Origin of the sequence: Enterobacter cloacae complex sp. 6730903 (assembly GCF_048283985.1) — a bacterium.
Taxonomy (GTDB): Bacteria; Pseudomonadota; Gammaproteobacteria; order Enterobacterales; family Enterobacteriaceae; genus Enterobacter; species Enterobacter hormaechei_C.
Genome location: NZ_JBLVXX010000021.1, coordinates 1 through 54,508, shown reverse-complemented (window position 1 = coordinate 54,508; position 54,508 = coordinate 1). Strand labels below are relative to the sequence as shown.

The following is a 54,508-nucleotide window of genomic DNA, read 5'->3' as shown; positions in this document are numbered from 1 at the left end:
CCAGTTCTTACGACCAGACTCCACGTTTTCGATTAGGATGCCTTTGGGCCCTTCTAACGAGGCCACCTCAACAACTCGCACTTTCCGGATCAGTCTTGGATCCACTTCTTCCCAGATCTGGCCAACTGTAATATCTTTTTGGGTTTGCATTTAATCTCTCGCTGTCATTTAGTGAACAAGACTAATCCTCGCCGTGGTTCAGCTTATGGCTTTATTTACGCTGACGATCCTTAGCCTTAAATTTTTGCCATCGTATCCGAAGGTTTTCGATGTTAACCGGAACCTGCATGCGTGTCGTCTCTATCTCATTCCCATGCCATTTCAGGAGATCATCATCCAACTCCCGGGCCTCCCGGCTGAAGTAAATTTTCATAGTGTCAGGGTTTATGGCGCAATGGTCATTGTCGAACAGTGTATGGATATCACGGCGAAGTAAAATTCCGTTCGTTACGTCGGGAATGCCTTCTTCATGACGTGGCGTTAAGTGCGCGGCCTCAGTACGCCAGGGGGACCTTACGCCGGTGACAACACATCGCCCGTAGCAATTCAACCTAACATCCCGGGCGAAAGGACCTTGGTCAGGACTGGTGACAGAAGTACATTCCTGGCCCTCTTTGTAGATACGCTTCGGGAAGTCGATAGTGGTTTGAGCTGTTTGGGAAAGTGACACATACGTAACCCCTTTGTATCTCTTTATCCCACCATTAAAAGTGGTAGGAATCGAGCTGGTTATGGCCACCAGTTTCACATCGCCCATTTCGACGATCTTAAGGCTCTTATTAGCGGCTACATGTAACTGGATGAATTTACCTACGTACACATCATGGTTCTCATCTTGTCTTTCAACACACAGAACGACATGGTCGAAGGTTCTCTTGTCAGAGATTACCCAGTTGCCGGTTTTCACACGGCCTGCTTCACTCACCCCTGCGGTAAGATCGGGTATGAGCGTCCCCTGCATGCCGTCAGTTCGAATTGAAAGAATTTCACCCGATAAACCCAGCTCTGCAAGCTCACTAATAAACGGTCTTTTCATCCGGCTTACCGGTTTTGGCTTCGTCATTTTCATCTTTGCTGTAACACCTCAGTACCCCATTGCTCGTTCCTGGCGGGACAGCCGTTCATCAGCAGCCTGAAGACGCTCATCACGCCGCCGTGCTGCCAGAACCCGTCGTTCTGAAAAAGACATAGCCGCTACGTTTGGTACGCTGAGCTTACCGTCACCGGCACAAACGTCACAGCGAACATCAAATGCTCCGGCAAAATACTTTTCACGCATTTCTGGCTCCCACTCAGCCATTTCTGATTGGGTGAATCCATTTTCAAAGGCCGGGTTTTCCATGGTCCCGTGGCCTTCGCACTGGTGACAGATTATGTACTTAAATTTGCGCATGTAACGCTCCTGTATATGATGGATGAACCACTCTCGTTCAGGGTTATGGCGAAATGTTTATCGCCGCAGCGAGAGATTCAGTCTTGCTATCAATATTCCTGAAGGTTGTCCGCCTGATTTCAGGGAAAGCATTCATTCACTGGCCGGTTCTACCTTATTATTCATACAGATTAAAGTAGTTGTGCCTACTACTGCGGTCACCTTCCTTGACAAAGTAAGCAAAGTTTGAAAAATTTAACACCGACGAAAGGCCATACCTTCGTTAGTGTGCGAAAGCCGCTTGCGAGCGACGGAATAGGTGAAAGCTTTAGTCAGGGTTAATTACCCTGTCTGCGGTGATGGGATGGCTCAGGCGTATATCATCACTCCTTCCAAAGTCCGTACACACTCTTTCAGCCTTTGCAGAAATGCAGGGGCTGTTTCATATCAGACAAGCGCAATGAAATTTTCAAATGCTTTCCAGAAATTCAAAGGCCTTAAGCTTTATCTGTATCTTACGGTCCCCGCACGGAAAGTAACTTTCCTGAACAGGAACCGCCTTGCCAGCCTTAACTTTCTAAACGGTTAAAGTTACACCAGGCTGTAAATGGTGAAACAGTTTTTGAAGCCCATGAAACACCGCTGTCGGAAAGATAACTAGCCCCAAGACGTCTAACTTCTTTTTGATGTAGAGCTAATTCTTTCGGATCGGCAATATCTTCCACCACGCTCATCATGGCAATCTGAACTCCGGGAGATGCCATTTTATAAGCTGTCGAGCTTGCAACTGAATTTTTCAGGATTGCCAATCTTTCTTTTTCTGGTCGCCCGTTGTCAGACGTATTCGCGTACGTTGTACCCGCAACTAACAATGGAAGACTGGCGTTGGCACAGAACTGCATAACGCGTTTTTGCTGGAGCTGTAATTCAGTGGCTGCAAATGCTTTACTGCATCCGAGGATCCCGATAATCATCACTAATGCTGTTTTATACATAAAATTGAAACCGTCCTTATTGAACTTTAAATGTTGCGGTTAACACTGTGTGGAGATGTATGGACTGGATAATACCCACATGCCTGCGCCTGCCAGTATACCGGCTCAGGTATTAAACCTAAGAGATCTGGTGCACCGGATTTTACCTTTTCATTTCGGTTTTATCTTGAGCCTGGCTCTTGAGTTTAAATTTAAAGGTATGGCGCATGCAGGTTTCACTGACGGGTTTTCACACATCCCGGCTGTAACCCATCATTGTTCATGAGCCAGGCCCTGGTATCCTGCCCAGCGTACGGCCAGCCGCTCTAAGTCCAGATCGTACACCAGCGGTGTGATTTTACGGCCTTCAAACAGCTCGCCCAGCTCAATGCCTGGCTTAAAATGAACGGTCAGGGTGGCCGGATCTATGCCCATAAGATCGGCATCAAACAGAGCATGCATTGTTGGAGTCATCAGGATGCCATTAGACGGATTGTACCGGGTTCCATGTTCAATGTGTGCCGCATCCAGGACACCGCCATTAACCCAACCGGTTACCGCACAACGGCCCGCGAAATTCTCGATGAGCAGAGCTTTAAATTTACCCTGTGCCACGCCACTACGTTGCGTCACTACGCGCTCGCAGTGCTCACCCTGGATATCTAGGGGTCGTCTCAGAATTCGGAAAATAAAGCACGCTAAGGCGTAGTCACCCCGTGACTCCCCCGCGCCGATGCAGCGAGCTTCGTTCCGTCTTGCAGTGACGCAATCAGCGGGCAGGAAACGTTCCCTTTCCGCGCATGGCAGGCGCACACCAGTTCAGACAGCACGGCCTCCATGCGTGCCAAGTCGGCCATCTTCTCGCGCACATCCTTGAGCTTGTGCTCGGCCAGGCCGCTGGCTTCCTCGCAATGGGTGCCATCCTCCAGCCGCAGTAGCTCGGCGATTTCGTCCAGGCTAAAGCCCAGCCGCTGGGCCGATTTCACGAACCGCACTCGTGTTACATCCGCCTCGCCATAGCGGCGAATGCTGCCATAGGGCTTGTCTGGCTCCGGCAGCAGGCCCTTGCGCTGGTAGAACCGGATGGTCTCCACATTGACCCCGGCCGCCTTGGCAAAAACGCCAATGGTCAGATTCTCAAAATTAATTTGCATATCGCTTGACTCCGTACATAACTACGGAAGTAAGCTTAAGCTATCCAAACCAAATTTGAAAGGACAAGCGTATGTCTGAACCACAAAAGTCTGAACCACAAAACGGGCGCGGCGCGCTCTTCGCCGGTGGGCTGGCCGCCATTCTTGCGTCGGCCTGCTGCCTGGGGCCGCTGGTTTTGATCGCCTTGGGGTTCAGCGGGGCATGGATCGGCAACCTGACGGTGCTGGAACCCTATCGCCCGATCTTCATCGGCGCAGCGCTGGTCGCGCTGTTTTTCGCCTGGCGGCGCATCTACCGCCCGGCGCAAGCCTGCAAACCGGGTGAGGTCTGCGCGATTCCCCAAGTGCGAGCTACTTACAAGCTCATTTTCTGGATCGTGGCCGCGCTGGTCCTGGTCTCGCTCGGATTTCCCTACGTCATGCCATTTTTCTATTAATCACAGGAGTTCATCATGAAAAAACTGTTTGCCGCCCTCGCCCTCGCTGCCGTTGTTGCCCCCGTGTGGGCCGCCACCCAGACCGTCACGCTGTCCGTGCCTGGCATGACCTGCGCCTCTTGCCCGATCACTGTCAAGCACGCGCTTTCCAAGGTTGAGGGCGTGAGCAAGACCGACGTAAGTTTCGACAAGCGCCAGGCCGTCGTCACCTTCGACGATGCCAAGACCAACGTCCAGAAGTTGACCAAGGCGACCGAGGACGCGGGCTATCCGTCCAGCCTCAAACGCTGATCCGTTAACCGAACTCGGGAGCGACACATGGGACTCATCACGCGCATCGCTGGCAAAACCGGCGCGCTCGGCAGCGTCGTTTCCGCGATGGGCTGCGCCGCCTGTTTTCCTGCCATCGCCAGCTTTGGCGCGGCCATCGGACTGGGCTTCTTGAGCCAGTACGAGGGGCGATTCATTGGCATCCTGCTGCCGATGTTCGCCGGCATCGCGTTACTCGCCAATGCTATCGCTTGGCTCAATCATCGACAGTGGCGACGCACGGCGCTCGGCACGATAGGCCCGATCTTGGTGCTGGCAGCGGTGTTTTTAATGCGGGCTTACGGCTGGCAGAGCGGTGGACTGCTCTATGTCGGCCTGGCCTTGATGGTTGGGGTGTCGGTCTGGGATTTCATCTCGCCAGCACATCGCCGCTGCGGGCCGGACAGCTGTGAATTGCCAGAACAACGTGGCTGACGGCAACAGCCGTAGCCACCACAGAAAAGGAAAAATACATGACCACCCTGAAAATCACCGGGATGACCTGCGACTCGTGCGCGGCTCACGTCAAGGAAGCCTTGGAGAAAGTGCCCGGCGTGCAATCGGCGCTGGTGTCCTATCCGAAGGGCACAGCGCAACTCGCCATTGAGGCGGGCACGTCATCGGATGCGCTGACTACCGCCGTGGCCGGACTGGGCTACGAGGCAACGCTTGCCGATGCGCCACCGACGGACAACCGCGCCGGCCTGCTCGACAAGATGCGCGGCTGGATAGGGGCCGCTGATAAGCCCAGTGGCAACGAACGCCCGTTGCAGGTCGTCGTCATTGGTAGCGGTGGAGCCGCGATGGCGGCAGCACTGAAGGCCGTCGAGCAAGGCGCGCAGGTCACGCTGATTGAGCGCGGCACCATCGGCGGCACCTGCGTCAACGTCGGTTGTGTGCCGTCCAAGATCATGATCCGCGCCGCCCACATCGCCCATCTGCGCCGGGAAAGCCCATTCGACGGCGGCATGCCACCCACACCGCCGACGATCTTGCGCGAGCGGCTGCTGGCCCAGCAGCAGGCCCGTGTCGAAGAACTCCGTCATGCCAAGTACGAAGGCATCCTGGACGGCAATTCAGCCATCACCGTTCTGCACGGTGAAGCGCGTTTCAAGGACGACCAGAGCCTTATCGTTAGTTTGAACGAGGGTGGCGAGCGCGTCGTGATGTTCGACCGCTGCCTGGTCGCCACGGGTGCCAGCCCGGCGGTCCCGCCGATTCCGGGCTTGAAAGAGTCACCCTACTGGACTTCCACCGAGGCCCTGGCGAGCGACACCATTCCCGAACGCCTTGCCGTAATCGGCTCGTCGGTGGTGGCGCTGGAGCTGGCGCAAGCCTTTGCCCGGCTGGGCAGCAAGGTCACGGCCCTGGCGCGCAATACCTTGTTCTTCCGTGAAGACCCGGCCATCGGCGAGGCGGTGACAGCCGCTTTCCGTGCCGAGGGCATCGAGGTGCTGGAGCACACGCAAGCCAGCCAGGTCGCCCATATGGACGGTGAATTCGTGCTGACCACCACGCACGGTGAATTGCGCGCCGACAAGCTGCTGGTCGCCACCGGCCGGACACCGAACACGCGCAGCCTGGCATTGGAAGCGGCGGGGGTAGCCGTCAATGCGCAGGGGGCCATCGTCATCGACAAGGGCATGCGCACCAGTAGCCCGAACATCTACGCGGCCGGCGACTGCACCGACCAGCCGCAGTTCGTCTATGTGGCGGCAGCGGCCGGCACTCGTGCGGCGATCAACATGACTGGCGGCGATGCGGCCCTGGACCTGACCGCAATGCCGGCCGTGGTGTTCACCGACCCGCAGGTCGCCACCGTGGGCTACAGCGAGGCGGAAGCACATCACGACGGGATCGAGACCGACAGTCGCCTGCTAACACTGGATAACGTGCCGCGTGCGCTTGCCAACTTCGACACACGCGGCTTCATCAAGCTGGTCATCGAGGAAGGTAGCGGACGGCTCATCGGCGTGCAAGCGGTGGCCCCGGAAGCGGGTGAACTGATCCAGACGGCGGTGCTCGCCATTCGCAACCGTATGACCGTGCAGGAACTGGCCGACCAATTGTTCCCCTACCTGACCATGGTCGAAGGGCTGAAGCTCGCGGCGCAGACCTTCAGCAAGGACGTGAAGCAGCTTTCGTGCTGCGCCGGATGAGGAAAAGGAGGTGTTCAATGAGCGCCTACACAGTGTCCCGGCTGGCCCTTGATGCCGGGGTGAGCGTGCATATCGTGCGCGACTACCTGCTGCGCGGATTGCTACGGCCGGTCGCGTACACCACGGGCGGCTACGGCTTGTTCGATGACACCGCGTTGCAACGGCTGCGCTTTGTACGGGCTGCCTTCGAAGCGGGTATCGGCCTGGACGCACTGGCGCGGCTGTGCCGGGCGCTGGATGCTGCGGACGGTGACGGTGCGTCTGCGCAGCTTGCCGTGTTGCGGCAACTCGTCGAGCGTCGGCGCGAGGCCCTGGCCAGCCTCGAAATGCAACTGGCCGCCATGCCAACCGAACCGGCACAGCACGCGGAGAGTCTGCCATGAACAGCCCAGAGCACTTGCCGTCTGAGACGCACAAACCGATCACCGGCTACTTGTGGGGCGCGCTGGCCGTGCTCACCTGTCCCTGCCATTTGCCGATTCTCGCCATTGTGCTAGCCGGCACGACGGCCGGCGCGTTCATCGGGGAGCACTGGGGTATTGCAGCCCTCACGCTGACCGGCTTGTTTGTCCTGTCTGTGACGCGGCTGCTGCGGGCCTTCAAGGGAAGATCATGACCGCTTCCCAGCCAGCCGAGAGTGGGCAGCTTTGAGCTTCGCTACCAATCTGGAGGAGTACCACCATGAACGCAAACGCCCCGAACACTGCCAGTTGCACCACCTGCTGCGTATGCTGCAAAGAAATTCCGCTCGATGCCGCCTTCACCCCGGAAGGCGCGGAATACGTCGAACATTTCTGCGGGCTGGATTGCTATGAACGCTTCCAGGCACGCGCCAAGGCCGCGACAGAATCTGACATTGCGCCTGTCCCTGGCGGTTCGCAGCCGTCAGATTGAGGCATAGCTTAACCGGACACCTCGGCCTCTGTGCCTTTACTGCTTTTCGGTACAACCGTCAAGAACAGGCAGAGCGCTCCGATAGTTATCGCCACATCAGCGAGGTTGAAGGCGGGCCAGTGCGCAAGTCGCCAATGGAAGTCAAGGAAATCAACAACCTGTCCACGCAGCACACGATCCGCGACATTGCCCAGCGCACCGCCGAGGATCAGGCTGTAGCCCATCGCTTCGAGACGTGGCCGTTGCTGGCACAGCATGCGCCCCAGCCAAGCAGAAACAGCCAGACCCAGCGTGATGAAAAAGTAACGTTGCCAGCCACCAGCGTTCGCCAAAAAGCTGAATGCCGCACCCGGATTCAGGACATGAACGAGGTTGAAAAACGGGGTGATTTCGACTTGCTCACCGTAGGCAAACGTGCGGATGATGGCGAACTTCGTGAGCTGATCGGTCATGACAGCACTGGCGGCCACGGTGAACCAGACCCAAGCCGATGTGCGGCGGGCCGATTGCCACACAGGGGCGGCCAACGGCAGCAACCACCCGGCGAGTGCCGTGCAGCTCCATCCCAGCGTCCACCCCGCCAACACATCGGCCGGAAAGTGCATTCCGGCCGCGATGCGCGACCAGCCGACCAATGTGGCGTACAGCATTAAACTGAGACGACCACGGCGGCCCATCAAAGGCCAGAGCGCACCGACCACCATCGCGGCATAGGTGGCATGCCCGCTGGGCAGGCTGTAGTGAAGCTCTTTGTCCCCGATGACGCGCGCCAGGTCGCCAAGGACGGCAGGCGGGCGTGGAAAGTCGAACCATAGCTTCAAGGCGGTGGCGACCAATAACGCCAGCAAGAAGGCCGCGCTAAAACCAATAAGGCGATGCCGAACGGCCGTACCACGCGCCGGGTTTGTAGCCGATTTCGACCACCACCACAGACCCAACAGCATCAGCGGCGCTGTCCAGTAACTTCCCACGAGGCCAAAGAACCATGCCAGTGGTTTCAGCGTGGCGGGCGTGCCTGTGTTGATGGCTTGAAACAACGCGATGTTCAGGCCACCCCAGTCATAGAGAAAGAGTTTCCAGCTCATCGGCGCAACAACCTCAAGCCGTTGCCGACAACAAGCAAGCTGGCACCCATATCGGCGAACACAGCCATCCACATGGTCGCGTGACCCGTGAAGGTGAGCACCAAAAATACCGCCTTGATGCCAAGGGCCAGCACAATGTTTTGCATCAGCACCTGTGCTGTCGCACGCGACAGGCGCACGAAGGTCGGAATCTTGCGCAGGTCATCGTCCATCAGGGCCACGTCGGCGGTTTCAATAGCGGTATCTGTGCCCGCCGCTCCCATTGCAAAGCCAATGTCCGCACGCGCCAAGGCCGGTGCGTCGTTGATGCCATCACCGACCATGCCAACCTTGCCGTTTCTGGACAATTGCTCCACTTCGCGCAGTTTGTCGTCGGGCAGTTGGTTGCCTTGCGCGCGGTCAATGCCGGCTTGTGCGGCGATGGCCTGTGCCGTGTGGGGGTTATCGCCGGTCAACATCACGGTGTTGATGCCCAGAGCATGCAGCTCGGCGATGGCTCTCTTGCTGCTGTCCTTGATGGTGTCCGCAACGGCGAATAAGCCATGTACCCCTTTTGCGCCCACCAGCATCACGACGGTCTTGCCAGCGGTTTCCAGCGCAGCGATGCGCTGCTCCAGCTCTGGTGTGCACTGCCCCAGCTCTTCGAGCATCCGGTGGTTGCCCAGATGGTAGGTCGCACCGTTGATTTGGCCTTGCACACCCCGACCGGGCAGCGCGTTGAATTCGGCCACGTCGAGCAAGGCAACCCCGTCCGTCTGCGCGGCCTGTGCCACCGCCTTGGATACAGGATGGTCCGAGCGGGCCGCCAGACTGGCAGCGATGCTGCGGCTGTCCGAGGCGAGTGCATTGCCCCATGTGACAAAGTCGGTCTGTGCGGGCTTGCCGTGCGTGATCGTGCCGGTCTTGTCCAGAGCCAGCCAGCGCAGCTTGCGGCCTTCTTCCAGATAGACGCCACCTTTGATGAGAATGCCGTGGCGGGCGGCGGCGGCCAGGCCGCTGACGATGCTGACCGGTGTAGAGATCACCAGTGCGCACGGGCAGGCGACCACCAGCAGAACCAATGCACGGTAGATCCAGTCGAGCCATGCCGCACCCATGAACAGCGGCGGCAACAACGCGACGGCGATGGCAACGCCGAATACAACGGGGGTGTACCAGCGGGCGAACTGATCGACAAAACGCTGAGTCGGCGCACGACTACCTTGCGCAGCCTCTACCGCGTGAATGATCCGGGCCAAAGTGGAGTTGTTGGCCAAGGCGGTGACGCGGTACTCGAACGAGCCGGATTCGTTGATCGTGCCAGCGAACACCGAATCACCGGGGGATTTTTCGACCGGGAGGCTTTCACCCGTGATCGGGGCTTGGTTGACGGCAGAGCGGCCTTCCAGCACCTCACCATCAAGGGCGATGCGCTCACCTGGTTTGACCCGGACGCGGGCGCCGATGGTGATTTGCTTGGCGCCCACCTCGCGCCATGTGCCGTCAGCCTGCTGTACCGTGGCCTGTTCCGGGGTCAGGTCGAGCAGGCCACGGATAGCGTTACGAGCGCGATCCAGCGATTTGGCTTCGATTACCTCGGCCAGCGCGAACAGTACCATCACCATTGCCGCTTCGGGCCAGTGGCCGATCAACATGGCACCCGTGACCGCAATCGACATGAGGGCGTTCATGTTGAGATTACGGTTCTTGAGCGCGATCCACCCCTTCTTGTAGGTGGAGAGGCCACCCGTGAAGACCGCGACAAGCGCCAGAACGACAACCGACCAGTGATTGCCGTTGTGGAGCCAGTAGACCGCCTCGGCCGCCGATGCAGTGACCAAGGAGATGCCCAGCGGCCACCAGTTGGTCGGCGTGGTCACAGGGGCGGCGGATGGAGATGCGACCTCTGCCGTGTCCACGACCTGCGCCTCGAATCCAAGCGCTTGCAGTGCCACGAGCACGTCTGGCAGAACCTGGTTCGCATGGCGTACCGACAGCGTGCGCTGCATCAGGTTGAAATCGAGATCAGCAACACCGGCCACGGTGCCGAGCTTGTTGCGGATCAACGTCTCTTCGGTCGGGCAATCCATCTTGGCAATGGACAGCTTGGTCGTCTGCTCGGCCGACGCCTGATCCATGCGCACAGCTTGCATGCCGATGGCCTTCAGCGCCTGCTCGACGGGAGACAACGAAGGCAATTCGTGTCGCACGGTCAAGGTACGTTGCATCAGGTTGAATTCAAGACCCGCCACCCCCGCCAGACCGGCCAGTTTGCTTCGGATCAGCGCCTCTTCGGTCGGGCAATCCATGTTCTCGATGCGGTACACCGCTTGAGCCGATCCGGTTGCCAGCGGGGCCGGTGCCGTGGGTTGGATGATCGGCTCAGTCGTGCAGCCACACCCCTTTGAAGCGCATTCGCTCATGAGTAACTCCTGAAAATCTTCTATTCAGCCTCCATTAAAATCTCTATAGTCACTATAGAGTCAAGTGATAATTGGAGATTGATGCATGGAAATCAGAATTGGCGACCTCGCCAAGCGCTCTGGGTGCGAGGTCGTGACCATCCGCTACTACGAGAAGGAAGGGCTACTGCCAAAGCCAGCGCGAAGCGGTGGCAACTTTCGGTTGTACGGTGAGGCGCACATTGAGCGCTTGCAATTCATCCGTCATTGCCGTTCGCTCGACATGACGTTGAGCGAGATTCGCGCATTGCTGGGTCTGCGAGACAACCCGATGCAGGACTGTGGGGAGGTCATCACGCTGCTGGAGGCCCATATTCAACAGGTGGAAATGCGTGTGTCCGCGCTGTTGCAGTTAAAACGGCACTTGGTTGATTTGCGCGAGAAGTGTTCTGGCTCTCGATCTGTAGAGGCGTGCGGCATTTTGCAAGGGTTGGGCAATTGCCATGGTGAAAGTGCCACGAACAGTCAAACATCTGGGTAAGTAAGGGCTTAGCGTGCTTTATTTAATGAGATGGTCACTCCCTCCTTCCCGGTACTATGCTGAGGACAGGCTTTCATTCGGAGAACTATCATGGAAAACATTGCGCTCATTGGTATCGATCTGGGTAAAAACTCTTTCCATATTCATTGCCAGGATCGTCGCGGGAAGGCTGTTTACCGTAAAAAATTTACCCGGCCAAAGTTGATCGAATTTTTGGCGACATGCCCCGCTACAACCATCGCAATGGAAGCCTGTGGCGGTTCTCACTTTATGGCACGCAAGTTGGAAGAGTTGGGGCATTCCCCAAAGCTGATATCACCACAATTTGTCCGCCCGTTCGTTAAAAGCAATAAAAACGACTTTGTCGACGCCGAAGCTATTTGTGAAGCTGCATCGCGTCCGTCTATGCGTTTTGTGCAGCCCAGAACGGAATCTCAGCAGGCAATGCGGGCTCTGCATCGTGTCCGTGAATCCCTGGTTCAGGATAAGGTAAAAACAACCAATCAAATGCATGCTTTTCTGCTGGAATTTGGCATTAGCGTTCCCCGAGGAGCTGCCGTTATTAGCCGACTGAGTACCATTCTTGAGGATAATAGTTTGCCTCTTTACCTCAGCCAGTTATTGCTGAAATTACAACAGCATTATCACTATCTTGTTGAGCAGATTAAAGATTTGGAATCCCAGTTGAAACGAAAGTTGGACGAAGATGAGGTTGGACAGCGCTTGCTGAGCATTCCCTGCGTCGGAACACTGACAGCGAGTACTATTTCAACTGAGATTGGCGACGGGAAGCAGTACGCCAGCAGCCGTGACTTTGCGGCGGCAACAGGGCTGGTACCCCGACAGTACAGCACGGGAGGTCGGACGACATTGTTAGGGATTAGCAAGCGGGGCAACAAAAAGATCCGAACTTTGTTGGTTCAGTGTGCCAGGGTATTCATACAAAAACTGGAACACCAGTCTGGCAAGTTGGCCGACTGGGTCAGGGAGTTGTTGTGTCGGAAAAGCAACTTTGTCGTCACTTGTGCTCTGGCAAACAAGCTGGCCAGAATAGCCTGGGCCCTAACGGCACGACAGCAAACTTATGTAGCATAACGGCAGAAATACACCGGTTTAAAGAATCACTGATCTGGTTTTGCGAATACTGATATTGATGATACTAACGGCCCACCGGCCTGTTGAGGAACCTGTAAAACGGAAAGGCTCATTGAAGCCGTATATTTTCTGGAGGTTCATCAGGCGCGGAACTCATCGAGGCGCGGGAATAAAATCCCATTCAGACGCCGGATAGATTCAAGCAAGCCAACTTGTCGTCAAAATCGGTGTTGCAAAAACGGGAGTGACCATAGATTCCGTTTTCTGAGACGACCCCATCTACGTCAGGTTTCCGCTTTGGTTCGCTGGTGGCCGTCTCAGCTTGTTTTAGGGTGGAACGTGGATAGGCCAGGTTATATGCTGCGCCTGTGGTCATTTGCTCGATGACCGCAGGTGCATAACCTTCTGCTTCCAGCTTACGATATGCAGCCCGGTAGTCTCTTTGGGTTTTCAGCGGGTATATCTTTCCGCCTTTACCATCGAAAGCGATAAACCAGAAATCGTCCGTGCCAGTTTCCAGATTTCTGCAACGTTTCAGATGCCATCCGCCTTCTCTCGCCCAGATGGTACGGTTATTTCTGGCATTCGTTTTGTCATAACCGTTCTCGTCAAGCCAGCTATCAAAGCTGGTCAGCCCCAGATCCTGAACCTCCAGAGAAGGCACTCGAATGACCTGCAAGGTATGGCGGGGTCTTGGCTCTCTCATCTTGATCTCTTCCTAGCGCTGGTCTGGGAAATACGGATATTGCGGGCCATATTCATAGTCATGCGGGCCTGGCTCAACTTCCCAGAATGGACGGCCGCTAATTGTCTTTGGACCGCGCTCGTTTACGATGTCTTCTACATCCTGAATATTAAATGGCATCGTTGCCAGTAACAGCTGATCTTCGGGTGTCAGCGTCACAGTTGCACCGTCGATACGGCTGTAAAGGTCGGCAAACTGTTTACCTGCACCGTGCAACCGGTGCTCCGCTACACTTCTGATTGCGTGTAAGTCCAGCTCCGCCGCTTCCATGCGATCCACGTATAGTTTCATTTCTTTACGCAAAGCGCTCAGCTCACGGGCTTTAATAAACCCGCAGGCGTACCCACCCAGGGCGATAACTGCAATGATTGCTAAAATTGCCATTTTTTTCTCTCACGTGATTGCGGCCGTTACTCTAGTCTTAATGTGAAGTCTGGGAATTCGCTGGATGTTAAGTACGTTTTCATCCCCAGACTGACAGATGCTAAGGCGCGATCCCAACACTCCATTTGTAAGTATCAGGCCCATCTTCTCCGCTGGTGGCATCTGCTACAATCTGTGCATAACGTTCTCCAGCAAGTTCTCTTACCATCTGATCCACGACCCATTGCAGATGATGCATTTCATCGGTTCCGCCGTAACGACAAGCCAACTCAATAGCCCGCTCTATTCTTTTTTGTTCTTCAGTCATACTGAATCCTCACGCTTACATCAGCTATTCTGAAAACATGCACACTATAAATTGCGGCTGTCATTTCTCAGCCAGGCGCCTGCATTGCTGCCTCATTCCATCAAAAATACTTTCCGCAAGCTGCTGGGGGAACTGGTCCGGAAGAAGCCCGCTAACACGTTCAATGACACCCGGGGTTCTGGCGATGATTTCCTCTATCATCGCCTCTGTCTGCTGTTTACTCAGGCCGGTTATCTCACCATGCCTGATCCAGTGGCGTCGTTGTATTCGATATATCTGGTAATAGTTGCTACTGCCACGTACGGCCATCGCCAGTTTGCACTTCTGCCAGGATATCTGATTGTTCCCATGACCGATCACCGGCCATGCCGACAACACATCATAGAGTGGTGTAAGGTGATAACGTCCCTGTGGCCCAATAGAAATACTGAAATTTTTAGCGTGGCCATCTGTTGCGGCCATCATCCAGAAAACTATCTGCGTCATAAAAAACTGCGCTTTGTCACGCTCAGCACGGTCTGAATTACTCAGAACTTCCATAATTTCCGATATACCTGGCCCGCCGTCCGCCTGATATTTTCGTAATGGCGAAATGCCCAGGGCCTGACACATATCCTCCTGGGGTAAACGAATGATCCATTGTCCGTTTCCTGACCATTTTCGGTCAAAACGTTCTACCACCAGCGCTTTCTGATCTTCAAAGTGAGCAATCTGCGTTCTTGCCACGGGGAGCCCGTACTGTTCGAGAAGTACCGAGCAGAGCCATTCATTTTCAACCGACGAGCGCATGTCGGCTTTCATGTTCCCCACAAGTCCGAGCGGTAGCTTGAATATATGCGTCGTTGGTGTATTACCCTCCGGCATACACCACCGATCTTCATGCCACAGTAGGGCTGTTTTCTCCTGAGCACCGGCAATAGATAAACGTAAGTCGTCGTTATCTTCTGGCCTGCCCGGTAGCAATGTCTCCGTGGTATTACGCAAAGTTGCCGCAATTTCTGATTCAGTAAGCGGGTGATACTTCACGGAATATAAATCTGTGGGTTCATCTCCGTCATGAAGCAGCTGTATCGCGCCCACGCAGTCTTTTCCCAGCTCCGTCAGAAGATCAAAAGGCTCCAGGCTATCGGCCTTGTAACGCATTGCCAGACGTCTGCGTATGCCTTCGCTGTCCGGGAGTAAATTATCAAAATAGTCACGTACCACATTTCCACGCCAGACCTGGTTCCCGGGAGTAAAAGGAAGGGACAATGACAGCGGCCTTCCCTGTTCGTCTGCACTCCAGTCAGGAAGGTATTGTAAGCTGTCTACCCCTTTACTTTTTTCCCAGTATCCGACTTTGATTCCGTTCATCCAGATTGCCAGACGCTGCTGTTTCCGGCTCATATCGTTACCATTTCTCCTGTCGTGCAGGTGAGTTTGATTTAAGCATTTCTTCCGTCTGCTTCCCCTCTGAAGAGGCGGTTGTCGAGGAGAAGCTGATTTTTACGCCCAGGATAGAAAACACCTTGAATAGCCGTTCAATGCTCGCACTGGCAGGGTTGGCTTCCAGACGTGAGTATGTCTGTTGAGTGACCCCTAACCTTTCGGACAGGTCTTTTTGCGTCAGGCCATTCGCCTTGCGAAAACCAATGAGCAAGGGACGCAACTGGTTGAGCGTGTTTAACGGGTAATCATTATTGATCATAAGCTGGCCTCAGTAGTTCCTCTGATACACCTTGTACGCTGTTTTCTAAACATACACCCTAAAAGCTGTAATATCAAATTAACAGCCTAAAAGCTGTTAAATAGAGAGTACAACCTTTAGGCTGTTACTAAGTGGCAGCATAAATCTTTATGAGGTTTGATATGAGAGAACTATCAATAATAAGCCGTTACGCTCGTACAGCATCCGGTAAGAGAGCTGACAGATCAGGATCATCGGTAAACGAGAAGCGGAGTATCTTATGGCCCTGTTGTGAGCTGTATAAATAACTACGAGCTACTCTCTGCCTCGGGGAGGAGGCAGAGAGAGTATTAAAAGCAAAGGCAGACATTTTTAGCAGCTGGTGGGCTATGGGGTTCCGGAGGTGCTCCGGTGAATGTTACTTGACTGGCAAGTTTCCTGCTATGATGGTCAATGCCTCGATGCTGTCTATATTGTTCTGAAGCCGTTCCAGTTCTGCCTTTTCAATACCGGCCCAAAGCTTTAAGTGTCGCTGATAAAGGGACCACTTGAGTGAGTGAAAACCATTCCAGGCCAACCCCATCCAGGAGGCGTAATTCGCATTGAGAATATTGCCGGTGATATACATTTTACCTGCGTTAACAGCACTGGAAGTTCCATAACCCAGGGCAAGCATCATCCGGAAGCGTGGATTTAGCCGCAACGGCATGGTATCCAGTAAGGTCTCCCCAAAAGCTCCTTTTCCCAGCGATACCTGTTTCGCCACATAGAAAACCCGCATCAAAACTTCCATTATGCTCATCGGAATACTTGTCACGATAAACTGACGAAAGTCATACCCGTTGACATACATGTACTCTATTTGTTTGCCGAAGTTAGAACTCCCCACAGGGATCCCCTCAAGCATACGAAGTAGCCCCATAAAAGGAGCCGGTAACCCCATGCCACGGTTTCCTTTTGCTGAGGGGGCATTAACATCCGATGCCAGGTGTCCAAACATTCTGGCGATGAGCCTGAAAATATTGGTTTCGTCTGTAACGCCTTTACTGGAAGGATAAACCACGATCTGTCCATTCTGAACCACCGTACAGGTCCCGTTCAGCATATCCTTTATACCGAAAATAATGCCCAGTACGGGATCGTGTGACAAAGCTCTTAAGCGGTGATTTGTGGGAGACAAAACGCCACCGGCCGCACCCACTAAATCGCTGCTGATCGAACTGTCTGGTGCCCCTATAGGGAACAAATCTGAGAGTTTTGTACTCAGGTCCTCCGGCAAAATGGCATTGAAGGCTTTCTGCACCTGTTTATTGAAAATACCATCCACTTCTGCCGTAAAGCTCACCGTAGGTTTTGGCGGGGCTCTGACGCAAAGTAAATCCAGCATGGATGCTATGAGCCCGCATCCGCAGGCAATAGCATAATCCCAGGCGTCGAGTGCGTAGCGATCATTAAATTCTTTAATATGATTCTGGATCCGGGCATCTACAACAGCCAAGTCATCCGTGGAGAGTATTGTGGCCAGTCCAATATCACCGCATACACGCTGGTTAGCCTCGCTATATATAGTCTTGAGACCAGTAGAATGCATGGCAGTATCTGAAGGGGTCATTTCTCGCAGATGATGTTCTTTAAGCGCCAGATGCTCCGCTTCATCAAGTTCAGTGCCGCTGATTAGCCCGGTCAACTGTGCCTTAAGGCTCTCTATATCACTGTTAATTGTCTCGTGAGCGTTCGCGATATCCTGACCACGGAGCTGAATATAACGGATGGCCCTGAACTCATCATCATAAGGAGACTGACTCATGTGTTTACCTCACCGCGACCAGGCTACCTTTTGGAGCTTTCTTAGTAAGCATGTCGATTGTTGCCTTGATGCCAGCAATTTCTGCCTTAAAATATTCCGCATTCGACATCAACCTTTCCTGAACTTCGTAGAGCTTTTGGATGGCCTGACTAAGGGCGGCTGTCAGTTTCGCATTTTTTTTGTGTTTCACTATCGCGTACCCGCCAATCCCTAACACAGCTACAGGTGCGGCCAATACCGCAATGCCTGCAACCATACCGCCACCGACGATAGACCCTGCTGTAGCGAGCCCGGAGGTTATGCCTGCTGCTGACACTCCCGTTGTACCAAGCGTATAGAGAGCACCGAAGGAAGCCGCTGCGCCTACGCCTGACCCCGCCAAAGCTGCTGCGCCCTCAGTAATACCCGGGAACTTATTTTCAAGCGCCTGAAGAGCACTTGTAACTTCATCCATTGCCTTCTTGCGAATTTTTTCGAGCTCTTCAGTTTCGGTAGCGTCCATTACAGGCCTCGTATTCATAACTTGCTGTGTGATAGGTGAAAAAGAGCACCATAAAAGTGATGAAGAAATCATGACTTACTATTGTGGCACTTTCGAGTTCATGTTTGTCAGTTTCAATGCTGTTGCTGTTAGTAAGGGCAGACGCCATATCGGGCAGACCCAAAATAACTATCGTGCCAGCGTCATTTTGGAACTGACTTTGCTAAAAATCAGTAGCGGACTGAACAGACATGTGTGGATTTGAATCTGGGCAGGTTCCAGACATTATTCCAACCAGACTTCCAATGACAAAATGCTCGTCATTCTCGGAGACGACATAGGGTCCACCAGAGCAACCATCGGTGTTGAAATGTGCTATTACAAAGCGAGTTGTGAGATGTTGGGGAGAATGATTTGAGCAATTTAAAGGCCAAATGCCTGAAACTTCACCAGGGAATGTCGAAATTGTTGTCTCATTCATTGGATATCCGACACCCAATGTACCCATGCCAGCTGCGGGAGCCAGGACCTTAAAGTAACTACTTACAGGCTGTTGTATTCCAGCTGGTAATACGATTTCTGCACTGTCAACAAACGGAATGCCGTCTTTAAAGTCTGCCCTGTCATTAGCCTCATTGAGAATGAAATCGACTAGAACAGGCTCTTCGTTCACCAGTCCTTGATGGTTAAGAAATTTGACGTAAAGTTTAAGTGTATTGCTGACGGGATAAATTTTTCCAAGAGCATTGGTAACAACATGGGCTGCGGTGAGAATCTTTTGCTGCTGACCATTATCGAAACCAAACGCAGTTGCTTCGAGATGGCTACTAAAATGAGGATCATTGCTTACATAGATTTTACAAACGTAGTTTTCAAACATTATTTCCTCCTTTTGCCGGTACCTAATCAGTTACACGGCTGCATGTTATAAACAACTAAACTCGCTTCCTGATATTTGAGTTTGTATGTTTTGCCAGGCACCAGCTCACCTCTGAAACACGGTTAGTCTCCTCCATGACATGGTTATGGCGATGGTCAGAAACTGTTATCGACGAAAGGCTGGAATTCCTTTAATGGCATTATCCATTTCAAGTCGTATGTCCTGAACGGGAGCGTATATTTTTATGATTCCAGATCTTAACCCTGAAACATTCCCCGTATCAAAACTGACCCGTTACAGATAAGTCACCACCGGTGCTGTCGATTAATTTAGTGAATTGCATGTCCTCATCCCATAAAGGGTAGGGCCTACCCCCGGCATCGAGCAAACCTGACCACCCTGCCCTTATTAAGACCCCACATGCGGCAATGGTGCCCTGTCCACGCCGCCCGCGAACTTTGAGGAAATGGGGAGAAAATAAAAAGAAAACAAAAAGTTATCGGCTGAAGTACCGGCGCAGATCGGGAATCAGGCGAAGCCTGACAGCACGTTAGGGCCTGGCAGGGGGCTTGAGGGATGAGGACATGCAATTGTGATAACCTTCCCGCCACGGGGTCGGTTAAATTCGTATCCTGCCGGTGCAATTCCAACGGCCGCGTTACCAGTTCGCCGGGTAGCATGGCCAGCAAAGCCAGGCATCGAGCACCCGGGTTTCACTGACGGCCGCTGCATAGACGCCGGTATCCGGGAAGAAATAAACCGGGGTGGCGTTGTTCAGCTGGTCGCCTTCATCGGCCAGAGCGCCGATCACCTCATGAGGCTTAAGCAGCATATCCGTTAAATATTCATCCGGGTGGATGGCATTCAGCGATATGGCCATCTCCAGAAATTCATCCAGGGTATGGCGGGTACGATACCCCCGGAAAACCTCGTATGAAGGCGTGACGCATTCACCATCCAGGGAACAGGCATCGTAACCGGCCAGCTGCTCTTCGGTGAGTCCGGAGGCATGCTTTGCCACAAGATTCGTAAATTGCTCTTTATCGTCCATCACAATCCTTACGCTGTAGGGGCCTGTTTGTGTTATCACTGCTTCCGGTTTTTACTTCGCACAACCCGGCAGGTATCCGGTCGCCCGGGCGTCCTTTGCGGTCTTGTTCGCCCTTCGCCTGAATTACGTCAAATCCCTTTCACTACCCGGCCGCAGGGTGACACCTCCCCTTTTCTCCGGAAGCGAAAGAGGAAGAACAGTTTAACAGCCCGGATCCTCAATAATTTTCGCGTAACGGACTAAATAACCGGTTTATGCAGCTTCTGATAACCACAGACCGCGATAGAATAAAACGTCTGGTGAGGAACCGGAGTGTTATGTAAGCGGGGGGTTTAACTGGGTATCTGTGTAGTCCTATTTAGCCAGATATCCCGAATAAAAACCTCAACGATTAGGTAAACGAAATGGATGGATTCTGGTCGATGTTCTGTTTGTTTGTCGTGGTAGTTTCACTGCATAAAGCCCTTTCTGTAGCAGCAGCACGAGCAGACGCAGCAAAATTAAATATGCTTCTCAGAATGAGAAAGTTTAAAAAGTAGCTTTCAAGACATCTGAGAATTCTTTTAAATCCTCAGAGGAAGTTATATGTTTAGGCTATTTGCAAACTAAGGTTGGAATTCCATCATTCTAGCCTTAGATCTTTGATCAAGTGAAGTTGCTCACTTGGTTGGATTTTACCGTTTCCTGACGGCTTTTCAGAAGCGAGGGCTGGTTGGAATGCCTTCCAGCTAGAAGTCTTGCAGATGCTCTCCGGGCATTAACTCATTGTCGAATCTGCACCAGTATCACTAGGTTGTTGAGCGGGCGATTAGCTTTTTCACTGAGCCGCTGTACACTCGACTGCTTCAAGAAGCACTACTTACCATTTGCCTGCCGTAAGGTCTGTTCTTAGCTGGATTTTTTTGGGAGGATACGCAGTCATGACAACTCAATCCAGCTCAATACAATACGCTTACGCGCTAGACGGCGAGGGCACCCTCACGCACATTGGCGCTGCCCTGCGCTCACATACTTACACCTGCCCAGGTTGTAAGAGCCCCCTGACCCCGGTAATGGGCGAGTTCAACGCTAAGCACTTTCGCCATTCGGAAGAATGCTGTGCCCTTGAAACCTATCTTCACAAGTGCGGCAAAGAAGCATTCTTCTATCGCTACCAACAAGCTCTCAGCCGTGAAATGCCTATTAGCCTTGAGCTGGAGCGCCGGGTTGCCTGTAATGGTTCTCGTTTAGCCTTGGTTAGAGACGAAGCACGTCAGTGCGTAAAATCCGTGCCTGCACGCTACAACTTGACTCAATTTTTCGATCAGGCAGAGCTGGAAAAACACGATAAGGTCACAGGGCTGCGACCAGACGTGATGTTGTATGATACGACTGGCGAAAGGCGTTGCTACGTAGAGATTTGTGTCACACACCCCTGCTCTCAAGACAAGATCGAAGCCGGTATCCCGATTCTTGAGTTTAAGGTCCAATCTGCCTCTGATATTCAGATGTTGCTTACCGGGGCCTACTCGATCAAGGAGAAGATCCTGAGAGTATTCAACTGGCTTCCCCCGTTTCAATCTGTGGACACCTGTAGCGGCGTCTGCTCAGTAGGTAACGTGGATATGTCTGTCTGGAGTTTAAGTGGTTCCGGCCGACTCAACGAACAAACGATGCCGCTCGCTGAAGTGGATTTAACAATCAATTCTGACGTGAACACATGGCCTAGATCGTTAGGGGCCGCTGAGCTGGCTGATAACTTACGAGCTTTTATCCGTCACGCCGATCCTCATTCACTATTTCCCAACTGCATTATGTGCGAGCAAGCAGGCCGATGGGAGGATGGCTATCTGCAATGTCACAGTAAGGCAAAGATCGTTCCCTACACCGAGGCCCGTCAGTGCGCCAATTACAAGGTTAAGGCATGACCAAAAGACTGACTTGGGAGCAGAAAAGTATTGTCAGCCATGACACCGGACATGCGTTGGTAAAAGCCGTACCTGGTAGCGGGAAAACAACCACACTTGTAAAGCGCGTTGAGCGGCTGGTCAAGACGGGAACTGATCCTCGCTCCATTCTGATCCTGATGTACAACAAGTCGGCGCAGGTGAGCTTCACGGAGAACTTGAAGACGGCACTGATGTCGAGCGTGATTCCAGAAATCCGCACGTTCCACAGCTTGGCCTTAAAGATTGTTGGTTACGGAGAACGCCAACAGATAATCAAGAAGAAAGACCTCATTACTCCAAGCGACTACCGCTATGAGCAACTGGTAAAGCAAGCCTACCGCTATGGCTTTGACCATGAGGCGAATTATATTGACCCCAATGAAATTGAAAACTTCGAGCTGTTTATTGCTCGCTGCCGGGCGGCGGCCGTAACTCCTGTTGATGCTGCCAATGATCCAACGTTCAGCAACATCAAACGGGAGTTTATTCACGCCTATGGCCGCTATTGTGAGCTGCTGGAGGAAAACAGTCTGCGAACCTTTGATGACTGTTTGATTGAGGCTGTCGCACTGTTGCGTAATGACAGCAGCCTTGGTGCCCACTTCAAGCACATCATTGTTGATGAATATCAGGACGTTAACCTGATACAGCATGACATGACCCGCTTGCTATCTAAGTCGGATACGTCGGTTATGGCTGTTGGTGATGTTAACCAGTGTATTTATGAGTGGCGTGGTGCTCGACCAGACTTTATCGGCGGACTGTTTGAAAGGCACTACCCGAATACGAAGGTGTTTCAACTGTCATGCACGTTCAGATTTGGCCATGAGCTTTCCTTGATGGCTAACTCGGTAATTCGGCGCAACTCTACAAAGCTGACCAAGCTTTGTGTCAGTCATCCTAGCACCCCCAAAACAGAGGTCAGATTGCACTTTGATAACTGCCTATCCAAGGTGCTATCAAACCTCTCGGTGAGCAGTGGAACACAAGCCATATTGTCCCGCACTAAGGCGAACCTTGCTGAGGCGGAAATTGCTTTACGCCTGTGTGGGCTACCTTATCGCTACCTCAATGGTTCAAGCGCATTACACACCCGCACCGAAATCGGGATACTGGTAGTTGGCGTCTTGCTGTCTGTGTACGGCGATCTGCGGCTACTGGAAAACCATCCCAACAAACAAGCGATTGTTTACGGCTTTCTGAAGGAGGCTGGTTTTAGATGGCAGAAAGGGCAATTCAAAGCGGCGCTCAGTGGATTGATGGCTCCGCACGCCGACCTATGGTCTGCTCTAGGTCAGTTATTCGAGGGCGCACAATACCAAAAAGATCGGCTGGGCAGGCTCGCCACTATCTGCCAGAAAGACGGAGAGGAAACGCCTGCTATCGATGTGTTACGACGCCTGAGTATGGAGGGTTTCATTGATAGTGTTGGCTCTGAGGGTGTAACTCGCACTGGATCGAACGACCAGCAACGAGGGGTCGTGAGGATCGGGGAGCTACTTGACTCCAGTAAGATCGATTCCCGCACGTTTTTAAACCTTATCTTGAATCCAGGCGAGGCTGCTACTGACTGCGATCCCTTCATCCTTTCCACACTGCATGGTTCCAAGGGGCTGGAGTGGGATAACGTAATACTGATCGGGCTGAATGAGCAGGAATTTCCTGGCGGCAAACCCGATGATGTTTACAGCGTTCGCACATCGATGAACACCCCTCCGGCCGAAGAGGAAATCGAGGAGGAACGTCGGCTGTTTTATGTCGGTATCACTCGCACAAAACAGCAGCTAAATCTGGTGGTCCCTCTTGATGAAGGGCTTGCGCGGTGGCTCAAAAACCGCTGGGATAGCACCCCGAAGAAGTCACCGATAGCTACTCGCTTCGTCTATGAGGCTGGCTGGACTGCTTGTGCGGTTACCAGTGATGCGATCTATAACAGCACGGTAGAGAAACAGAAGGCTGACTTCAGCAAGTTTCACCAATGGTATCTAAGAGATCTTCAGCGGCTAAAAGTCTAGGGCTACCGATACTTTTCGATTTCAGACAGGTGCTCGTTATCCAGATCAATTGTGGCTTTTCTTTCAGAAGCGAGCTTCTTCGCTCGCTTTGCATACTGAAGCCCCTTGGCTGGCTGCTCTCCGCGTAGGATCTGTTCAGCCTGCTTGCTCGTGCTGTGCCCCAGAAAGCGTTCGTACTGCTCGTCAGATACCTCAGTGCCGATCAGTCGTTCGATCCAGCCGCTTTTCGGCGGGTAACTTACGCCCAGCGCAAGCAACTGCCTTTTCTGTACCCACTATTTCCGGCGCGGCCGGCTTCAATCAAGGCTTTGGTTAGAACTACAGCCATTTGGGGACTCTCATACACAAACCTGAACCATGCGGGTCTGATTGGCGGTCAAGATAGCAGCGCATCGAAATCAACACTGAACTCTGCTTCTAAGAACTCAATCGTGGCTGGTTGGCTATCGAGCGATGCTTCCCGTGTAGACTCCAGTGCGCACTCCAATCGACGCAGCAGAGTAAACGGCAAAATGATCTTGCCGAAGTCGGTATGCTTGAAATCCCCCCCCACAGGTCTTCCGCGTTCTTCCAAATGAAATCAGCTTGCGAAGCAGCCGAACCTACGAACTCTGCCATCTTGGCCTCCAACCAACTTTTGCACGAAACGGCACATCTTCCAAAAGAGGGTTGTCAACCAAGTTTTGCACAAAACGGACTTTGATCCATTTCTAACTAAAATCTACAATCCAACCTCAGATTGCAAATAGCCTATGTTTATTACAGATGGTATGGTTCGTGTTTTTGTTTATTCGATGGCAACTGTACTCTTTCTGCCGCTTGGCTTGTTGAAAAGCACGTGGTGGTTTTCACCATTGTTTGCGATAGCTGCTATTGATTACTTAATGTTTCTGCGTCGACAAGGCTAGTTGCTGAACCTCATACCTCAGAGCAATCTGTATGTTTTTTACACCACTGGTTAAAAGGTCAGGCTACGTTCCTGACGTTTTTTAAAAAACAGTTTTATGTTTGATGCGTTACTGGTCTGTCTGGTAACCCAGTGGTACATTACCATTATTAAGGCTGGCTGGCGGTGGTGCATCATGCTTAAACGACCCTCTCTGAGCGTACTTTCCGACAGTCCTGTGCACCGCACCACTTACCCGGCAGGCCTATGTCTTGGTTATTCTTCGTTGTACCTTTTTCTTCAGCTTTATCCCTGACATGTCTGTCTGAACAGTTCTAAGCAAACCGGAATGTTGTCATGGCCAAAGTACAAGGGCTCTTTGTTGGATACCGAAAATTCGCTGTTGATCGTGACTGGCTTCGTCAGCAGGAAGAACAACGTTATCGGGATCGCCAGCGACAATTTGATGAATGGTCCAGGAAATGGGTCACTGTAACCAGGCTCAAAGAGACTCGTTTATGGACTGACGGAGCCATCAGGCGATGGTTGGGTGAACCTCAGCAGCAGGGTAAATATAAAGTTTTCCCCGTTGAAGCGGTTTTGGCTGCTGAGAAGTTGAATGAGTTTCGGCTCTGGCTTAAACCCCGACTGGAAAAGAAACGTGCCCAGCACCACCACTTTTTAATTCCATTTCTGTAAAGTAGAAACAACGGCAGTTCCGGCCGCATTCAAGGCTTCGGCATCTGGTCAGAAATAAAGCGCCATTTTTCAGTATAAGGGAGGTTAGATAGTGGAAGGTATTGAGACACTGAGTTTGCAGCTTGATGAGAATGAAACTATGGCCCTTGCTCAATTAGTTAAACGTCTGAGCTGGAGCGATCTTCGTGGCTGTGCTGTGAGTGACGAAGAAGCCTGGGTAATGAAAAGCGCAATTGAAAAATTACAACAGGCGTTAAGGGAAGAAGGTTATGCGCCTCGATGAGGCTGGCTTCGTTCTTTATTCCGATAACAAATTTGCTTAAGGACTAACTATGAGCCAGCACTGGTATGAGGTGAAAAGCAATCAGGGAATTGTTCAGGTGATTGTTGGGAGAAGATATTAATGTAATGCGTTTCTGCATTACATCAAGCAGATTAGCTTTTTCTGGTCAAAATAGACGATGTGATTTTTCTTTAGCCGAAGTCCATCCGCTCCCCACGCAACCGGTAAAGGTTCGCAGGTTTAATAAAGATAGGTTTCGTATCTCCCTAAGGGTGGGATAGGTAAACTCATAATGGCATCTGTGTTTACTATGTAAGTATTCGGGTAAAATTCATCTAATACAGTAAAGTTTAGTTTCTTACAAAAGCTTAATAAATATGGGTTTTTCACGTCTTCTATTACAACATCGCACCAGGGATTCGATTCACAGCAAAGCTTCAGAAAAGACTTAAACCATCCCTTGTTTTGTATTTCTTCCGGAAGCCGTACCACATGTATGGTCAGACAATCTCCATGATAACGATTAGTACTTTGTCTAAGCCCTACAACAATCCCCTTTTCTTGAATCTGTACACCTGCCTGATGCTCTTTCATGTCGGGCGTATAGTGCCTTGCTCTGTTTAACCAGGCCACCAGCTGCTGAGCCGTACTTGGTGATTCTTCAGCTATCCATTTCAGGTACTTGATGCGGTCCATATGCGCCTCCCTGTACGATTTCCAATGAACAAAGGCTCTACAGTATTAAGCTGCTGTAGAGCTCATTCAACCAAGCTCAAACTGTGCGTATTAAAGGATGCCTAACCTTTTTGTTTCATCGATCCACGGTCTGAATTCTTCCAGTAGATTATCATATAACTTTTCATCGCTAATCGAACCGAAATCATCCATGGCAAAGAAGTGGGTGTTATCAACCCGGCGGTCAGTAAAGTCATCCAGATTTTTGAGGATACCGTAGCTTGAACCACCCAGGCCGACAAACTTCCAGAAGATGGGGTAGTTGGCAGAACGCCGGATTGCATCTTTAATCGCCCGGGTCTTGCTGATCCCGCCATCGGTAATAAATACAACATACACCGGGATTTTCGAGTCCTTAAAGTAGTCGACTATTTCTTCCATCACAGGAGGCTCGTTGTTTGTCCCTCCGAGGCCCGGCAGGTTCTCCCAGGCTGAACGCTTTCCAGCCCCGCGAATGGACTGAATATATGTGTCCAGGTTGTCCAGTGTGACGTTTGGATACTTCTTATGCTTCTCTCCAAATCCCCAGACATCCATTTCACCGTCGTCGTCGAACTGGGCGGCAAGAACGGCGATGCGGTCCAGCACAGACTGAACGTTACCCTTACTGAACTGGCCACTCATTGAGCCGGATGCGTCAAGTACAAATGCAACCGCTGCCTCAAGGGTGTCCAGTTTATTTTTAGTAAGACTGACCGAGGCTTTTTTAGCGAGGCTTACAAGGCGCGGAGATCTGGTTTCCAGTTTCTTTTCCAGACTGATACGAGCAGGCTTTGCTGGCTGCGGAGCTGGCTGTGCGACATCAACGCCATAGCTAATGGCCAGAGGCTCAAGACCACCGTTGAAACCCTGCCCGAGCGCACGAAGCTTCCAGGCGCCATTGTGCCGATATACTTCACCCAGGATAATTGCTTTCTCACTGCGGCCCTGAGTCTCAGCCTGGAACTCAGCGATTCCTTGAGCCTGCATGCTCAACGAACTGAGCCCACTGATGGTATCTTCACCATCAATGACAACTGTGATTGCAATTTTACTGATGTTCGCAGGAACACGATCCAGTGCTATCTCAATGCTGGACTGCTGAGAACCGGTAACGAGCTTTACTGCCCCTTCAGGAGAAGACAGATTATTGTAAAAGATAAAGTCAGAATCGCCGCTGACCTTTCCCTGAGCATTAAGCAGGAACAGGCAGGTATCGGGTTCGCCTTTAAAGCCGGATTTGGTAGGGTACTGAAGATTCAGCCTGATCGCAGATTGCTGAAGTGGTATGTTTTGTCCGGATTGTAGATTCACATTAACTCTCCTGATTTTTGATTATTTTAAAGCGCAGCGTTTATATAGGTTCCCCTGGCTTAGTTCAGGACGCTGGATTTCTGGTGAGGCGTATATATGGTGTGACACCATATTTCATCACGTTGAAGTTTCTATACCTGTTGAATTGGAATTTCCATTGGTCGGGTATTTTATCTTCCAGAACCCGTGCCTTCATAAGTCGCAAACGTAACATATATCAGAGGGGCATGCTGTTGATATAAGGCACGGAATACAGGCTTTAACCAGCAACCAGAGAAAAATCCGTTTCCTGCCTTTAAAAGGCTCACGTCAGAATTAACATCTCTCTGCTTTCTGAGATTCCCGAACCCTTTCTGCCCCCCCCCTCCTGATAGCGGATCGCAACCAAAAAAAACCCCGGCATTGCCGGGGTATGATTCAGCGTTATTTTAGATGTTAACGCCGTGCTGGGAGGCAAGAGCCGCCAGGCCACCGGCAAAGCCCTGACCGACAGCTTTAAACTTCCACTCAGCGCCATGACGATACAGTTCACCGAAGACCATAGCGGTTTCGGTTGAGGCATCTTCAGACAGATCGAAACGGGCAATTTCCGTGCCGTTGTCGTTGTTGTAAACGCGCATGAAGCTGTTGCTCACCATGCCGAAGTTTTGTTTACGCGCTTCTGCATCATAGATGGTAACGGCAAACACCAGTTTTTTGATATCTGCTGAGACTTTGGTCAGATCGATTTTGACCTGCTCATCGTCGCCGTCGCCTTCACCGGTACGGTTGTCGCCCTGGTGCTCTACCGCGCCATCAGGGCTGGTTTTGTTATTGAAGAAAATGAAATGCGCATCTGACAACACTTTACCGTCTTCGCCTACTGCGAACACGGAAGCGTCCAGGTCAAAACCCTGACCATCGGTTACACGGGCATCCCAGCCTAGGCCAACCATAGCAACATTCATGGTTGGTGCTTCTTTGGTCAGAGATACATTGCCGCCTTTTACGAGAGAAACTGCCATTTTTAGCTCCTGCAAACAGTTGAATGAGGGCTGCATTAACAGCCCCGGGTAGAAAAGTTACTTTTTGATCAGGACGCGTTAATGCCGTACTGAGCACATACAGATGCCAGACCACCAGCATAACCCTGACCTACTGCGCGGAATTTCCACTCACCATTGTGGCGATACAGCTCGCCGAACAGCATGGCAGTCTCAGTGGACGCATCTTCGGTCAGATCGTAGCGAGCAACTTCAGTCTGGTTATCGTCATTAACCAGACGAATAAACGCACCGGATACCTGACCAAAGCTCTGGCGACGAGCCTGAGCATCGTGGATGGTCACAACGAAGATGATCTTGTCAACTTCAGACGGGACGGCGTCCAGTTTAATTTTCAGCGATTCATCATCACCATCGCCCTCACCGGTGCGGTTATCGCCGGTGTGCGTTACGGAACCGTCGGATGACGTCAGGTTGTTATAGAAGATGAAATCTGAATCGCCGCGCACTTTGCCGTTTGAGGCCAGCAGGAATGCTGAAGCATCCAGGTCAAAGTCCTGACCGTCTGTTGAACGCGCATCCCAGCCAAGGCCCACCAGGACGTTTTTCATTGACGGAGCTGCTTTACTTAGGGAGACGTTCCCGCCTTTGGAAAGAGAAACACTCATAAAATAACCTCTTCGATTAGTAATTGTTCAGGTTAACACTTAAGGGGATTAACTCCCCTTTTCCTCAGATTCAGGTTTGCCCGGGAACATGACGCTTGCGAGAATGCCCAGCGCCAGTACACCCAGTACAACATACAGGCTGGTTGTTGCCGCGATGCTGTAACCATGATGCCAGATGTGATCGGTCGCATTCAGGCCGAGTTTTGCCGCGATGAAGAACAGCAGCACGATAACGGCCTTCTCCAGATGAACCAGGTACTGTTTCAGTGCCTCAAGGACAAAGTACAGAGTACGCAGGCCCAGGATAGCAAACATCATGGCACTATAGACGATAAGCGGTTCACGACTGACGGCAATGATTGCCGGTACCGAGTCAAACGCGAACATTACGTCCGAGAGTTCAACCACAGCCACACACAGGAACAGCGGGGTCGCATACAGCGCCGCTTTTTTACCACGGCCAATGGTGACATCGCTGTTTTCTGGTTTCGCCAGTTCAGCATCCACTTCCTTCTGGTTAAGCAGGAAGGCATGCCCTCTGAGCTTCGGCCAGATAGGGAAGAAGCGTTTAACCATGCGGTAAGCCAGATGCTGGGAGTAATCCTCAATTTCATCATCGTCATCACCGCTTTTAAGCATCATGACCGCTGTCCAGGCAACGATAATAGCGAAGACAACTTCAACATACGGCCCCAGACTCAGCAGGCTCGTACCGATGGCGACAAAGATGCCCCTGAAGACAATGGCACCAATGATCCCCCAGTAGAGAACACGGTGGCGATAACGATCCGGAACGGCGAACCAGGAGAAGATGGCCATCATGACGAACAGGTTATCGACCGACAGCACTTTCTCCAGCGCATAACCCGTGACAAACAGACTGGCAACCTCAGCACCGTGGTGGATATAGAGGAAACCGGCAAATGCCATCGCAACCACAACCCAGAATACGGACCAGAGCGCCGCACTCTTCAGCGAAATAGGCTTGTCATCACGGTGCATAAACAGGTCAATAAAGATGGCACCGACTGAAAGCGCAATAAAAACAATGACCGTTTCAGTCGGGAAGCCGATGTGTGTGGAAACCATATTTTACCCTTAGGGATGTGGATCAGAGGCCAAATTCAGCCGGGTCGAAGCCCAACGCGATAGCGATCTCGCGGGAGGCCAGTTTCTCGTCCTGATCGAAGTTACCGTCACTTTTCGCAACGGCAATACCAACACGTAAGGCCAGCTGAGCGGCCTCAGGCTGATCTTTCAGCGCCAGGATGTATTTCATGGTTTCGCCCTTGCCGATTTCAACATCGAAATCGAAGCTTGAAACCAGTTTATTGAAGAACTCAATCACCTCATTGGTATCGAAGACCTTCAGCTCTTCTGAAGAGCGCAGAAAGCCCATCATTTTCTGCTTTTCTTCCGAACTTACGCCGTCACTCGATACGGCAATACGGGCACATACAGCAACGGTGCCCTGCATGAATTTTTTGTTTTTGAAACGGCCAACCTGGCGGGTCAGTTCGTCACGGCCTGAGTTAATGGCACCTTTAACTTTGTCGAAAAAGCTCATACCTGTTTCCTTTGTTGCTGTGTTATTTAGAACCGGCGCTCCAGCGAAATCCCCAGCCAAATGCCCGGTCCATTTCGTCCTGGCCTTTGAAGTACTGGTTAATTCGCTCGACTTTAATTGCGCCGTTTTCGTTTACGAGTCTGGCAATGGCGCACAATGTGCGACGGTTTTCACCTTCGGTCAGGCGGGTCTCAATGGGCGGTTGATCCGGCACATGAATGGTGACCACACCATCAGTCTTGTCCCAGCTGGGAACACCTTCATAAATAAAGGCGTAAATCAGCACTTCGCGGATATGCTTCCATTCACGTCCATTGATATGCAGCCACTCGCCGTCTGATACATCACCCGTCCGGTCATCGCCCTTGAGCTGAACATACGGTTCATCGCGATAATCACCGAATGCATTACCGAGCGCCTGAATGACCGATTTATACCCGTCCTGAAGCTCAACAAAGGCCCCCAGATCCAGGTCGATTCCTTTGGAGCCGAACATGCCTGCAAAGCCTGATTTGCCGCTGCCCCGGTGCCAGTTCAGGTTGATCCGGATTTCACCGAAGTTATCCCGTTTGGTCAGGCTGATTGCAGGCTTCTCTTTTGTCAGCGATACCTTGCTCAGGCTGATTTTTGTCTCAACTGGCGGAGGGGTTACAACCGGAGGAGTCGGGGCTGCGGGAGCCGGTTCGTCGGCAATATTTACGCCGAAATGCTCTGCCAGCGGTTTAAGTCCACCGTTGAACCCCTGCGCAACGAAGCGGAATTTCCAGTCATTATTACGACGGTAAAATTCACCCAGAATTAAGGCTGCTTCCTGACGGCCGCTCAGTTCGACACTGCCGCTAACCAGGCCGGTAGCCCCTTGCTCCACGTCGATGGAAAGATTACGAAGACCGGACACCGTCTGCCCACCGTCACAGGTCACGGTGAACGCAATTTTCTGGACATCAGGTTTCAGCCGGTTGAGCGCGACAGTAAAGGTTGAGTACTGGCCTTCACTGACCAGGCTGACGGTACCATCATCGTTACGTGGCTGACCATAAAACACCATGTCCGCATCACCCTGCACCTTCCCGTCGGCATACAGGCGAAACGCCGAAGCATCCACCTGGCCGCCCGAGGTGATCCGGACCCGCAACTCCTGGGCTGGAACGGGGGCATTGCCCCCCGGCGTCAGGTTCATTAGCGAATAACCGCTGAAACGATATCGGAGTGCATATCGTCAATTGTGCGGCCGCGACAGGCATGGCCAAGGGCGGTAAAGTCCCAGTTGCCGTTATTACGGCGCAGCGAAGAAATAACGATCCCGGTATGTGAGCCCTGCTCAGTCAGCTTGTAGCGAGCCAGCTCTTTGCCGGTTTGATCGACAACGCGGCAGAACGCGTTTTCGACGTCATTGAACGACTGACCACGGAAGCTGTTTACCGTAAACGCCAGGTATTCAACGTTTGCAGGCAGTCGGGAGAGGTTGACATTAATCACCTCATCGTCACCGTCACCTTCACCGGTCAGGTTATCGCCACTGTGCACAACAGCGCCGCAGGTGGATTCCAGTTTGCGGAACCAGATGGTGTCAATTGTTTTACCGGTGCTGTCCATTAATACGCAGCCAGCATCGAGATCGATTGAGTCGTTGCCTCCAAACAATCCTCCAAGAAGACCTTTTTTCTTAACCGGATCCCAACCGAGACCGAAATGAAGCTGGCTTAATGCAGATGATTCTTTGCTGAGTGATACCGTCTGGTTCTTAACTAATGAAACCATGTTTTATTCCTTAAAATGGTAATGACCGAGACAATCAAAGGTATATTTAGTAACTGACGAAGAAAATCATATCATGATGAAGTTCTCTGACAAGGGAAATTTTGGTAGTTTTCTGTAAAAACACAAAAAGAAATCCTTTTCAGGGTGTTAATTTTCTAAGTTTAATTTAAATATCAATGTGTTATCAGGAATCCAAAAAACCTGACGCACTCCATAACCACAGGAGTTATTAATCATATTATGATTGACATGTAGCTTAGACACTCATAGACTCACTTCTCAATCATAAATTTGCATGGCGTTCCGGATAATTAAAAAAAATGAACAAGAAAATTTGGTTTATGGAAGGTTTATCCTCCCAGCGAGATATTATTCAGGGGGTAAAATCATTTGCAAAAAAAAATAATTTTGCCATTACCGTTTTTGCCTCCCACCGTAACGAAAGAAATGAAATCCTTTCCGTTGCCGACTATTCTTTGACTGAACCTGAAGATCCTCAAAAACGTCTTCAGTTTATCCAGGAAACCATTCAGTCCTACGGCATCCACCATATTCATACTGGCCGTAACAGCCAGTGGTTTGAAGAACACCGTTCAGCCATTGAATCGACCGGTGCCACCCTTACTACCGGTGCAACGGGCGTCGACTGGTTAACTCTGGCTGACGAAAAAGTTACTTTTGCTCAGTTTATGGAGCAAAAGGGTCTCCCGGTCGTACCATCCTGGCGGGTGAATACGCTGGCAGAATTAAAAACACACCTCGCGGCCCCGCCGTTCACTGACAGCCCGGTATGCGTGAAGCCGGTGACGGGTATCTATGGCATGGGATTCTGGCGCTTTGATGACAGTGCTTCGCCTATGGCCGTCTTTAATCATCCCGAACATCGTCTGGTCAGTCCGCAACAGTATATTGCAGCAGCATCAGCTGCTGAGTCGTTTAAACCCCTTGTTTTGATGCCGTACCTGCCAGGCCCGGAATTTTCCGTCGATATCCTCGCGGATAAGGGCGAAATACTCGCAGCCGTGGGACGCCGTAAGGAAGGGGTTATCCAGTATCTGGTAAACGAAGGAAGCGCCTGGGAACTGGCGTGTGACTGCGCCAGGGTTATGAAGGCCGACGGGCTGGTGAATGTTCAGACGCGAAACGATGTGAATGGCAACCCGGTGCTGCTTGAAACCAACATGCGTCCGTCAGGGGGGGTGGGTTATACCCTTCACAGCGGGGTGAACCTTCCTGGGTTATTTGCTGCCTTTAAGCTCGGTCTGATGTCTGAAGATATGGTGCGCCAGAGCGCTAAAAACACCTTTTCTCCGGTTGCGGTGAGATCCATTACGGATGTAATTGCATACCCGGAATCACTCTCTAACCTTCTGAATTAAGGCGTATTTATGTCTGATATCCTCGAAGATATGATTTATCGCCGTACCCTCTCATGCGGTACGATTCAGGTAACCCGCGACCAGGGTGAAGTTTCGCTCGATGACCTGTTTGACATCGCTGAAAGACGTAACCCGAAACGCGCCTTTCTGTTTGTCAGCAAAGTACTCGGCAGGCACATTCCCGTGCCACCCTCAGTCATGCGGCAGGCCTACAGACAGCTTGCCAGCCAGTTCCCCTCGACACTGACAGGACCCGTACTGTTTATCGGTATGGCTGAAACCGCCGTTGGGCTTGGGGCCGGTGTATTTGATGAAGTGCGCCACCAGCATCCTGAATCTGTCTATCTGACCTCTACCCGTCACCCGGTTGATGGCACGTTGCTTTGCGAGTTCAAGGAAGAACACAGCCACGCCACCGATCATCTGATCTATCTGCCAGATGATGAAGAGAAAAGACGTCGTGTTACCAACGCACGAACGCTGGTTTTGATTGATGACGAGGCAACCACCGGTAATACCTTTATTAACCTGCTTTCAGCCCTGCGTAATACCGGCAAGCTTCAACATATTGAACAGGTTATAGCCGTTACGCTTACCGACTGGAGTGGCAAAGCCTTGTCCGAGCGCAGCACCTTACCAGTCACTTCGGTTTCTCTTGTAAGCGGTAAGTGGGGATGGACCCCATTACCTGATGCACCTGTCCCGGACATGCCGAAAGTCAACGTAACTTCACGAGGAGAATGGGACATCCAGGGAAAACAGTCCTGGGGCCGACTGGGGATGCTCGCACCTGCGGCCGATCTCGGCCATGAGGTCTCCGTCCACAAGGGGGAACGTATTCTGGTTCTCGGGACCGGGGAATTCGTCTGGGAGCCGTTCCTGCTTGCTGAACGGCTCGAAGCTGCCGGAGCACAGGCATTTTATGGATCGACCACCCGCTCCCCTATCGCCGTTGGTTATGCCATTGAGTCCGCCATTTCCTTTACGGATAACTACGGGCTGGGCATCCCCAATTTTGTCTATAACGTCGCCCACCAGCAGTTTGACCGCATTCTTGTGTGTACTGAGACACCCGCAGAAAGTATTGACACGCAGCTTCTTAAAGCGCTGGCTGAGGTTGCGGCCGTCGTGGAGATTGTTACCTATGAATAAACCCGTTGTTCTGAGCGACCTTGACGACACGCTCTTTCAGACCCGTCGTAAAATGGTGGACGAGCTGGCCCTGGAGCCATTCCGTACCGGTGCCGTTGATCGCACCCTGAATCCACGAAGCTTTATGACGGAAGAACAGTCCATGTTGGTGGACTGGCTCCTGGAGCAGGCTGAACTCATACCCGTTACCGCACGGGGAACTGAAGAAATCAGCCGCGTACGGATCCCTTTCCACTCCTGGGCAATCACCACTCACGGGGCCGTCATTCTCACGCCAGAAGGCAAACCCGACGAGGAGTGGAAGGCCCATATGCTCGGCCAGCTGGCTCCCTATCAGGAAAAGCTGACATCGATGCAGCGTCTGATCACTGAAATGATGGACGCAAAAGGGATCAATGCCTGGGCAAGGCTGAACTTCGAATACGGTGAAACGGCGGTTTATATGGTGATGAAGCACCGCGACAGCACCCGCCTTGACGAGCTCAATGCCATTGCAGATGAGATAGAAACGGTGTTTCCGACCGAGGGCTTCTACATCCACCGCAACAGTAATAACGTGGCCTGGCTTCCCACCGCGGTTGAGAAAGGGCTGGCAGTCAGATGGCTTCTTGAAAAACTTCGGGCTGAACGCGGAGTCTTCCCCGTAATTGGTCTGGGCGACAGCCTGAGCGATCATCGTTTTATGAAACTGTGCAGCTGGTTTGGCATCCCGCGTCAGAGTCAGTTTGCAGATGCCATTTCACAGCGAATTTTTGGAGAAAATTAAAATGCAGCCACATGACACATTTACCGGCTCATACCAGCCCGGTGACGTGGAATTTCTGCTAAAGCCGGTAGTCATTGAGATGACGCCGGTTGAGCAAAAAGAAGAGCTGATTCAGTCAGGGAAGAAACATTATTCGGACATGCTCAGTCAGGAGCCAGCGCCAACACAATGGCATCTTGATTTGTTTCACCGGGCGCTGGATCGGGGCGCAGAGAGACTTGCAAAAGAAGTCACACAGCTCGCTATTGCTCTGGCCGAACGCTTCGGTGATGAGCCCATTGTACTGGCCAGTCTCGTCAGAGCTGGCGTGCCGCTCGGCGTTATGCTGCACCAGGCCCTGCGTGACATGGGGAAAACCTCATGGCATTACGGTATCAGCATTATCCGGGATCGTGGAATTGACGGTGCAGCCCTCGACGTCATTGAAGAGCGCCATGGTACCAGCGGTATTGTCTTTGTTGACGGATGGACAGGTAAAGGCGCAATTACCGGAGAGCTTGTACGCGCACTGAAAGATCGCCCGGGCTATCCTGAGCAGCCGCGACTGGTTGTCCTGGCCGATCCCTGTGGCTGCTCCTGGCTTGCAGCCAGTGATGATGACTGGCTCATTCCTTTTGGCATCATGGGTGCGCCGGTATCAGGCCTGATCTCCCGGTCAGTATGGTCCTCTGAAGGATTACATGGGTGCATGGTTTGCGAGCATCTCAGTGAATTCGAATGCAGCCGGATGCTTGTCGATACCGTCGCCCATTTCCGTAAGAAGTTAACCCCGTCATCCCTCGCTACCCTGAGCTGGAATATGGAGTCAGCCCGGGTCTTATGGCAGACAAGTCGCGACGTTATCGCGTTCCTGGCCGATGAATTTAAAGTGGACAGCGTCAATCGTATTAAACCCGGTATTGCTGAAGCAACCCGGGCTGTATTACGTCGGGTACCGGACCATGTATTTGTGCGTTCTATTGACGACCCGGACGTTGCCTTGCTTGTAGGGCTTGCTCGTGAAAAGGGAATAGTTGTTACAGAAATGGGGGGAACCCTCGGCCAGTATCGGGCTGTAACCATTATCAAGAAGGTACTCTGATGAAAAATCGTCTTTCTCCCTGGAATCTGGGAGCCACGCTATACATGCCTGCAACACGGGAAGATATTGCTGATGCCGTCCTGCACGGGAAAATCCCGGGTTTGCGCTCTCTGGTGATTTGCCTGGAGGATGCTGTCAGTGAAGCAGACATCCCCATCGCCCTCAAAAATCTGGAGCACCTGCTGCACGAGCTCAGTAACAGCATGCGTAGCCTGGGTAAAAATGACTGGCCTCTGGTGTTCATTCGCCCTCGGCATGCCGAAATGGGCAGATGGTTAAAAGCGCATTATGATCTTTCCGCTGTCGATGGGTTTGTGTTGCCGAAATTTACCCTCAGTTCGTTAGCTGAATGGTGGGATATCATGGGCGGGACTCACCTGTGCATGATGCCAACGCTGGAAACAGAAGACGTCTTTGACGTGGTTCAGATGCGCGAGCTGGCCACTCGCCTGGTGGAACATCCCTGCCACGACCGCATTATTGCGCTTCGAATCGGCGGCAACGATCTTATGAACGTTGTGTCGCTTCGCCGCCCCCGGGACCTGACGCTGTATGACAGCCCGATGGGCTACGTCATCAAAATGCTCGTTTCAGTCTTCGGCCCGCGTGATTTTGCCCTGACCGCGCCCGTATGTGAGCATATTGACGATCATGCCGTTATGGCCAGAGAGCTGGCTCTTGATATGGCACATGGGCTTGTTGGGAAAACGGCCATTCACCCGGGTCAGATAGAGGTCATTCAAAACGCGCTGATGGTCACTCAGGGTGAGTATTCTGACGCTCTGCGGATCCTGAACTCTACCCAGGCCGTGTTTAAGTCGCAGGGAGCAATGTGTGAACCCGCCACACATCGCCGCTGGGCGGCTGGCATTCTGGACAGAGCTCGTTTTTATGGGTTACAGAACGAGCAAAGCGCTGATGGAATCAGATTACTTACCGTGACCCAGCATCATTAAGGAAATCATAATGGGGTTCAGGTTCAGAAAGTCGATCAACATTATTCCTGGCGTTCGCCTCAACCTGAGTAACGGTGCACCGAGCCTGAGTGTCGGGCCGAGAGGTGCTTCCGTTTCTTTTGGTAGCCGGGGGACCTATGCCAATCTGGGCTTGCCCGGTACCGGGCTGAGTTACCGTACCCGGCTTGACCGGGCCGCGCGTTCCGGAGGTGGAAACCGGACGGCAACCGACCCGGGGCTCAGACAGGCGCTTGAGCAGGAAGCCGCTGAACTCATGTCAGCGGTAACCGCAATCCGTAATATTCACGAGCTGACGCCGGATCCAAAAACAGGCATCAGCTGGGCAGAGCTGGAAGCAGTATACCTGCATAACAGAACGTCGCCTTTTCAGGTTCCGGCACCGGTGCGTCCAGAAAAGCCAGACTACCTTGCATTGCCGGAAAAGCCTGCCGAGAGCGAAGGCATTAGTTTTCTGGGTAAATGGTTTGAATCGGAATCAGCTAAAGCTGAGCGCCACGCCGAAAATCTTCGCCGGTGGCAGCAGGAGCTGATTGATGTGGAGCGTGAGAATACCCTTCGACAGCACCGGTACCAGCAACAACGGACGGCCTGGGCCGAACAGTATGCAAACTGGAAGTTTGAAGCAGAAGAACATGAAAAACGGCTCGCCACGGCTCAGGCAGATGCCCGGCAGCAGTTCCGGACAGACGCCGCGTTTTTCGAATCATACCTGGCGGGTGTGCTGGCAGAAACTGAATGGCCGCGTGAAACGATTGTTGCATTTGAAGTAAAGCCGGAGCTATCAGCAGTCCTGCTGGACGTTGATTTAGCTGAGATTGAAGATTTCCCTGATAAGATTTACGGCGTTAATGCCCGGGGCACGGAGCTGACGGAAAAAGCCATGACGCAAAAAGCCGTACGCGAAAACTATGCCCGCCACGTCCATGGCTGCTTGTTCCGCCTGGTCGGTATCGTTTTACATACGCTACCTTTCGACAACGTGATTGTGTCAGGCTTTACGCAACGGGTCAGTAAGCGGACCGGCTATCTGGAGGATGAGTATATCCTGTCCTGCAAATGCACTCGCAGCCAGATGTCGTCAGTAAATTTTGCAGGCATAGAACACATTGATCCGGTTGAAGCGTTAGGCGATCACCCGGTTATTCGAAAGATGAGCAGTACCTTCATTTTTCAGCCTATTGAACCACTAACCCTTTAAGCAGGCTAAATCTTACGATGCAATTAAATACCAGACAGGCCCGGATTTTTAAGCTTGCCAACTTACTGGGCACCGGCAAGCCCGTTTCCGCTGCCGACATTATAACCAGTCTGGAATGCTCAGAGCCGACATTAACCCGGGCCCTCAAAGAGCTACGCGAGTCATATTCTGCGGAGATCAAATACAGCAAGGCAGGTCATTCCTACCATCTCGTTAATCCGGGCCAGCTGGATAAAAAGACCCTTCGCCGGATGAATGAAGCGCTCGCACAGAATGCTGAACTGAAAACCGGTGAGTCTACAGGGAAGGTCGTACTCGATAAGGATAAAAAAACAGCCGTGTCCTTATCGCTACGCATGCGGATCTTAAGAAAAATTGACCGTCTGGCTGCGCTGAGTGGCTCGACCCGAAGTGAAGCGGTAGAGAAGCTGGCTCTGCACTCCGTTGACGAACTGATAAAAGAATACAGCGCTAAAAAGTCCTGACGCTAAATCTCAGACCGGGGTGAAAACCCCGGTTTTGTCATATTTTACCTCTGTATTGGCGTGACGTAGTTTTGATCTATTCTCCTCCCGCAATGCCAGCAGCGCCTTACTGACTACAAAACCTGGTGTCTTGACATCCTCTTGTGCTACACATCAATCTTTGGGCGTTTTACACTCCATTCATGCAGATCTGTGATGTATGATGAATTTCATACATAAGACAGTTTATTTGTCCGAGTTTTTTCAGAAATCTTATATTCCAGTCCGGTCTGAATTATTTTTCTGTTGATAAGAGGCCATTCACATGTCGGTAATTCTATGGTGGTTAACTTATTTCTTTAATGCCGCTTCTGAGTATTTAATCTCCACCCGACAGATGTCGTGCCGTTTTATCAAATCAACAAACCCTGGCCTCTTCCTGAAACTACTCTCCTCTTCCGATCTCTTAAGAAGGAATTACATTTGAGACGCTTACCCGTATATCTGCTACTCGACACGTCCGGCTCTATGCACGGAGAGCCTATCGAAGCGGTTAAAAATGGCGTTCAGACGCTGCTTACCACGCTGAAACAGGATCCGTATGCACTCGAAACGGCTCACGTGTCAGTGATCACCTTTGATTCTTCAGCCCGACAGGCAGTCCCCCTGACAGACCTCCTGAGTTTCCAGATGCCAGCACTAACAGCCAGCGGCACCACGTCTCTTGGCGAAGCGCTTTCCCTCACGGCCAGCTCCATTGCCAAAGAAGTACAGAAAACGACGGCTGACACTAAAGGTGACTGGCGTCCCCTTGTATTCCTGATGACGGATGGAAGTCCGAATGATGACTGGCGTAAAGGCCTGAATGACTTTAAAGCGGCCAGAACCGGCGTTGTTGTGGCATGTGCAGCCGGGCATGATGCCGATACCAGCGTCCTCAAAGAAATCACTGAAATCGTGGTTCAGCTCGATACAGCTGACAGTTCGACGATTAAAGCTTTCTTTAAATGGGTCAGTGCGAGCATTTCGGTAGGCAGTCAGAAAGTGGAGTCCAGCAAAAAAGAAGTGATCGGTCTTGAAGACCTGCCACCGCCGCCGCCAGAAGTAAATGTGGTCTTATAATTTTATTGATTAAGGGGATATCATGTCTGTCAGTCTGAGCAAAGGCCAGGGCGTAAGCCTGAAAAAAAATGAATACGATCTCTCGTCCGTTACTATCGGCCTCGGTTGGGATATTAATGAGGAAAAGAAAGGTTTTCTCGGCGGGATCTTTGGTAAAAAAGAAGAAGAATACGACCTTGATGTGATCGCTTTCCTGTGTAATTCAGCCGGAAAGGTGACCGATCTCGGCAATGTGGAAAATGGTAAACCAACGCTTGTGAATGGCGATATCATCTTTTTCAACAGCCTTCGCCATAAGTCAGGCAATATCTGGCTGACGGGCGATAACCGAACCGGAGCCGGTGACGGTGACGATGAGCAAATTATTGTGCGCCTGAATTCCCTTGACGCTCAGTACGAGAAAATTGTGTTCATCGTTCAGATCTACAATGGTGAAAAGCTCCAGCAGCACTTTGGTAAAGTTCAGAATGCCTTCATCCGGGCAGTAGATGCCCGTAATATTGAAATGGCACGATTCGATCTTTCTGGCGGACCCGCCTTCGCCAGCCAGCGCTCCATGGTCTTTGCCGAGCTGATACGCGAGGCTACAGGCTGGAAACTCAGGGCAATTGGTGAGCCTTCAGAATCAGATTCGTTTGTCTCGCACCTGAGGAATTACATGTGATGCGCCGCCTGCCTGTTTACCTTGTTATCGACACATCCGGCTCGATGCGCGGTGAGTCAATCCATTCCGTTAACGTTGGAATTCAGGCGATGCTTAGCGCTCTTCGCCAGGATCCCTACGCCCTCGAAAGCGTTCATATCTCCATTATCACCTATGACAATGAGGCGCGTGAGTTCATTCCTCTCACGCCGCTGGAAGACTTCCAGTTTTCTGACATCGTTGTGCCAAGCGCAGGCGGGACGTTCACCGGTGCTGCCCTTGAATGTCTGATGCAGTGTGTTGAACGGGATGTACGTCGCTCAGATGGTGATACCAAAGGAGACTGGCGTCCTCTGGTATTCCTGATGACTGATGGAACCCCTTCTGATGCCCTGGCGTACGGTGAAGCGGTAAAAGCGATTCGCGGCCGGGGATTCGGATCCATCATTGCCTGCGCCGTTGGTCCTAAAGCAGGCCATGAGCACTTAAAACAGCTCACCGATAAGGTTGTGTCTCTGGAGACGCTAGATTCAACCGCGTTTGCAGGTTTCTTTAAATGGGTATCGGCCAGCGTGTCTTCCGGCAGCACAAGCGCGGGGATTAATAACGGAACTGATACCCTTCCCCCTCCTCCACCAGAAATCCAGCTGGTGCTCTGACAGACAGAAAGGTGCTGTTTCCGGGCAGCACCTTTCTGTACAGCAACGTTTTCTGCTGGCCGTACCAGCCGTACGAGGAAAATTATGAGACGCCTTCCCGTGTTTTTTGTCCTGGACTGTTCAGAGTCCATGATTGGTGAAAACCTGAAAAAAATGACTGATGGTCTGCAAATGATCGTCGGAGATTTAAGAAAGGATCCACACGCACTTGAAACAGCCTGGGTCTCGGTAATCGCATTTGCCGGTGTAGCCCGTACGATTGTACCTCTTCACGAAATTGCCTCGTTCTACCCTCCCCGCCTTCCCGTTGGCGGCGGTACGAGCCTTGGAGCTGCATTGCGTGAGCTGACCGTGCAAATTGATACCCAGGTCAGAAAAACCACTCATGAGGCTAAAGGCGACTGGAAACCCGTCGTGTATCTCCTTACCGACGGACGTCCGACTGACGACACAACCGCAGAAGTGAAGCGCTGGAAGGATCACTACGCGAGTAAAGTGAATCTCATTGCCGTTGGCCTGGGGCCGTCAGCGGACCTGAATATCCTGCGGCAACTGACAGAGAATGTCATGCTGTTCACCGAATCTCAGGAAGGGGACTTTACCCGCTTCATCAAATGGATCACGGCCTCGGTTACGGCGCACAGCCGCAGCGTCGGGGACGACAAACAACCTGAGCTCAGCCAGACTGAATACATAGTCCGGCTGGCCAAGGACGAGCCAGTAAAAGCGTACGACGAAAACTGCGTTACGCTTACCGGCCGTTGCAGCAAGACCCGTCGTCCGTACCTGATGAAGTATGAACGGCCACCAGCAAGGGTTTCCGGGCTCGATTTCAGTCTGAACCTGAACAGCTTTAATATTGCCGGATGCTATCCCATCGATGAGGACTATTTTGCGTGGTCAGATGCCACCGCTACCGGTTTGCAGGTAAATACCAGCGAACTGCATGGCGTACCGGGTTGCCCCCACTGCGGTAATGCCAGTGCGTTTGCCCTGTGCTCATGCGGAAAGTTGCTGTGTATTGACGGCCCGGATGACGTGATCTGCCCGTGGTGTGAAACAGGCCTGTCATTCAGCAATGATGGCGGAAACACTAACTTCGACGTAAACAGAGGGAGAGGTTGATGTCGCAAAATGCTTTACTTGAAGAGAAGATTATCCGCTTAGTTCTGTCTGAGCTGGGCCACCCTGTTGAAGGTGAGCGGCTTTTACTTCTATCGCAGGACCCATCCCTTACCGAAGAAATTATGCGGCTTAAAGAGCGGATTGAGAGCCTTGCACAGGGTTTATCTGCGCGGGTTAGCGAAGGTGATAACGACGCAGAGATTGCCGCCTCGTCAGCATCCAGTCTTTCCGATCAGCAACAAACGGTCGTAAGTGTTGCTGATAACCCGGGCATTGACGCTACCGATACATCAGCACTGCAACCCCTGCCAGAAAATGAGCCTCATCCTCCGTTCTGGAAGCTGATGCCTTATTACGAATTTGATAAACCAGCACAGAGGGAAGACGAAAACCTGTCTTCCCTGGTATTAAAACCCGGGCAGATACCGACAGGCCAGCAGCGGGCCAGCTTAGCTGTGCCACCTGCCGTTCCCCCGAGAGCTAAAATAACGATCCCCAACGCCCGCGCAGGCGAACGTTTCTCTTCGCCGGTTGCTATCGTTCTGGGTGAGGGCCAGCAGGCTACTGTCAGGGACGTTGTCTTTCCCCGGAACATTGGCCTGTCTTTTGACAAAGAACAGGAGTTGCTGACAGGTACTCCCACCGAAAGCGGCGATATAGAGCTTTCAGTAATCTGGTCATGCACGTCGCACGACGAATGTGAAACAAAACAGCTATTTATAATCAATCCCGATCCGAGAAGCCTGTGGAAGGTGGTAGAGCCACCAGCAGACGCTCCCTACCCTAAGTCCCATCTGGACGCTGCTGGCCTGGTCAGGGGTGATATACGTATTGCTGCCGCCAGTCGCCGGGGACGCTCTCATGAGCATGCCGGAAGCTTCAGAGATGACGACTTCTACATCAACCACTGCCAGGAAACAGGATGGTCTGTCATGCTGGTCGCAGACGGAGCCGGTAGTGCGGTAAATTCCCGGGAAGGCTCCCGGATTGCAGTCAAAACGGCTGGCGATTACCTTTTAAATCAGCTCAGTGGTGTGAAAGGCGTCCATTTAAAGCAGCACATCACGGCGTGGGAAGGGAGCGATCAGCAGGCAACAATAAACGCCATGCTTCATCATTTTAAACAGGCAGCTACGCTCGCGGTCAACAGTATCCAGAACGAAGCCATTTGTGCAGAACAACCTGTGAAATCCTATTCAACAACCCTTCTGGCAACTGTAGCGCTACGAACTGATAACGAGCTGTTTGCGGCTGCATTCTGGCTTGGTGATGGTGCGATAGGTGCATACAGCCCTTCCGGTAAAGTCAGGATACTGGGAAATCCCGATAGCGGAGAATACGCAGGACAAACCCGTTTCCTTGACCAGAGCATTATCGCAGACCCCTCGTTTAGCGGCCGCATCAGCGTGGGTAAATGGAATGATGTATCTCACTTGATCCTCATGACAGACGGCGTCTCAGACCCTCTGTTTGAGACGGATAATGGGCTTCGCAGTGACGAAAAATGGACCCGTCTCGTTGATGAGCTCAACCCTGTCCTTACAGACGCCAGTATTGCGCCTGAGAGGTTAGGCGACTGGCTTAACTTTTTCTCCACAGGGAACCATGATGACCGCACTATTGCGGTGTTGTGGTAAGGGATACGCTTTTTCGGTGATCAATATGGCAAATATCGTTACGTGCAAAACAAAGGACGGCGAAACAGTCCAGTATGTTGACGAGGTAATTGGTTCGGGCTCGATGAAGGATGTTTACTTTTCGCCTGATAAATCATACGTCGTCGCTTTTTATCATAAACCGCAGAACGAGCAGGCCCGGGATCGGATTGATATGATCACCGGACGCTACAGGCAAAACATTTTTGGCCAGTCCGGAGGTGAATACTGGAAGGACCTGTTTTGCTGGCCGACCCATGTTGTTGAGCATGGGCATAAAATCGGCATCGTGGTTCCAACCTACAAAAGCTACTTTTTCTTTAAATACGGCTCTAAAAACGATGATTTTCTTGGCATAAAAGGTCGTGAAAAGGAAGGCAAATGGTTTGCCAGCGCCAGCAACCAGAACAAATTTCTCGACCCACGTGAACGAGGCAATACGCTTACCTATCTCAAGGTCTGTCTGCTGCTGACAAGAGCCGTCAGAAGGATGCATGCGGCAGGTCTCTGTCACAGCGATCTAAGCTATAAAAACGTGCTTATCGATCCAGAAATGGGACATGCCTGCATCATTGACGTAGACGGCCTGGTTGTCCCTGGAAAGTATCCTCCCGACGTGGTGGGCACCCCGGATTTTATCGCTCCGGAAGTGGTGAAAACCAGTCATCTTTCCAAAGAGGATCCGAACCGCGTATTGCCAAGCATTACTACTGACCGTCATGCGCTGTCGGTGCTTATCTACATGTATCTGTTCTTCCGTCATCCGCTACGTGGCGGAAAAATACATGACATGTCGGATGAAGTACGTGATGAGACCTTATCTATGGGTGAGAAGGCACTCTTCATTGAACATCCGACAGACAAAAGCAATGCAGTCAAAGTCAGTCAGCTATCGTCCTTTTCACTGCCCTGGGCTGACCCGGAGAAAATTCCTTACACCATCATGGGCCCTTATCTGACACCTTTGTTTGAGCGCGCCTTTATAGATGGCTTACACGATGCCACTAAACGCCCGACCGCCGATGAGTGGGAAAGCGCCCTGGTTAAAACAGTCGATCTGATACAGCCCTGCCAGAACAAGGCGTGTGAACAGAAATGGTACGTTTTCTCGGGTAAGACAAAGCCGGTTTGTCCCTACTGCGGTACGCCATACAAGGGTAAATTACCGGTTCTAAATTTATATTCTTCCCGAAAGGAAGGCAGTTATCGTCCTGACGACCACCGGTTGATGGTGTGGAGCGGGCAGTCAATCTATGCGTGGCATGTGAATCGCCTCATTGCGCCAAATGAGCGTACAACCGATTTGCAAAGGAAACGAGTTGGGTATTTTGTTTTCCATAACGATCAGTGGTGGTTAGTAAATGAAGGCATAAATGGGCTTATGTCATTACCGGATAAACGACAGATTGCCATTGGGGAAAAAATTGAACTGACGAATAACGCTCAGTTTGTTCTGTCAAAGGAGGAAGGCGGCAGGCTGGTCGTCGTTCAGTTAGTAGAAAACTAACGGACGCCCATAACGACTAAAACGTTCTGGCAGCATACTGAACCTGTTTAATGAATCACTATATTAAGCTGTGTCAAATTTAAGCTGCCAGAAAAACTGACTGTCTGTGCCGGATATGCGGTACACCTCCTGCGGCAAGGGTTTAATGCGCAAAGCCCAATTTATTTATAAGAGTGAATAGTTTTGTGGCTCTACCCTGCCGCTCTCCTTTCCTGTGTCATGGTTTTTAACATCTGAAATACTGACATTGTTAAGCCGGTGATTGTATAAGGCGATGCGGACAATCTCATGAAGATATTCAAGTTCGTTTTGTGTCAAGGACTGGCCTTCCTGGGTTTTTGAAATCATTTCCTGCCAGCAGATCAGTCTTTCGTAACTGACATGTTCGCTGTTTTCCAGGCAGTGCAACCTGAAATAGCGAAGGAACAAAGGAAATTCATCGGTCTGAGCGATGTCATAAGCCCGAACCGTTAACCTACACAGACATACAATCGTATCCTGCTGTAACCTGACTAACGCGTTATGACTGCCCGGAAGGATATCAGGCAATTTCATCTTACAGTCAGCAAGGCGCTGAAGAAGAGGCCCTTCCTCTGAAGGCTCCCGTCCCCGATACTCCTGAAGAGGTTCAGATTCAAGTTCATGCATTAATGGATGATATAGCCATTCCCGGGAACTGGTCTCATCAATGATCAGGCTTTCAATGCACTCACTGTATGTTGTTTTACGTCGCCCGAGCTGCACCTGACTGATTTCATATTCAATATCTGGAAGATCGATACGCAATGCGGCAACTCTTTCGGAAGGATGAAGGTGGTCAAAGGTTAACTTCGCAGAAATGCTACGATCCCTGTCCAGAAAGACGGCCACACATAAATCATTAACCTTTACGAACAGATCAGCTGTGCCTCCGAACATACTGCCGCTTCCAATAACCTCATTCAGTGAAACCGGCCCACCATCGTCGCCAGCGAGAAGATTTGGGAAACCAAGAACCTGGTGCTCGTTGATGACTTCAATAATTTTTCCCCGGATGGCTTCCATCAGACCATCACAGTCACCGGCTACAGCAGTACTGTGTGAGAAATGCCAAAGCTTGACCTCCCCCTGCTTTGCTAACAGATCAGTTTTGCAAGCGGGGCAGATGCAGTTACAGTCGATACCCCGGCTGACCTCTGTAATATCTAAAAAGAGTCCTGATTCTCTCTGGAGTCCAAATGGAATACCAAATGTGTAACTCTTACGCATGGCTGCACCCCGTTTTTGATAATTATTCAAACTATATCCGAAATAACGGAGGAGGATTTCTGTAAAACGAATTAAAAGAAATGATTTTTTAGTTTTCCAGATTAATGTTTGACAAGAATCAAATGAGAGCCTTACAAATATGGAGAGAGAAGTTTAGGTAAAGTAACTTTTATCACAACTTCTAAAATTAAGGAGAATATCGGATGTATTTAGCAGTGGGCTTGGCTTATGATTAAAGTCTTTCTCCGAACTTAATAAGAAAGTTAAAAAGACAGGCTATTACAGTGCCTTTAGCCCCGAAAGGGGCATAAACTATTTTCAAATCCAGACACAGTCTTTTTGTTGTGCCAATATCAATAATTACTCGCGAACAAAGGTCCACACACTCGCAGGAACTTTGTCATATAACTTTTTCATTGTCAGTTCAGCTTTACGATGATCATAAGCACCAGAAATTTCAAGAGAGGCGACACCCGAGTTTTTTTCACATAACCTTTCAAATACTTTTTCGAGCGTTTCGAACGAACTACACTTACGGAATTTCATTAAATAAGACTGCTTTGTGTCAGACATAATCAACCTTCTTTAGACAGGCCTCAACTGGCCAGGGATAATCTTAATATCATTTTTCACTTAAGCCTAACGATTTCACAACCTTTTTCGTTGTTTCCACCCTGTTCATAACCAGGTACATGAGTGCTAAAATGACTGTAAATAAAACCAGTGTATCCCGGTGAGCAGGATGAAGAATCAATCAGTGATCAGACAGTTTTCGGAAAGCGAATTGCATCAGCAGCTGGAAACGTTCGGCAACCATGATAAACAGCTTTCACGCTTGATCCGTTACTTTTCCCATCTGAGATACAACACAGCTAAAACCTATCTGCACTGGCTACGAGTATGGAACGAATGGTATCAGGCGAATGCCCGGTTGCATACAGACTGGCCAGTAAGTTCGCTCCCCGTGTCTGAGGAAGCTCTGCTGGCGTTTATGGGGCATCTTGAAGGCAAATTGTCACGAAGCAGCATAAACAGCTGTCTTCAGGCCTTAAACAGTATCCATAAAAAAGGGCTTAACCTGCCCGGGATTATTACGTCTGAAGCATGGTACATGCTGGAAGCCTTAAAACAATCGGAAGCCCGGAAGCGAAAGACGACTAAACAGGCAACTCCCTTTCTTATTGGCGATCTCAAGGCTCTGATAAAGTTACGCAGTACTACAAACTCAGTTCGTAAGCTTCGTGACCTGTGCCTGATCTGGACAGGCTTTGAAACACTGCTCCGTTCATCCGAAATTCGCCGTATACGTCTGAAAGATCTGTCTCTGGATAGTATGACCGGTGAATTTAACCTGACGGTATACCGTACAAAAACGAACATCAGTACACTTCTTACCTACCGGCTGACACGTCAGTTAACTAACTGCCTCTTGAGATTGATGAACCTTGTGAAAATGGATCAGCACAGTCATCCGGATGAATACCTTTTCCAGGCCGTAAATTTCCATGATACAGGCTATATGCCACCCGGCTGGAAGCTTCGGAGTAAAGGGAATGAGCTATCTGAGCTTCTTAAACGGCATAACCTGCCCTACCGTGCTAAACAAAGTCTTCTGAACGATGAAGATGAGGAAGACACTGTGGACGATGCCGGTATGCTCAGCAAAAATTCCCTTTTACGGGCATTTAAAGAAATGTGGAATGAGCTTTATCCAAATGAGACTAAAACCCGTTACTGGACAGGGCACAGCGTTCGTGTAGGCGGTGCGATACAGCTGGATATTGAAGGTTACTCGCTACCACAGATTATGGAAATGGGGAACTGGTCGAATGAAGAAATGGTTATGCGCTACATTCGCAATATTGAAGCTGGTAAAAAAGCCATGATCAAGCTTATGCGAAATGCCTTTGATGAATAGCGCCCTCACGGGCGCATAACTTTATTTTTTCTTGAACGGGTTAAGTCTGGTGAGATTAGAGAGTGCCCCTCCCGGAGGCAAAATTCCCGTCCTTTTATATTTGTACACGCCATTTAATTTCATTGTCTGGATTCCAAGATTAATAAGCGTGACAAGTTTAAGGGTATACAGGAGTGTAAATTGGGGAGCAACCTGAATAAAAACTAATAACAAGCCTGCACACATTACACGTAGCCATGCCGCGTACTCCATGCTCAGCGGACGCTTGAAATAGAATCTTTCGAGCAAATCAACTGTCTTATTACTGATCCACGCCGCCGCCACTGAGAGTAACAACACGATGCACACCATAATGCCCAGTTCCATTTTCACTCCCTTCTCTTTTAGTCTGTTTAAGTTGAGGCTTAGCCACAGTAGTTTTGTTTTTTGCTTTTTTCTTAGGTTTGGTATGGTGAAACAGAAAACAATCCACCATTACCCAACCATTTTTATATCGAGCCACCAGCATCTTCTGGCTGGGGTAATGAGCATGAAACAGCATTTTCACGTCCATGGTGCCCATCAACGACTGTTTGCGCTTTAGCTCATCCTCAGCCATCTGAAATTCTTGTAAGAATTCTGAAGACAGACGCTGACGCAGAATTCTTATGGCACTGGAGTTTTCATCATTCTTTGCCAGGTGCCCGAAGCGTACAAGTGCCTTGTGGGTTATCTGGATGGGTCCCAGATGAGAGCTGAGCTGTTCGTACTGCCAGAAGTAGGTCAAATCCACCTTAACCCAGCTGATGCTGTCCAGCAGAGCCTCGTTCATGATGGTTCCGGACATAGGTACCATTGTCAGCCTGGCCAGACGCATATGTATGTAGTCCGTAAGCAACCTCAGCGACTCAGGAACGTTTTTATTGAGTAGGAGATGCTGAAGCACCGGGGTTGCGGTCTGCCAACACAGATTGCGCCCGTCAGGCAGGAAAGCAAACTTTTGATCGTCAGGCGCAGAGTTCGAAGCGTTTTCCTTACGAAGCAAAAAATAATGGCCGCACAGCAGCTCTGCTCTTACCTGGTCCTCGTCAGGGTCATGTCGGGCTTTACTTAGATCAACGGTTAGCACAACGCGGTTAATCGCATCAGCGTGATATTTTTTTACCCAGACGCAGACACGATAGAGACGCTCATCGATTTTCTGGCTGGCTGTGGAAATCCATTGCATTGTTGTTCCTTAATTTTCGGGGCTGACAATGAAAATGCCCAGCTCAGCCCCCGGCACGAGTTCTGTATATTTCAGGCTCAGCTTCCGTTGGTTGGACGGACCCTGGCTGTTTTCAGGAGCCCAGTCAGAGAGCGTTTTTAATTGAGGTATGTTGCCTGCTGCGAAAATGGGCAAGGATGCTTTTACTACTGAATAATCAGTCTCAGCATATTTATTCCCGTTTCGTTCCTGCCCTTCAGGCCTAAATGCAAAAATGTGAGCAATCGGAACAGGGAAAGAGTTAGTTCGACAAAGGCGATAAGATTCGCCCTGCTTCAGTGGGTGAAATTCAAGACGGTGTAAAGCCTTATCGATATTAGACACGACATTCAAATTGGTAGTTGCTACATTTTTTACTTCTGAGGCTCTCCTGCGCTCCAACAAACTCACAAGTTGCTCTGCTGTTTTAACTTCCTGGTTTCGGTTTAGCCGCCATGAAAAAGTAACTTTTTTAAGCTGGGACTTGATGAAAAGGATATTTCTTGTTGAGTGCATAGCGACAAGGCCCGGGAGCTTCTTGTGCACTTTATCAAAACGGACATTCTTTTTATTATCGATACGCCTCATTGCCGCAGCAAAATCATTTTTTGCTTCGTTTATAGAAGTGATCAAGCTTTCGAGAAGATCTGCTCTTTCGGGGACAATGATTAGACCCGGGTATTTAGTGGTTACTTTGGTGGAATCATGACTTAATGACTCTATGTCATCCACACAGATGTCAGTAAGTGCCTGAATAATTTCCTCAACCGAAGCATCGTCTTTAATACTAACCCTGATGGGTTTAACCTGCTTCAAGCGCTCTTCTGTTCTAGATACGGTGGAGACAGTCATCAGGTTTGCCATCATCGGGGGGGTGTTCGAAAGAAAACACTTGAGCGAGTCGATGCGTTCCAGAATCTGGTCACGAAAATAGGGCAAATCGTCATAACTCATACGTTTCTCCAGGCTCATGTTATTTCCAATCAATTTTGCTGCCCAGGCTGACCTTGCAGAACATAAATGTCATGTAAACCTCTAAAGAAGTCATTTTGAAACAGCTTTCACAGCATGCGATTTATGTTCGATAGGGCTCATGAACAAAGGATGATAATGGAGACGCCATGGATAGTGGATAGTCTTACCCACCTGGGTGATCCGATTGAGGCGAAAACGACCATTTATACAGTCAACTGACCAAAGCCCGGGAGAAACTAACCTCTTCCAGCGGTAAAAAGAGAAACCTGCAACACAGAGGTCATGCTCCAGGAAATGTTGAGTTTCGACGACGCGAACTTTTATCAAAAACCCCAGCATTGGCGAAAACCAGATCAACAACCATGTTGGCGGCAGGATGACTTTGTTCAGGAGATGATCTGTCATAAGCAAGGCAGATAACATCAGAAAACTGATAGTCAACCACAGGGCCATCCAACCGGCCCATACGCGGCTCTGACAGGGTTTCCATTCGAGAAGAAAAAGTTTTTTATGCATTCTGCCCCGCCTAATTTTAATGTATTGCCGAAGTATGCTGCATCATGATGGTGGTGCGGGGAAAGATTTCAAACTTCCACAATTCTGAAGCCGTGTTCCAACCATGAAAGATCCCGTCTCCACAGCGAGTGTTAAAAGCAAGAATTTCATCCCTGACCTGGTAAGCGAGCACTTCTGGCATATCAATAAACTCAGGTAAGGAAAGAAGAATTCCATGGATAACTTCTCCGGTTAACTTACTCATAACCTCTTCCTCAGACAGGGCAGCGTCCGGGAACAAACACAACGGAAGTGAAAAACAACATAGGTCAAGACCAATAGCAGCCCTTCCTGCGTCGTAGCCTTCTTCATTAACGACAAAACGAAAGAATTTTTCTGTCTCACCCCGTAATGATGACGGTCCTTCAGACGGAACTTCAATACCACTGAAGACTTTATCGGTCCAGTTGGTAAAAGGACTGGTGAAAACCCAACAAATTAAGGATAACGCCAGCTCTTCCTTAAACATACGTTCAGTGCCGGTAGTTCTGGAAAGTTGCTTTTGAGTACTCATGTTTTACCTGTTGCATGAAATTATTGATGTTATATAAACACAACCGGCATTTTATCTAATAGGTTTGAAAACACTAAAAATCGCAAATGCTGGTACCTTTCTGTTTTAAGAGATTTTCAAGGTAAAGTGAGGCTAGATCAATTGGCTGGTTCTCTTCAAGACAGGCTCGCACAAGATCTTCAATAGAGACCGAATCAACCCCCCTTCCCTGTAAAATTTCTTTAGCAGATGCCAGCGTTTTATGAACGCTTCGACTTAGTTGTAATCTGACTTGTGTGCGGGTATCAAAAAGACAATCTTCTGTGACACTTTGTGAAACGGTTCTACTCATTGAAAAATCACTCCATTTCTGGGATCGAATGAAAATTAACAGCTATAGATGTATCAGGTTTCCCATTTTCTACGATACTCAACCACGTACGCGCTGAGATTTGTTGTTCACAGACGAGTATGTAACCTGTTCCCTGTTGATGATGTAGCTCAAGAGCTTTTAGGATAGGCTCTGAATGAGGTCCGAGAGCATCACGCGTGTGAATAAGCGTTTGCTCTGGCAATACGTTGCTAAGCATAGACAGCAGAACATTACGCTCATCCTCATTATCCGACAAAACAAGAATTATACGAAAACCCGTTTTTATACGAAATCTGATTTCTGAAACTAACTTTCTTAATCTTAATTTATATATGACCAGGCGGAATCGAGTCATCAGTAAAGAGACCACTGTGAAGATAACGATTACTGCGCCATATTTTGACCTGTAGAACCACCAGTTAAGGCCTCCAGCAACTATCAGGATTAACATTAAAATTAAACTCCCATAGAAAAAAAGTGCTGGGTAGCGAGTTGTCTTTCCTTCAATTAGTGCTGAGGCAAATATCAAAATGGATATTCCGTAAATTACCCAGTCAAAAATACTTTCTCCAATCATTCTTTAGTGAACATCCTTAAAAGTGGAAATGTAGGTTTATGGGTTTATGCATTTTCCTGATGGCCTTGACAACCAAGGATTTCACAGAAATTGTCACAGTGTGAAGCTGTAACAAAGCGCTCTCCACGTTCGAATCGCTCAACCAAATCCTTTCTTACTTCACTTCCAGGTTTCTGGAAGATGTACTCAAACTGGAGATCCTCGGCCGTTGAAAGTAGTCGTTCTATGCTGAAATCAACATGGTAAAAGCAAAACTGATTATCAACCGGGGGAAAGTTGCTTTTGGTACTGTTCTCGTTTTTGGATTTTAGTTCATTCATGAGCTCTCCTTGGTTGAGAACAGTATACAAATCTCTTTAGGGATTTTTTTTCGTTAATAGCACTTTTTTGAGTTTAAAGAGTATGTTCATACCAGAGCATTAGAGGCTACGAAAAGGATAATGGAATTAGAAAGATAGATTTTAAGTGGTGATGTAAGGTGGGATAGGTAGAAGAGGAGTAGACGCTTGTAAGCGAGGCAAAAAAAAGGCACGGAAACCGTGCCATAAGAGTATGTGAGAAAAAATCAAAATCAGGGAAAGAATCAAGCAGCTTGTGAAACTGAATCTCCAACTGCAAGATTTAAATTTCTTAGGTTATCGAAAACTTCAGATACTAAGTCATTACGGTCGTGGATTTTAATCCGCCCACCGGTTAACTCTGAAACATAAACGGTATGGCAGAGGTCAGTAACCACTTCGCCGTATTCATCAACGACTTCCAAAGATGCAATCATCGTGACCTGCTCCCCGTTGATTAGTACACCCCGATGTTAGTAATGTCTTCATAAGCCACATGAGGACATCCCCATGAAGAAGCGTTTTTCCGACGAACAGA

63 protein-coding genes and 1 pseudogene are annotated in these 54,508 nt (G+C 50.7%); 28 read left to right on the top strand and 36 right to left on the bottom strand.

Annotated features, from left to right (window positions below):
- Window positions 1-211: 211 nt before the first annotated feature.
- From ACNQ0W_RS13120 to ACNQ0W_RS13105, 4 genes are all read right to left on the bottom strand, one after another.
- Window positions 212-1,069 (bottom strand): HNH endonuclease signature motif containing protein, encoded by an 858-nt coding sequence (locus tag ACNQ0W_RS13120; RefSeq protein WP_000784387.1) that lies wholly within the window; start codon window positions 1,067-1,069, stop codon window positions 212-214.
- Window positions 1,070-1,084: 15 nt separating this feature from the next.
- Complete coding sequence (locus ACNQ0W_RS13115; protein ID WP_001224686.1) at window positions 1,085-1,393, bottom strand: hypothetical protein; 309 nt, start codon at window positions 1,391-1,393, stop codon at window positions 1,085-1,087.
- Between the two features lie 548 nt (window positions 1,394-1,941).
- A complete protein-coding gene (locus ACNQ0W_RS13110; RefSeq protein WP_000278471.1) occupies window positions 1,942-2,367 on the bottom strand; it encodes a hypothetical protein in 426 nt (141 codons plus the stop codon).
- A 252-nt stretch (window positions 2,368-2,619) separates the two neighbouring features.
- Window positions 2,620-2,820: a hypothetical protein gene (locus ACNQ0W_RS13105; RefSeq protein WP_065945227.1), complete on the bottom strand. Its 201-nt coding sequence runs from the start codon at window positions 2,818-2,820 to the stop codon at window positions 2,620-2,622.
- A gap of 33 nt (window positions 2,821-2,853) precedes the next feature.
- On the opposite strand from ACNQ0W_RS13105, the gene ACNQ0W_RS13100 reads away from it, so the two are divergent.
- On the top strand, window positions 2,854-3,012 hold the full coding sequence (locus tag ACNQ0W_RS13100) for a hypothetical protein (protein ID WP_223230173.1): 159 nt from the start codon (window positions 2,854-2,856) through the stop codon (window positions 3,010-3,012).
- Between the two features lie 32 nt (window positions 3,013-3,044).
- Here the strand turns inward: ACNQ0W_RS13100 and merR are convergent, their stop codons facing one another.
- A complete protein-coding gene (gene merR, locus ACNQ0W_RS13095; RefSeq protein WP_001166628.1) occupies window positions 3,045-3,500 on the bottom strand; it encodes an Hg(II)-responsive transcriptional regulator in 456 nt (151 codons plus the stop codon).
- A gap of 71 nt (window positions 3,501-3,571) precedes the next feature.
- Between merR and merT the strand changes: the two genes are divergently transcribed.
- The 7 genes from merT to ACNQ0W_RS13060 all read left to right on the top strand — a co-directional run bounded on the left by merT (window position 3,572) and on the right by ACNQ0W_RS13060 (window position 7,299).
- Window positions 3,572-3,937 (top strand): mercuric ion transporter MerT, encoded by a 366-nt coding sequence (merT, locus tag ACNQ0W_RS13090; RefSeq protein WP_001294656.1) that lies wholly within the window; start codon window positions 3,572-3,574, stop codon window positions 3,935-3,937.
- 15 nt (window positions 3,938-3,952) lie between these two features.
- Window positions 3,953-4,228: a mercury resistance system periplasmic binding protein MerP gene (gene merP, locus ACNQ0W_RS13085; RefSeq protein WP_000732275.1), complete on the top strand. Its 276-nt coding sequence runs from the start codon at window positions 3,953-3,955 to the stop codon at window positions 4,226-4,228.
- Window positions 4,229-4,255: 27 nt separating this feature from the next.
- The gene (gene merC / locus ACNQ0W_RS13080) at window positions 4,256-4,681 is read left to right on the top strand and encodes an organomercurial transporter MerC (RefSeq protein WP_417933205.1); all 426 of its coding nucleotides are present in this window, start codon (window positions 4,256-4,258) and stop codon (window positions 4,679-4,681) included.
- 38 nt (window positions 4,682-4,719) lie between these two features.
- Window positions 4,720-6,405, top strand: a complete 1,686-nt coding sequence (gene merA, locus ACNQ0W_RS13075; RefSeq protein ID WP_000209296.1) for a mercury(II) reductase — start codon at window positions 4,720-4,722, stop codon at window positions 6,403-6,405.
- Between the two features lie 17 nt (window positions 6,406-6,422).
- Entirely contained in the window at window positions 6,423-6,788 is a 366-nt protein-coding gene (merD, locus tag ACNQ0W_RS13070; protein WP_001277466.1) for a mercury resistance co-regulator MerD, read from the top strand.
- Complete coding sequence (gene merE, locus ACNQ0W_RS13065) at window positions 6,785-7,021, top strand: broad-spectrum mercury transporter MerE (protein WP_001087807.1); 237 nt, start codon at window positions 6,785-6,787, stop codon at window positions 7,019-7,021. Before merD ends, merE begins: the two co-directional genes overlap by 4 nt.
- Before the next feature lie 65 nt (window positions 7,022-7,086).
- Window positions 7,087-7,299 carry a DUF3330 domain-containing protein gene (locus ACNQ0W_RS13060; RefSeq protein WP_000993245.1) on the top strand — a complete coding sequence of 71 codons (213 nt, stop codon included), beginning with the start codon at window positions 7,087-7,089 and terminating at the stop codon, window positions 7,297-7,299.
- A gap of 8 nt (window positions 7,300-7,307) precedes the next feature.
- On the opposite strand, the gene lspA is transcribed toward ACNQ0W_RS13060, so the two are convergent.
- The gene (gene lspA / locus ACNQ0W_RS13055; protein ID WP_000118563.1) at window positions 7,308-8,384 is read right to left on the bottom strand and encodes a signal peptidase II; all 1,077 of its coding nucleotides are present in this window, start codon (window positions 8,382-8,384) and stop codon (window positions 7,308-7,310) included.
- Window positions 8,381-10,786: a heavy metal translocating P-type ATPase gene (locus ACNQ0W_RS13050; RefSeq protein WP_001287661.1), complete on the bottom strand. Its 2,406-nt coding sequence runs from the start codon at window positions 10,784-10,786 to the stop codon at window positions 8,381-8,383. The genes lspA and ACNQ0W_RS13050 overlap by 4 nt, the downstream gene beginning before the upstream one ends.
- 85 nt (window positions 10,787-10,871) lie before the next feature.
- Here ACNQ0W_RS13050 and cadR point away from each other — a divergent pair, with 85 nt between their 5' ends.
- Together cadR and ACNQ0W_RS13040 are read left to right on the top strand one after the other, a co-directional pair.
- Complete coding sequence (cadR, locus tag ACNQ0W_RS13045) at window positions 10,872-11,306, top strand: Cd(II)/Pb(II)-responsive transcriptional regulator (protein WP_000405672.1); 435 nt, start codon at window positions 10,872-10,874, stop codon at window positions 11,304-11,306.
- Between the two features lie 90 nt (window positions 11,307-11,396).
- On the top strand, window positions 11,397-12,401 hold the full coding sequence (locus ACNQ0W_RS13040) for an IS110-like element IS4321 family transposase (protein ID WP_049235585.1): 1,005 nt from the start codon (window positions 11,397-11,399) through the stop codon (window positions 12,399-12,401).
- A 181-nt stretch (window positions 12,402-12,582) separates the two neighbouring features.
- Here the strand turns inward: ACNQ0W_RS13040 and ACNQ0W_RS13035 are convergent, their stop codons facing one another.
- The 9 genes from ACNQ0W_RS13035 to ACNQ0W_RS12995 form a co-directional block, all read right to left on the bottom strand.
- The gene (locus ACNQ0W_RS13035; protein WP_001805097.1) at window positions 12,583-13,107 is read right to left on the bottom strand and encodes a hypothetical protein; all 525 of its coding nucleotides are present in this window, start codon (window positions 13,105-13,107) and stop codon (window positions 12,583-12,585) included.
- 12 nt (window positions 13,108-13,119) lie between these two features.
- Window positions 13,120-13,530, bottom strand: coding sequence for a hypothetical protein (locus ACNQ0W_RS13030; RefSeq protein ID WP_000985909.1), 411 nt, complete (start codon window positions 13,528-13,530; stop codon window positions 13,120-13,122).
- A gap of 100 nt (window positions 13,531-13,630) precedes the next feature.
- Complete coding sequence (locus ACNQ0W_RS13025; RefSeq protein WP_000134171.1) at window positions 13,631-13,837, bottom strand: hypothetical protein; 207 nt, start codon at window positions 13,835-13,837, stop codon at window positions 13,631-13,633.
- A 60-nt stretch (window positions 13,838-13,897) separates the two neighbouring features.
- Window positions 13,898-15,223: a type II toxin-antitoxin system HipA family toxin gene (locus ACNQ0W_RS13020; protein ID WP_000088044.1), complete on the bottom strand. Its 1,326-nt coding sequence runs from the start codon at window positions 15,221-15,223 to the stop codon at window positions 13,898-13,900.
- Between the two features lie 4 nt (window positions 15,224-15,227).
- Window positions 15,228-15,521 (bottom strand): helix-turn-helix transcriptional regulator, encoded by a 294-nt coding sequence (locus ACNQ0W_RS13015; RefSeq protein ID WP_012477377.1) that lies wholly within the window; start codon window positions 15,519-15,521, stop codon window positions 15,228-15,230.
- A 400-nt stretch (window positions 15,522-15,921) separates the two neighbouring features.
- Window positions 15,922-17,310: a hypothetical protein gene (locus tag ACNQ0W_RS13010; protein ID WP_012695445.1), complete on the bottom strand. Its 1,389-nt coding sequence runs from the start codon at window positions 17,308-17,310 to the stop codon at window positions 15,922-15,924.
- 4 nt (window positions 17,311-17,314) lie between these two features.
- Window positions 17,315-17,812: a membrane protein gene (locus tag ACNQ0W_RS13005; RefSeq protein WP_000340139.1), complete on the bottom strand. Its 498-nt coding sequence runs from the start codon at window positions 17,810-17,812 to the stop codon at window positions 17,315-17,317.
- Window positions 17,813-18,014: 202 nt separating this feature from the next.
- Window positions 18,015-18,671, bottom strand: a complete 657-nt coding sequence (locus ACNQ0W_RS13000; RefSeq protein ID WP_000462754.1) for a trypsin-like serine protease — start codon at window positions 18,669-18,671, stop codon at window positions 18,015-18,017.
- Between the two features lie 658 nt (window positions 18,672-19,329).
- Window positions 19,330-19,722 carry a hypothetical protein gene (locus ACNQ0W_RS12995; protein WP_000341066.1) on the bottom strand — a complete coding sequence of 131 codons (393 nt, stop codon included), beginning with the start codon at window positions 19,720-19,722 and terminating at the stop codon, window positions 19,330-19,332.
- 920 nt (window positions 19,723-20,642) lie between these two features.
- Here ACNQ0W_RS12995 and ACNQ0W_RS12990 point away from each other — a divergent pair.
- Together ACNQ0W_RS12990 and ACNQ0W_RS12985 are read left to right on the top strand one after the other, a co-directional pair.
- The gene (locus tag ACNQ0W_RS12990; RefSeq protein WP_000211823.1) at window positions 20,643-21,629 is read left to right on the top strand and encodes a hypothetical protein; all 987 of its coding nucleotides are present in this window, start codon (window positions 20,643-20,645) and stop codon (window positions 21,627-21,629) included.
- Window positions 21,626-23,665 (top strand): ATP-dependent helicase, encoded by a 2,040-nt coding sequence (locus ACNQ0W_RS12985; RefSeq protein ID WP_000166877.1) that lies wholly within the window; start codon window positions 21,626-21,628, stop codon window positions 23,663-23,665. Before ACNQ0W_RS12990 ends, ACNQ0W_RS12985 begins: the two co-directional genes overlap by 4 nt.
- 2 nt (window positions 23,666-23,667) lie before the next feature.
- Here the strand turns inward: ACNQ0W_RS12985 and ACNQ0W_RS12980 are convergent, their stop codons facing one another.
- Entirely contained in the window at window positions 23,668-23,922 is a 255-nt protein-coding gene (locus tag ACNQ0W_RS12980; RefSeq protein WP_000880375.1) for a hypothetical protein, read from the bottom strand.
- A 140-nt stretch (window positions 23,923-24,062) separates the two neighbouring features.
- Window positions 24,063-24,283, bottom strand: a pseudogene (locus tag ACNQ0W_RS12975) (type I restriction-modification system subunit M N-terminal domain-containing protein); the annotation flags it as partial.
- Window positions 24,284-24,908: 625 nt separating this feature from the next.
- Between ACNQ0W_RS12975 and ACNQ0W_RS12970 the strand changes: the two are divergent.
- Window positions 24,909-25,250 (top strand): hypothetical protein, encoded by a 342-nt coding sequence (locus ACNQ0W_RS12970; protein ID WP_001151572.1) that lies wholly within the window; start codon window positions 24,909-24,911, stop codon window positions 25,248-25,250.
- 91 nt (window positions 25,251-25,341) lie between these two features.
- Complete coding sequence (locus ACNQ0W_RS12965) at window positions 25,342-25,533, top strand: DUF7706 family protein (protein ID WP_000398479.1); 192 nt, start codon at window positions 25,342-25,344, stop codon at window positions 25,531-25,533.
- 240 nt (window positions 25,534-25,773) lie between these two features.
- Here ACNQ0W_RS12965 and ACNQ0W_RS12960 read toward each other — a convergent pair whose 3' ends face one another.
- From ACNQ0W_RS12960 to ACNQ0W_RS12925, 8 genes are all read right to left on the bottom strand, one after another.
- On the bottom strand, window positions 25,774-26,229 hold the full coding sequence (locus ACNQ0W_RS12960) for a hypothetical protein (protein WP_000374058.1): 456 nt from the start codon (window positions 26,227-26,229) through the stop codon (window positions 25,774-25,776).
- 90 nt (window positions 26,230-26,319) lie between these two features.
- Window positions 26,320-27,561, bottom strand: a complete 1,242-nt coding sequence (locus ACNQ0W_RS12955; RefSeq protein WP_001053340.1) for a vWA domain-containing protein — start codon at window positions 27,559-27,561, stop codon at window positions 26,320-26,322.
- Window positions 27,562-27,989: 428 nt separating this feature from the next.
- A complete protein-coding gene (locus tag ACNQ0W_RS12950) occupies window positions 27,990-28,565 on the bottom strand; it encodes a TerD family protein (RefSeq protein ID WP_000301247.1) in 576 nt (191 codons plus the stop codon).
- A 68-nt stretch (window positions 28,566-28,633) separates the two neighbouring features.
- Window positions 28,634-29,212, bottom strand: coding sequence for a tellurium resistance membrane protein TerD (gene terD, locus ACNQ0W_RS12945; protein ID WP_000116680.1), 579 nt, complete (start codon window positions 29,210-29,212; stop codon window positions 28,634-28,636).
- Window positions 29,213-29,260: 48 nt separating this feature from the next.
- The gene (gene terC, locus ACNQ0W_RS12940; protein ID WP_000255079.1) at window positions 29,261-30,301 is read right to left on the bottom strand and encodes a tellurium resistance membrane protein TerC; all 1,041 of its coding nucleotides are present in this window, start codon (window positions 30,299-30,301) and stop codon (window positions 29,261-29,263) included.
- Window positions 30,302-30,323: 22 nt separating this feature from the next.
- On the bottom strand, window positions 30,324-30,779 hold the full coding sequence (locus ACNQ0W_RS12935) for a tellurite resistance TerB family protein (protein ID WP_000007449.1): 456 nt from the start codon (window positions 30,777-30,779) through the stop codon (window positions 30,324-30,326).
- 22 nt (window positions 30,780-30,801) lie between these two features.
- Window positions 30,802-31,959, bottom strand: coding sequence for a TerD family protein (locus ACNQ0W_RS12930; RefSeq protein ID WP_001054786.1), 1,158 nt, complete (start codon window positions 31,957-31,959; stop codon window positions 30,802-30,804).
- The gene (locus ACNQ0W_RS12925; protein ID WP_000254137.1) at window positions 31,959-32,540 is read right to left on the bottom strand and encodes a tellurium resistance-associated protein TerZ; all 582 of its coding nucleotides are present in this window, start codon (window positions 32,538-32,540) and stop codon (window positions 31,959-31,961) included. The genes ACNQ0W_RS12930 and ACNQ0W_RS12925 overlap by 1 nt, the downstream gene beginning before the upstream one ends.
- A 320-nt stretch (window positions 32,541-32,860) precedes the next feature.
- Here ACNQ0W_RS12925 and ACNQ0W_RS12920 point away from each other — a divergent pair, with 320 nt between their 5' ends.
- From ACNQ0W_RS12920 to ACNQ0W_RS12860, 13 genes are all read left to right on the top strand, one after another.
- Window positions 32,861-33,919 carry an ATP-grasp domain-containing protein gene (locus ACNQ0W_RS12920; protein WP_012695441.1) on the top strand — a complete coding sequence of 353 codons (1,059 nt, stop codon included), beginning with the start codon at window positions 32,861-32,863 and terminating at the stop codon, window positions 33,917-33,919.
- A gap of 9 nt (window positions 33,920-33,928) precedes the next feature.
- Complete coding sequence (locus tag ACNQ0W_RS12915) at window positions 33,929-35,071, top strand: phosphoribosyltransferase domain-containing protein (protein WP_001280115.1); 1,143 nt, start codon at window positions 33,929-33,931, stop codon at window positions 35,069-35,071.
- Complete coding sequence (locus ACNQ0W_RS12910; protein WP_001040058.1) at window positions 35,064-35,837, top strand: hypothetical protein; 774 nt, start codon at window positions 35,064-35,066, stop codon at window positions 35,835-35,837. Before ACNQ0W_RS12915 ends, ACNQ0W_RS12910 begins: the two co-directional genes overlap by 8 nt.
- Before the next feature lies 1 nt (window position 35,838).
- Window positions 35,839-36,918, top strand: a complete 1,080-nt coding sequence (locus ACNQ0W_RS12905) for a cysteine protease StiP family protein (protein WP_001585166.1) — start codon at window positions 35,839-35,841, stop codon at window positions 36,916-36,918.
- A complete protein-coding gene (locus tag ACNQ0W_RS12900) occupies window positions 36,918-37,874 on the top strand; it encodes an HpcH/HpaI aldolase/citrate lyase family protein (protein WP_011152965.1) in 957 nt (318 codons plus the stop codon). The genes ACNQ0W_RS12905 and ACNQ0W_RS12900 overlap by 1 nt, the downstream gene beginning before the upstream one ends.
- A 10-nt stretch (window positions 37,875-37,884) precedes the next feature.
- Window positions 37,885-39,093 carry a DUF4236 domain-containing protein gene (locus ACNQ0W_RS12895; protein ID WP_011152964.1) on the top strand — a complete coding sequence of 403 codons (1,209 nt, stop codon included), beginning with the start codon at window positions 37,885-37,887 and terminating at the stop codon, window positions 39,091-39,093.
- A 17-nt stretch (window positions 39,094-39,110) separates the two neighbouring features.
- A complete protein-coding gene (gene terW / locus ACNQ0W_RS12890) occupies window positions 39,111-39,578 on the top strand; it encodes a tellurium resistance protein TerW (RefSeq protein ID WP_001176767.1) in 468 nt (155 codons plus the stop codon).
- A 462-nt stretch (window positions 39,579-40,040) separates the two neighbouring features.
- Window positions 40,041-40,679 (top strand): vWA domain-containing protein, encoded by a 639-nt coding sequence (locus tag ACNQ0W_RS12885; RefSeq protein WP_001253657.1) that lies wholly within the window; start codon window positions 40,041-40,043, stop codon window positions 40,677-40,679.
- 22 nt (window positions 40,680-40,701) lie between these two features.
- Window positions 40,702-41,343, top strand: coding sequence for a TerD family protein (locus ACNQ0W_RS12880; RefSeq protein WP_000116681.1), 642 nt, complete (start codon window positions 40,702-40,704; stop codon window positions 41,341-41,343).
- Window positions 41,343-41,981: a vWA domain-containing protein gene (locus ACNQ0W_RS12875; protein ID WP_001253658.1), complete on the top strand. Its 639-nt coding sequence runs from the start codon at window positions 41,343-41,345 to the stop codon at window positions 41,979-41,981. Before ACNQ0W_RS12880 ends, ACNQ0W_RS12875 begins: the two co-directional genes overlap by 1 nt.
- An 84-nt stretch (window positions 41,982-42,065) precedes the next feature.
- Complete coding sequence (locus ACNQ0W_RS12870) at window positions 42,066-43,106, top strand: TerY-C metal binding domain-containing protein (protein ID WP_001253656.1); 1,041 nt, start codon at window positions 42,066-42,068, stop codon at window positions 43,104-43,106.
- Window positions 43,106-44,743, top strand: coding sequence for a PP2C family serine/threonine-protein phosphatase (locus ACNQ0W_RS12865; protein ID WP_000081059.1), 1,638 nt, complete (start codon window positions 43,106-43,108; stop codon window positions 44,741-44,743). The genes ACNQ0W_RS12870 and ACNQ0W_RS12865 overlap by 1 nt, the downstream gene beginning before the upstream one ends.
- Before the next feature lie 25 nt (window positions 44,744-44,768).
- Complete coding sequence (locus ACNQ0W_RS12860) at window positions 44,769-46,268, top strand: helix-hairpin-helix domain-containing protein (protein ID WP_001284318.1); 1,500 nt, start codon at window positions 44,769-44,771, stop codon at window positions 46,266-46,268.
- A 165-nt stretch (window positions 46,269-46,433) separates the two neighbouring features.
- Here the strand turns inward: ACNQ0W_RS12860 and ACNQ0W_RS12855 are convergent, their stop codons facing one another.
- Both ACNQ0W_RS12855 and ACNQ0W_RS12850 read right to left on the bottom strand, forming a co-directional pair.
- A complete protein-coding gene (locus ACNQ0W_RS12855) occupies window positions 46,434-47,516 on the bottom strand; it encodes a hypothetical protein (protein WP_001232447.1) in 1,083 nt (360 codons plus the stop codon).
- Window positions 47,517-47,876: 360 nt separating this feature from the next.
- Window positions 47,877-48,089, bottom strand: coding sequence for an Hha/YmoA family nucleoid-associated regulatory protein (locus ACNQ0W_RS12850; protein ID WP_001285422.1), 213 nt, complete (start codon window positions 48,087-48,089; stop codon window positions 47,877-47,879).
- A 169-nt stretch (window positions 48,090-48,258) separates the two neighbouring features.
- Here ACNQ0W_RS12850 and ACNQ0W_RS12845 point away from each other — a divergent pair, with 169 nt between their 5' ends.
- Window positions 48,259-49,434, top strand: a complete 1,176-nt coding sequence (locus tag ACNQ0W_RS12845) for a tyrosine-type recombinase/integrase (RefSeq protein ID WP_000795949.1) — start codon at window positions 48,259-48,261, stop codon at window positions 49,432-49,434.
- A gap of 301 nt (window positions 49,435-49,735) precedes the next feature.
- Here the strand turns inward: ACNQ0W_RS12845 and ACNQ0W_RS12840 are convergent, their stop codons facing one another.
- From ACNQ0W_RS12840 to ACNQ0W_RS12805, 8 genes are all read right to left on the bottom strand, one after another.
- Entirely contained in the window at window positions 49,736-50,641 is a 906-nt protein-coding gene (locus ACNQ0W_RS12840) for a hypothetical protein (protein ID WP_001198595.1), read from the bottom strand.
- 9 nt (window positions 50,642-50,650) lie between these two features.
- Entirely contained in the window at window positions 50,651-51,613 is a 963-nt protein-coding gene (locus ACNQ0W_RS12835; protein ID WP_000119428.1) for a DNA replication terminus site-binding protein, read from the bottom strand.
- Between the two features lie 90 nt (window positions 51,614-51,703).
- The gene (locus ACNQ0W_RS12830) at window positions 51,704-52,150 is read right to left on the bottom strand and encodes a hypothetical protein (protein ID WP_000549069.1); all 447 of its coding nucleotides are present in this window, start codon (window positions 52,148-52,150) and stop codon (window positions 51,704-51,706) included.
- A gap of 16 nt (window positions 52,151-52,166) precedes the next feature.
- Window positions 52,167-52,703, bottom strand: coding sequence for a hypothetical protein (locus tag ACNQ0W_RS12825; RefSeq protein WP_000107167.1), 537 nt, complete (start codon window positions 52,701-52,703; stop codon window positions 52,167-52,169).
- A 73-nt stretch (window positions 52,704-52,776) separates the two neighbouring features.
- Window positions 52,777-53,034: a hypothetical protein gene (locus tag ACNQ0W_RS12820; protein ID WP_001371933.1), complete on the bottom strand. Its 258-nt coding sequence runs from the start codon at window positions 53,032-53,034 to the stop codon at window positions 52,777-52,779.
- Window positions 53,035-53,041: 7 nt separating this feature from the next.
- On the bottom strand, window positions 53,042-53,632 hold the full coding sequence (locus tag ACNQ0W_RS12815; protein WP_000578891.1) for a hypothetical protein: 591 nt from the start codon (window positions 53,630-53,632) through the stop codon (window positions 53,042-53,044).
- Between the two features lie 44 nt (window positions 53,633-53,676).
- Window positions 53,677-53,952, bottom strand: coding sequence for a hypothetical protein (locus ACNQ0W_RS12810; protein WP_001004200.1), 276 nt, complete (start codon window positions 53,950-53,952; stop codon window positions 53,677-53,679).
- Between the two features lie 263 nt (window positions 53,953-54,215).
- Window positions 54,216-54,407, bottom strand: coding sequence for a hypothetical protein (locus ACNQ0W_RS12805; RefSeq protein ID WP_417933204.1), 192 nt, complete (start codon window positions 54,405-54,407; stop codon window positions 54,216-54,218).
- Window positions 54,408-54,508: the final 101 nt, after the last annotated feature.

Coding starts and splice junctions, on each gene's coding strand:
- terD (WP_000116680.1), bottom strand. CDS start 29,212: ATGAGTGTTTCTCTTTCCAAAGGCGGGAACGTCTCCCTAAGTAAAGCA.
- ACNQ0W_RS12825 (WP_000107167.1), bottom strand. CDS start 52,703: ATGAGTACTCAAAAGCAACTTTCCAGAACTACCGGCACTGAACGTATG.
- ACNQ0W_RS13030 (WP_000985909.1), bottom strand. CDS start 13,530: ATGGCAATTTTAGCAATCATTGCAGTTATCGCCCTGGGTGGGTACGCC.
- ACNQ0W_RS12960 (WP_000374058.1), bottom strand. CDS start 26,229: ATGGACCGCATCAAGTACCTGAAATGGATAGCTGAAGAATCACCAAGT.
- ACNQ0W_RS12930 (WP_001054786.1), bottom strand. CDS start 31,959: ATGAACCTGACGCCGGGGGGCAATGCCCCCGTTCCAGCCCAGGAGTTG.
- ACNQ0W_RS12950 (WP_000301247.1), bottom strand. CDS start 28,565: ATGGCAGTTTCTCTCGTAAAAGGCGGCAATGTATCTCTGACCAAAGAA.
- lspA (WP_000118563.1), bottom strand. CDS start 8,384: ATGAGCTGGAAACTCTTTCTCTATGACTGGGGTGGCCTGAACATCGCG.
- ACNQ0W_RS13010 (WP_012695445.1), bottom strand. CDS start 17,310: ATGAGTCAGTCTCCTTATGATGATGAGTTCAGGGCCATCCGTTATATT.
- ACNQ0W_RS12865 (WP_000081059.1), top strand. CDS start 43,106: ATGTCGCAAAATGCTTTACTTGAAGAGAAGATTATCCGCTTAGTTCTG.
- cadR (WP_000405672.1), top strand. CDS start 10,872: ATGGAAATCAGAATTGGCGACCTCGCCAAGCGCTCTGGGTGCGAGGTC.
- ACNQ0W_RS12820 (WP_001371933.1), bottom strand. CDS start 53,034: ATGAGTAGAACCGTTTCACAAAGTGTCACAGAAGATTGTCTTTTTGAT.
- ACNQ0W_RS12905 (WP_001585166.1), top strand. CDS start 35,839: ATGCAGCCACATGACACATTTACCGGCTCATACCAGCCCGGTGACGTG.
- ACNQ0W_RS12845 (WP_000795949.1), top strand. CDS start 48,259: ATGAAGAATCAATCAGTGATCAGACAGTTTTCGGAAAGCGAATTGCAT.
- ACNQ0W_RS13115 (WP_001224686.1), bottom strand. CDS start 1,393: ATGCGCAAATTTAAGTACATAATCTGTCACCAGTGCGAAGGCCACGGG.
- merE (WP_001087807.1), top strand. CDS start 6,785: ATGAACAGCCCAGAGCACTTGCCGTCTGAGACGCACAAACCGATCACC.
- ACNQ0W_RS12915 (WP_001280115.1), top strand. CDS start 33,929: ATGTCTGATATCCTCGAAGATATGATTTATCGCCGTACCCTCTCATGC.
- terC (WP_000255079.1), bottom strand. CDS start 30,301: ATGGTTTCCACACACATCGGCTTCCCGACTGAAACGGTCATTGTTTTT.
- merT (WP_001294656.1), top strand. CDS start 3,572: ATGTCTGAACCACAAAAGTCTGAACCACAAAACGGGCGCGGCGCGCTC.
- ACNQ0W_RS13040 (WP_049235585.1), top strand. CDS start 11,397: ATGGAAAACATTGCGCTCATTGGTATCGATCTGGGTAAAAACTCTTTC.
- ACNQ0W_RS12970 (WP_001151572.1), top strand. CDS start 24,909: ATGGCCAAAGTACAAGGGCTCTTTGTTGGATACCGAAAATTCGCTGTT.
- merC (WP_417933205.1), top strand. CDS start 4,256: ATGGGACTCATCACGCGCATCGCTGGCAAAACCGGCGCGCTCGGCAGC.
- ACNQ0W_RS13060 (WP_000993245.1), top strand. CDS start 7,087: ATGAACGCAAACGCCCCGAACACTGCCAGTTGCACCACCTGCTGCGTA.
- ACNQ0W_RS12900 (WP_011152965.1), top strand. CDS start 36,918: ATGAAAAATCGTCTTTCTCCCTGGAATCTGGGAGCCACGCTATACATG.
- ACNQ0W_RS12920 (WP_012695441.1), top strand. CDS start 32,861: ATGAACAAGAAAATTTGGTTTATGGAAGGTTTATCCTCCCAGCGAGAT.
- ACNQ0W_RS13020 (WP_000088044.1), bottom strand. CDS start 15,223: ATGAGCCGGAAACAGCAGCGTCTGGCAATCTGGATGAACGGAATCAAA.
- ACNQ0W_RS13035 (WP_001805097.1), bottom strand. CDS start 13,107: ATGAGAGAGCCAAGACCCCGCCATACCTTGCAGGTCATTCGAGTGCCT.
- ACNQ0W_RS12895 (WP_011152964.1), top strand. CDS start 37,885: ATGGGGTTCAGGTTCAGAAAGTCGATCAACATTATTCCTGGCGTTCGC.
- terW (WP_001176767.1), top strand. CDS start 39,111: ATGCAATTAAATACCAGACAGGCCCGGATTTTTAAGCTTGCCAACTTA.
- ACNQ0W_RS13000 (WP_000462754.1), bottom strand. CDS start 18,671: ATGTTTGAAAACTACGTTTGTAAAATCTATGTAAGCAATGATCCTCAT.
- ACNQ0W_RS12875 (WP_001253658.1), top strand. CDS start 41,343: ATGCGCCGCCTGCCTGTTTACCTTGTTATCGACACATCCGGCTCGATG.
- ACNQ0W_RS12985 (WP_000166877.1), top strand. CDS start 21,626: ATGACCAAAAGACTGACTTGGGAGCAGAAAAGTATTGTCAGCCATGAC.
- merP (WP_000732275.1), top strand. CDS start 3,953: ATGAAAAAACTGTTTGCCGCCCTCGCCCTCGCTGCCGTTGTTGCCCCC.
- ACNQ0W_RS13105 (WP_065945227.1), bottom strand. CDS start 2,820: ATGACTCCAACAATGCATGCTCTGTTTGATGCCGATCTTATGGGCATA.
- ACNQ0W_RS12935 (WP_000007449.1), bottom strand. CDS start 30,779: ATGAGCTTTTTCGACAAAGTTAAAGGTGCCATTAACTCAGGCCGTGAC.
- merR (WP_001166628.1), bottom strand. CDS start 3,500: ATGCAAATTAATTTTGAGAATCTGACCATTGGCGTTTTTGCCAAGGCG.
- ACNQ0W_RS12880 (WP_000116681.1), top strand. CDS start 40,702: ATGTCTGTCAGTCTGAGCAAAGGCCAGGGCGTAAGCCTGAAAAAAAAT.
- ACNQ0W_RS13120 (WP_000784387.1), bottom strand. CDS start 1,069: ATGAAAATGACGAAGCCAAAACCGGTAAGCCGGATGAAAAGACCGTTT.
- ACNQ0W_RS12860 (WP_001284318.1), top strand. CDS start 44,769: ATGGCAAATATCGTTACGTGCAAAACAAAGGACGGCGAAACAGTCCAG.
- ACNQ0W_RS13005 (WP_000340139.1), bottom strand. CDS start 17,812: ATGGACGCTACCGAAACTGAAGAGCTCGAAAAAATTCGCAAGAAGGCA.
- ACNQ0W_RS12850 (WP_001285422.1), bottom strand. CDS start 48,089: ATGTCTGACACAAAGCAGTCTTATTTAATGAAATTCCGTAAGTGTAGT.
- ACNQ0W_RS12855 (WP_001232447.1), bottom strand. CDS start 47,516: ATGCGTAAGAGTTACACATTTGGTATTCCATTTGGACTCCAGAGAGAA.
- ACNQ0W_RS12810 (WP_001004200.1), bottom strand. CDS start 53,952: ATGAATGAACTAAAATCCAAAAACGAGAACAGTACCAAAAGCAACTTT.
- ACNQ0W_RS12870 (WP_001253656.1), top strand. CDS start 42,066: ATGAGACGCCTTCCCGTGTTTTTTGTCCTGGACTGTTCAGAGTCCATG.
- ACNQ0W_RS13025 (WP_000134171.1), bottom strand. CDS start 13,837: ATGACTGAAGAACAAAAAAGAATAGAGCGGGCTATTGAGTTGGCTTGT.
- ACNQ0W_RS12990 (WP_000211823.1), top strand. CDS start 20,643: ATGACAACTCAATCCAGCTCAATACAATACGCTTACGCGCTAGACGGC.
- ACNQ0W_RS12840 (WP_001198595.1), bottom strand. CDS start 50,641: ATGCAATGGATTTCCACAGCCAGCCAGAAAATCGATGAGCGTCTCTAT.
- ACNQ0W_RS12815 (WP_000578891.1), bottom strand. CDS start 53,632: ATGATTGGAGAAAGTATTTTTGACTGGGTAATTTACGGAATATCCATT.
- ACNQ0W_RS12830 (WP_000549069.1), bottom strand. CDS start 52,150: ATGCATAAAAAACTTTTTCTTCTCGAATGGAAACCCTGTCAGAGCCGC.
- ACNQ0W_RS12925 (WP_000254137.1), bottom strand. CDS start 32,540: ATGGTTTCATTAGTTAAGAACCAGACGGTATCACTCAGCAAAGAATCA.
- ACNQ0W_RS12805 (WP_417933204.1), bottom strand. CDS start 54,407: ATGATTGCATCTTTGGAAGTCGTTGATGAATACGGCGAAGTGGTTACT.
- merD (WP_001277466.1), top strand. CDS start 6,423: ATGAGCGCCTACACAGTGTCCCGGCTGGCCCTTGATGCCGGGGTGAGC.
- ACNQ0W_RS12995 (WP_000341066.1), bottom strand. CDS start 19,722: ATGGACGATAAAGAGCAATTTACGAATCTTGTGGCAAAGCATGCCTCC.
- ACNQ0W_RS13050 (WP_001287661.1), bottom strand. CDS start 10,786: ATGAGCGAATGCGCTTCAAAGGGGTGTGGCTGCACGACTGAGCCGATC.
- ACNQ0W_RS12910 (WP_001040058.1), top strand. CDS start 35,064: ATGAATAAACCCGTTGTTCTGAGCGACCTTGACGACACGCTCTTTCAG.
- ACNQ0W_RS13110 (WP_000278471.1), bottom strand. CDS start 2,367: ATGTATAAAACAGCATTAGTGATGATTATCGGGATCCTCGGATGCAGT.
- merA (WP_000209296.1), top strand. CDS start 4,720: ATGACCACCCTGAAAATCACCGGGATGACCTGCGACTCGTGCGCGGCT.
- ACNQ0W_RS13100 (WP_223230173.1), top strand. CDS start 2,854: ATGTTCAATGTGTGCCGCATCCAGGACACCGCCATTAACCCAACCGGT.
- ACNQ0W_RS12835 (WP_000119428.1), bottom strand. CDS start 51,613: ATGAGTTATGACGATTTGCCCTATTTTCGTGACCAGATTCTGGAACGC.